Genomic DNA, 57,671 nt, shown 5'->3' with positions numbered 1-57,671 from the left:
CGAATCGACAAGAGAAAATATATCACGATTCTTACGTAAAAGCAATTACTTTTTTATATAAATAAAACTGGAACAAGGTTGTCTCATAGGATACTAACGACATAAAAACAAATGCTGTATTTTGCCGCCGTTCATTTCCCCGAATTTCAACGGTGAACCAGCCCCGGAAAAAGACAACAACAGTCTGGCGCCAAAACCAACGCCAGACTGTCGCTCTTAGTCAGCAAACAATTCTTTTGTTTGTAAATACCGGTATATTGCTACTGCTGCTTCCGCTTTCGTCACCTGGCGTGCAGGTTCAAACTCGCCTTTGGAATTCGCTTCCATGATATGAAGACGAGTAACAAGGGCAGCGTTTCCTCTTTTCTGAATCGCAGCCTCATCTTTGAATTTGCTTTCAAATACTCCCTCTTTCGCTGCCAGTTTGTCGTATCCCAATCCCCTGACAATCAGTTCCGCCAAAAATTCACGGGTGGCCGGCTCATTCGGGCGCAGCATTTTGTCTTCTCTCGACAGCAAGCGATTTTGCAAAGCCCATTCTGCCGCCTGTCTATACTCGCTTTCTTCCTTAACATCCGAGAAGAAAGAGTCTTGCTGCGGGTTGTAATAATCGTACGGTTGGCGCGCTGCTATGTAAAACACTTTCAGCAATTCTCCGCGAGTCAGTTTTTGATCCGGGTTTACTTTACCATCCTTTACTTCAAGCAGATTTGCATCCACCATCTCCTGCAATTCTTTTTGAAGCGGATGACCGGCAATATCGGTCACAGGTTGCGTAGAATCATTGATTTTCTGAATACCATCTGATTTCCATTCTCCGGTTTTTGCATCCAAATAGCTTAAGCCTGCATCATCTGTCTGCCCTTTTGTTTTTATGCTGATCTGGTATACAGGCTTCGCTTTCCGGATTTGATCAGCTGAAAGAGAGAAAAACGGGGGGAATGTATAATAGCCAAGCTCCGCTTTCAATAAAGACATAATCTTCTTTTTCGCCTGCTCAGGGGAAATTATAGTACCGATATCCGGAAGCTCAGATTTGGACCAGTTCATATTGTAATTCACAATTTCTCCCGTCTCGGCGTCTACAGTAACCGTCGCTCCTTCTCCCACTACCCGGATCCCATTTTCCTTGCGTACGAATGAAACGTCATAACTCATAATTTTGTTTGTGTCTGTTCCGAAATAATTTGGAGAAGCTTCCATCGTATACAGGTTACTCAAACGTCCCGGAAGCACCTTTCTAACAAAAGCCTCCGCTGTTTTTTCCGCCTGTTGTGCTGTCACATTCACCTTCACTTGCTCCGGCTTTTCCATTTTCATGCCGTATCTTGTATCATACCGATTTAAGCTGATTAATTCCCCAGTCTGCGCATCTAACGATACATAAATGTGCTTGTCAGAACCGTCTTTACTCTGCCAAAAAAGCTCCCATATTTTCCTTTCATAAGGAGAAGTTTCTTCGCGGTAGCTTCTTTGCTGAATTTCTAGAGATTTATCAACTAAACCCAATTCTTTTACTTTTTCTATTGCTCCCGCTTCATTCAAGTGCATATTGGCGGGAGGAGAAGTCGGACTCGTGGAAAGTACGCTTTTCAATCCGGAAGCGCTCGTCAGCTCTTTCCCATCTACCATGGAAAGCTGTTTGCCTGTTTTTGCGTCAATAATAAAGTTCGGAATGACACTGTATGTGTCATTTGACGTTTTTAATTTTGGCGCATATGCAAGCGCAATCTTTCCGCCCGGACGTGATCCATTCGGCAAATAAGCCAGTTCCAGTTCTAAATCTCGCTCAACACTTTGCAAAATCTCAGCTTCACTCTTTATGCCTTTATTGCTCTCAAACTGTAGCTTATTATGCCAGTTAAATTCCAGCCTCTGCAGCTTTCCTCTCTTGTCGTATGTAAAGCGTACGCCCTGGTCAAATACCGGGATTCCGTCATGCTGACGCGTAAAAACAAGCGTATTCTCCATGCCAGAAACTCCACGTTTGAAACTGTCCAGCGATGTCTCATCAAATTTTAGTTCATTCGCATATGCACCATAATGCTTGGAAACAAATGCCTTCGCTTCCGTTAGCAAATTTGCCGTATCAATCTTGCCCGGTAAAACATTCCTCCGTTCCATATCGCGCGACCAACGATCCATGCCTAGTATCGTTCCATCTTGTGCATCAATCAAAATGTTAATATGGCCGTAATCGTCTCCCGGTTGCCCCAAATTCCAGGATAAGTGCCAAAGCGTACGACCTATCGCTTTATTGTTTTCTAATTCTACTTGGTCGTTCCTGTACCCAGCTGGAATGGATATCACCGTTTGTGCAATGCGCAGCGCCTCTTCACGCGAGATTTTCGCTGTTTTTATCGGTTGTGATTGGACGAAAGGTGTTGCTGAATCCGCTTTGACCTCTGCTGCCATTACGTTGTAAGGCAATATCCCGCCCGCGATGAGGGATACCGCCAGCAAAGAACTTGTCCACTTCTTTTCTTTTTTCATGCTTCTTCCTCCCTCTTATTTTTTCACTAATATTGACGAGCACATATGAGAATTAGTTCCATATTTTTTAAATTTTTTCCTTGATTGATCATTGATCTCTGCAATCAAACAACATACATGTTTTCCTTATTCATTACATATTACAAAAAAACTTGTCCCTATAATATTTATAGAGACAAGCGAGAAATTAGACCTGTTTTTTCTTTATTAACAAAATCACCATCCAGCACATGAAAAAAATCATCAATCGCCAGAAACACAACATCAAAAATTCGGGTAAGCTTTGATATTTATCTCCGGACGAACTGATCTTCTCCATCTTTCTATCGGGATCCGCGATTTGGAGATGTTGTTCCCTCATAAGTACCGATGGATACTCTCTTACCACTCCGGAATCAGTTTCAACAATTAGACCGTCTGCTCCGTTTACATGGACGCGAAAATGATCCTCTTTTGGAATGGAAGCGTAAACGTTTTGTCTGATCCGGTAACGTTCTCCGCCTTCCGAAATCTTTGCACCTGCCTGTAGCACAGGAACGGTTTTATAATTTTTAAATCCGTAATCAAGCAGTTTGATCGCGTCTTTATAAATTTGCCTGTCACCATCCGCTTTCATTAACACGGCGATAAATTCCGTCCCTTCGCGCTCGGCTGACGCTACAAGCGTAAACCCTGATTGAGTGGTATACCCGTTTTTGACACCGTTTGCTCCCTGATAAGATACAAGCATTTTGTTATGATTGATCAGCTTGCTCTTCCATTCTTTTCCTTCCCACGGTTTTACCCGCGTCCGGACGATTTGTCGAAACTTTTCATTTTTCATTGCATGGGCCGTAATTTTGGCCATATCGGAAGCGGTTGTTATATGGTCTTCTTCATACAAACCGCTCGGATTGGTAAAATGGGTATGATGCGCTCCGACCGAAGCAGCAAATTCATTCATTCGTTGACTAAACGCCGCAACGCTTCCGTCAATATGTTCAGCAATTGCCACAGCAGCGTCGTTTCCCGAATTCAGCAAAAGACCGTATACTAAATCTTCAAGCCGTTTTTGTTCTCCTTCAGCCAGAAAAATCCGCGTCCCTTCCGCTTCACGCGCATTTCGAGACACCACTACGTTATCGTTAAGCCGCCCATATTCCAAAGCAATAATGCCGGTTACGATCTTTGTAATACTGGCTGGTGCCATTGCGCGATCCGCGTTCTTTTCATATAACACATCCCCAGAACGTGAATCAACAAGGATAGCCGATTCGCTGTTCAAAGTTAAATGGTTCGCTTCTTCCGTCGCGCCGACACTTCTTTCAGATGCTGCAAACGAGCAATTTACCGGCAAAAGCAGCAGTATTATTAATAATAGACAGGGAAAGCTTCTGACTGTGCAGAATGTAACATAAAATATCGCAAATATTTTCATGCGAATTATTATAAATCATAGGAAAAGGTTGAAAAAGGAGCAGAAAGATATAAATTTCACTAGGATAACTTGCTGCAATAACAAAGAGTGCCGAAAAGCAAATGATGGGACACCCTGGGTCTGGTGTCCCATCGTAAATCTGCTTCTCCGACAAACAAGCTGGAATATTTTCTTGTGGAGCCGTAAAAACCGGACGATACATTTCCCGCGTTATCCATTCACAATAATCCCGCCATTGACATGAATCATTTGCCCAGTAATGTAAGAAGAGTCATCCGAAGCAAGAAATACATAGCTTGGTGCCAGCTCCTGCGGTTGACCCGGACGCCGCATAGGCGTGTCTTTGCCGAACTTCTCCACTTTATCCGGTGGGAATGTCGAAGGAATTAGCGGAGTCCAAATTGGCCCCGGCGCCACACCGTTTACCCGGATGCCTTTGTTAACAAGCGACTGAGACAGAGAACGGGTAAACGTAACGATTGCCCCTTTAGTAGAAGAGTAGTCGATTAGTAACGGATGGCCCTTATAGGCGGTAATTGAAGCCGTGTTGATAATTGAACTCCCAGGTTTTAAATGCTTCAACGCCGCTTTCGTTAAATAGAACATGGAAAAAATATTTGTCTGAAACGTCCGATGCAACTGCTCCGATGTAATATCTTCGATGCTGTTCTGCACATGCTGCTCAGCCGCATTGTTTACAAGAATATCCAAGCGACCAAACTCGTTAATGACCTGCTGAACCGCATTCTGACAAATCTTCTCATCGCCGACGTCGCCAGCTATGAGCAAGCCTCTGCGCCCTTCCTCTTCTACTTGACGCTTCGTTTCTTCCGCATCGCTATGCGCTTCTAAATACATAATGCACACATCCGCCCCTTCTTTGGCGTACGCGATGGCAACCGCGCGCCCGATGCCGCTGTCTCCTCCCGTAATGAGCGCCACTTTGCCTGCTAACTTGCCGCTGCCTTTATAGTTATAGTCCTCCGCATTTGGCCGTGGAGACATTTTCGATTCAATATCTGGCTGAAGATATCCGTGTTGTGGAGCCATTGACGTCAATGTATCTGCCTGTTTTTGTTCTGCCATCATAAGCCATCCTTTCTTTCTTGCGTATTCTTGCAAAAACCATCACATTATATGTTGTTCCCGTTCTGTGCCCATATGAACCAAAAAAAGCGAAACCGTTTCGGCTTCGCTTTTTCCAGCATTCTTCTTATTTAAGCATCGCGGTATATACTTGTTCGTCCAATGCTTTCGCTTTTTCTAGGTCATACGTTTTTTCAAATTTCGGTTCCTGGGTAATTTTTGCGCCCCAGAACATGCTGTCATAAACGGCAGAGATATCAACCTCAATCTTTGCGAGCGGCATAGCCACACCTTCCATCTTTTCTTCCAGGATCGTGCATTTACCAACGATGGAATAAACCGTTTCCAGACCAATGACACACAGGGTAACACGCGGGTTCGCTTTCACGTTCGTAACGATGCGGGAAGAGTTCGTAACGGAAAAGCGAACTTTGCTTTCGGATGGCGCTTTCACCCAGGAAATCGCGTTAACGGTAGGCGTCTGTGTCTCCGCGTCTACCGTACTTAAGAGCACAAGCGTTTCTTCATTGAGCAGGGCCATTTGTTGTTCTGTTAAAGTTGTAGGCGCTTCCGTTTTCTTTGCCATGATAACCACTCCTTTGTATTACATCGCTTTTTTGCCTTTGCCGAGATAGGCGTCGCGCACCGCTGGGTTCTCCGCTACTTCCTGCGCGGCTCCGCTGATAACAATCTGTCCCCTCTCCAGTACACAAGCATAATCCGCGATGCCGAGCGCCGCTCTTACGTTTTGTTCTACCAGAATAATAGTCGTTCCGAATTCTTGTTTCAATTGCTGTAAAATTTCCATGATGCTTTTAACGATAAGCGGAGCAAGCCCGAGCGACGGCTCATCAAGCATAAGAAGTTTCGGATTCGCCATCAACCCTCTCGCAATGGCAAGCATCTGCTGTTCTCCCCCGCTCAGCAAACCGCTCGGGCGATCTAGCATTGACTGAAGCCGCGGAAAAAAGTGCAACATTTTTTCATAATCGCGCAACACTTGTTGCCTGTCGCGTCTAAAGCGGTGATAGGAACCGAGAATGAGATTGTCTTTTACTGAAAGAGAATCGAAGATTTGCCGCCGTTCCGGAACAAGAGCGATTCCTTTCGCAACAACCTGCTCGGCACGCAACTCTGAAATATCTTCGCCTTCGAAAACAATATTTCCTGCTTGCGGAGCATAAATACCCGCAAGCGTTCCGAGCAACGTGCTTTTGCCAGCGCCGTTCGAACCAACAATCGCCAGAGTCTCGCCTTTTTGCAGCGAAAAATGAATGCCGCGCAGCACGTGAAGGTACCCGTGATACGTATGCAAATTCGTTACTTCTAACATTCCAAACCCCCCTCATCTCCCAAGTAGGCCGCGATGACACGCGGATCATTATAGATTTCCTCCGGAGTTCCTTCCGCAATTTTGCCTCCGTAATCAAGCACAACAATCCGGTCGGCGGTCGACATCACGGTTTCCATGTCGTGCTCCACAAACAGAAACGTCATACCTTTATTTCGCATTTTTAAAATAACATCTACCAATTCACGTGACTCTTCTGGATTAAGACCTGCCATTGGCTCATCGAGTAAGATAAGTTTCGGGTCCGCAGCAACTGCGCGCGCAATCTCGACAAGTCGCTGGTTACCGTATGGAAGCATAGCCGCGCTTTCATACGCTTTATGCGCCATCCCGACAGCTTCGAGATATTCCAGCGCCTTTTCCAACATCGTCCGTTCTTCTCTTGCCACCTGCGAAAGGCGAAACCCTGCGCCAAGCAAACCGGTTTTACCACGGATGTGCATGCCGGTCATCACATTTTCAATGACCGACATATTGTCGAAAATTTGCAGATTCTGAAATGTGCGTGTAATTCCCATCTGTGCGATTTCAAACGTTTTTTTTCCGATAAGTTCCTGGCCGTAAAAACGAATGGAACCTGACGTAGCGGGAAGGATAGCCGTAATCATATTAAAAAGCGTCGTTTTGCCGGCGCCATTCGGCCCGATAACAGCGACGATTTCCCCAGGAAAAATGTCAAATGAAACATCATGTACTGCCATAACACCGCCGAAGCTTCTGGTCAGATTGCGCACTTCAAGCAATGGTGCTGCCTGGTTCATCTTTCACCACCTCCGACCATGCTCACCTGAACTTCCTTCTCGTCTTCAAGTTCCATGTGCGCATTCCTGCTGTTCTGACCGCCGCTGTCCTTTTTTCTCCTAAGATTCTTCCATGTTTTAGAAAGTGCCGGTACAAGTCCTTCTGGCATGTAAATCAGAAGAGCTACTAACAATACCCCAAAAAAAACAATCTCGAATTCACCGCTTGCATTGCTCATGACAAGCGGGATCACCTCTTTCAGCCCTTCGCTTAAAAAAACGAATACAGCTGCACCAACCATACCGCCCCATATGCTCGCCATGCCGCCGATAATCACCATAATGAGGAAATGAATCGACGCCATCGCCTCAAATAGCTGCGGGCTAATGAATGTAACATAATGCGCGTACAGACTGCCAGCGACCGCGGCATATACAGCGCTCATCATAAACACTTGCAACTTGTATTTCTGGGTGTTGACGCCAAGAGCGCTGGATGCAGTCTCACTGCCATGAATGGAACGGAGCGCACGACCAACGCGCGATTGAATCACGTTGCGTGCAAACAAAATACTGCAAATCGCAAGCGGCCAAACAAGATAGTAGTAAGCGAAATCAGTCGTAAATTCAAAACCGAAAATTTCAAGCGGCGGAATGCCGAAAAATCCATCCAATCCTCCGGTTAACCCTTTGAGCTGCTTAAAAAAAATAAACACAATGACACCAAATCCAAGCGTGGCCAGCGACAAATAATGTTCAGTGAGCTTCAATGTCGGCACCCCGACAATATACGCAATGATGAGCGCCACGAGCGCGCCGGCAGCGATCCCGGCAAGGGCAGGCATTCCCATCTTGGCCGTCAAAATCGCTGATGTGTAAGCTCCTACACCGTAAAAAGCCGCATGGCCAAGCGAGATTTGGCCGGCATATCCCATAAGCATAGACAATCCCGTTCCCACAATCGTATAAAACCCGATCAATACCATCATGCCCAAAAAATAAGGGGATGGAATCAAGAAAGGCAGGGCCAGCAAAACGAACGTAAGAACAAGCGGCCCCTTGAGGCTGCGGCTGTAAATCAGCTTGATATTTGTTTTCATCACGCATCCTCCTTCTACACCCGTTTTCCAGAAGATTTGGCCAAAATGCCGTTTGGCAACAGGAACAGTACGAGCAACAAGATGCCGAAACTTACTGCATCTTTAAATCCTGTCGTCCATAATCCTTCTGTGAACGCTTCCAAAAGTCCGATAATCATCGCACCAAGAATCGCCGCTGGAGCGTTGGATAAACCACCGATTACCGCGGCGATGAACGCTTTGATTCCGAGCATCAATCCCATGTTGTACGTCGCGCCGGAAATCGGCGCGATAATGATCCCGGCAAGAGCACCGAGACCTCCACTTACACTGACGGAAATAAGCGACATCTTCTCCGGCCTAATTCCCATCAACCTTGCCGCGAAACGGTTAACAACACACGCGGTAACCACTTTGCCAATGAACGTCTTTTCAAAAAATATATACATACAAACAAGACTAATGACCGAAATGCCGATCGCCCACAAGCTTTGCGGCTGAATAATTGCCCCCCCAAGGTTAAAAGCGTCTCCCGCTGTTAACGGAATGAGATGATACGGATCCGTCCCCCAAATAAACAAGGCAATACCGCGCAGCGCGATGGATACGCCGATCGTAATAATAATTAGCGTCGGAACGCTCGAATGGCGCGCCGGATAAATCGCTACGCGCTCAAACATAGCAGCAATCATAACAACTGCCACAATGCTCAGTAAAATTGCAAGTAAATAAGGCATCCCTGTCCCTACAAGCGAAATGCAAATCAACGCCCCAAACATAGCGAACTCTCCTTGTGCGAAATTGAGGACGCCTGTAATGTTGTATATAATAACAAAACCGATCGCAATCAAAGCGTAGATGCTGCCAATGGTCAACCCGGAAAAAAGCAGCTGAACAATTTGGCTCATGTCTCCCATGTATGATTCACTTCCTTGTCTACTTATTTACGCTATCCGTCCGACCGTATGAAAATAAAGGCTGGTTCCTCCCACGTAACGGCCAGAGAGCGAATCAGCCTCCTGTGCTTTTCTAGTTGTCTTTTAACGTCCACTTTCCGTCTTTAATTTCAATAATGGCAAGCGAATCAGACTGCAAACCGTTATGGTCTTCCACGGACATATTGAATGTCCCGGTAATGCCTGTAAAATCTTTGGTGCCTGTTTCAATGGCCGCACGAATTTTTTCCGGATCATCTCCTGCCGCTTTAATGGCAGCAATTAAAATTTCAAACGCATCCCAGGCATGGCCACCAAATGTGCTCGGTGCATAGTTGTATTTTTCTTGAAATATTTTCATATACGTTTCAAGCACCGGCTTTTGCTTGTTGTCGGCTGGAACCTGATCCACAACGAGCAGGCGGCCTGCCGGGAAGATGACACCGTTTGCTGCTTCACCCGCAAGTTCGATAAATTTCTTGTTTCCAATACCGTGAGATTCGATAATTGGCACCTGAATACCAAGCTCCCGCACATTTTTTGTTACTATTGCCGACTCCTGAGCGGTTCCCCAGATCACAATCGCCTGTGGATTTTTTTGCTTTACACGTGTCAGCATCGGCTTCGCATCATTAACTGTAGCTTCAAACACTTCTGAGCTGACAATTTCAATGCCTGCATCTTTCGCCAACGTCACAAATTCTTCTTTTCCACTTGAACCGTAAGGATTATCTACACTTAGCCACGCCACTTTTGTAAGATTTTGAGATTTTAAGTATTCAACGACGCGCGGAATGACAACATCATCGCCTTGCGCGGTTTTAAACACATACTTTTTCACCGGCTTATTAATATTTTTGCTGGCCGCGACCGAGATAAACGGAATTTTCGCTTTTTCCGCCTGCGGAATCATCGCCAGCGAATTTCCGGATATCGTTCCCCCGATAACGGCTACCACTTTATCCTGTTCAATCAGCTTCTTAATCGCTATGACCGCTTCGTTCTGGTCAGACTTGTCATCATAGGCGACCACTTCGATTTTCCGCCCATTAATGCCACCTTCCGCATTCACTTTATCCGCCATCATTTTCAGCGTATCCATCTCCGGTTTGCCAAGAGAAGCCGCGCTTCCGGATGCCGAGAATACGCCGCCGATCTTAATCGGCTCACTGTTTTCCGACGCCTTTTTGTTTTGGTCGGCGTTCGTTTCGCTGCTTTTGCCCGCGCATCCCACAATAGAAAATGCGAATATCAGACTCAATATAAGAACAAATAACCTCTTCACGGCAAAAGCTCCCCTCTTCGTTTATTATTTCTATTATTTTGTCACTTTTTTGGATACCGGTTCCTTCACTTCCACTAACTCCCCTGTCAGGATATTCTGGACGAGCATCGCTTCTTTTTTCCACGTTTGCGGCGGCTCCGTACCCCAGAATGTCGCGCGCTGCGGATCTTCCAGATGCCATTTGATCGGTTCCCAATCCGGATCATTCGTAAAATAATCACCTGTATAAAGCTCAAGCCTGTGTCCGTCCCAATCACGCACATAGACAAAAAATGCATTGGATGTACCATGACGACCCGGGCTCCGCTCAATATGTAGCGCGTAGCCAGAAGCGGCCAGATAATCGCAAGCGTCCAGGATCGTTTTGGCGTCATCCACCCAGAAACCAATATGGTGTAGGCGCGGCCCGCGTTCGTTAACCAGCGCCAAATCATGTACGCTCGGCTTCCGGTGAAGCCAAGAGGCCCAAAGCCTTTCGTTTTCAGCTGAGCCCACCACCGTGTACTCGGAACATTTAAACCCTAATTCTTCCATATACCACTTATGAATGCAATAAATATCTGTCACCAAACAATTAGCGTGATCAATTCTCTTAATTTTAGCGCCTGTATGTTGATTAAATTTTTGCAGCATGCGCTCCGCTTTTTCCATCTCAAAGAAAAATTCCACTGGAAACCCTGCAGGGTCCTGGATACGAAGAGCGCGCCCTTGCCCACGTTCTTCGTCTTTTTCCACCCAGCGCATCGGCAAATTTTGAGCCTGAAAAAATGCTTCCAGTTTGTAAAGCTCCTCTTCGGAACCAACGCGATAAGCGATATGATTCAAACTTGGCGTATCGGCTTTTGTTAGCACTAGGCAATGGTGATTTCCATCTTCAATCGCCCGCAAATAAATATGGTTACTATCCGCTTCCGTTTCGATAAACCCAAGTGCATTCACGTAAAAATCGCGCGCTCTCTCCAAATCCGTCACATTAAATTCGGCGTGAGCCAAACGGATAATGTCAAAACCGATCACGCTTTCATTCCTCCTTTTTTAAAGAGGACTAGCGAAAAGACGAATCAGCTTTTCACCAGCCCTATAAAACGCTTACATTTTACACTTTAGTATAATTTCGAGTCGATTTTTTCACCCGGTTGAGAAACTCTTTGACCATTGCTTTATAAGGCTCTTTGTTGTATATGTCATAGTACACATTCGACATGCGAACCGGATCGCCGAAGAAATAATATTCGTACAACGCCTGGCGCGAGCCGAACGCGCTCATGGAAATATCCCAAGCAAGGCGGAACAGTTGAACGCGTTCATAACCGTCAATGTTGGCTCCCTGGGTGTAACGGTGCACAAGATGGCCAATTTCCTCGCTGTTAAAGTCTGCTTCTGTCGGAATAGCCATCAAACCAGACGCTCCGAGAATGCGGATAATTTCTACCATGCGCTGGTATATTTTCGGATACCAGTTGCGAGCGGCGTTAAGTGGCGCAAAATCCGGCGTCATATTGCCGTACTTGTCGATAGCGGCGTTTTGTTCTGCGCGGTACAGGTGAGAACGCATCGTTTCAAGCACAATCATGATTTCGGCCGCTTTTTCCTTGACATGCTGAAATTGTTCGATACCGATGGCATCAATAATGCTCAGCACAACGCCAAGAACAAATTCTGTCTTGGCTGTGTTTTTCGCCACGACCTGGTGAGTCATATGAACGACGGCATTCGTCTCCACATACGTTCGGTTGCAAATATCCGTACTTTCACAAACAAATACGCGGTTCCAAGGTACCAATACATTCTCAAACACTACAATTGCATCACTCTCGTCAAAGCGGGCGCCTAGAGGATGATCCCATTGATTTCTCCCATAGTCAAAGGACTCACGGCAAATAAATTTCAGCCCCGGCGTATTGTTCGGAATCGCAAACGCGAACGCGTACGGATCATCTTTGGAACTGCCTTTATTAAGCGTGGACGGAAACACAACAATTTCGTCCGTGACCCCGCCCAGCGTAGCGAGTAGACGGCAACCATTAATTACGATACCATCCGCGTTTTTCTCCGTAATACGGGCTGATAAATATGGATCTTTTTGCTCGGACTGGATTTTGGAGCGATTAGCCTGCGGATGGATCAATGTATGGGTAAGACTAATATCGTTCTCCCGACAATATTCGTAATAGCTGCGCGCGTTTTCGCCGAAGCGAGGATCGGCCTGCGCGAAAAAAGACGACGCCGTACCGAACGCCATAATGCTTGTATTCAAATAATCAGGGGAACGCCCCATCATTCCACCCGAATAATGCGCCCACTCCGTAATCATTTCGCGGCGTGCCATTAAATCTTCTTTCGTTTTCGGCTCGATGAACGACAGGCCGACTTTGTCTCCCGTCGTAGGAGATGTGTAAAGCATTTTATCTGCTTTTTCATGCTGAAGATCATACAGATTTACCATGCTTTGAACGATATTGCGAAAGGCTGGATGCTCCGTTATTTTTTCTACTTTTTGTCCATGAATCCATATGTTGTTTTTCGCCGCCTCCAGCGCCTCCAAATACTGCTTGCCTGTGCGTGCCGGCATGACTCATCCTCCCCGCTTTTAAATTTATATACATGAGTATCGTGATAAGGGGATAAGATGCTTATCTATCAAGTCTAAGGCATATAGCTCCGCACCATCTCTATCCCCTATCCTTCCGTTTATCACTTAGCGACTATTCCCGTCCGTTCTTCCTTCTTTTTACCGAACTGTGGAATCGGATGCTCACCTATTGCTACATGAATCACCTGGGTCTCCGTGTAAAATTCAAAGCTATAATGACCACCTTCCCGGCCAATACCGCTCGCCTTGGCGCCACCGAACGGAATCCGCAAATCTCTCACATTCTGCGAATTTATCCATACCATGCCACTCTCTATTCCCTGAGCCAGGCGATGCCCTCGTTTCATGTCGTTCGTCCAAACATACGCGGCAAGACCATATTTTACATCGTTCGCCATCTGTAGTACTTCCGTTTCTTCTTTAAACGGAATCACTGCCAAAACCGGCCCAAAAATCTCCTCTTGGACGACGCGCATACGATTCGTACAATTAAGAAGCAACGTGGGCGCTATATAGTTTCCTGTCGAACATTCAGCTGGAACGATACCACTTATAACCTCAGCGCCTTCCGCCTGGGCAAGGGCAATGTAGCTAGTTACATGTTCCCAGTGTTTGCGATGAATGAGCGGCCCAACCTCAGTTGCCGGATCCATCGGATCACCCACTATAATGTTGGCCACCCTTTCCTTTAGCGCATCGACGAATTGGTCATAAATTTTCTCCTGCACAAACAAGCGGGAATTTGCGGTACAACGCTCACCGTTAAAGGAATAGATTCCCCAAACAACCGCATCTAACGCTCGCTCCAAATCCGCATCTGCAAACACGATCGCAGGCGATTTTCCGCCTAACTCCATCGAGCAACGTTTGAGCGTATCCGCGCCATTTTTAATAATTTCAGATCCGGTTTTCGTCTCACCGGTAAAAGAAATAAGCTGAACATCAGGATGCGCAACGAGCGCGGCGCCCGCGGTTTCCCCGAACCCATGCACAACATTAAATACACCCGGCGGTAGGCCCGCTTCGTGGACGATCTGAGCAAGCTTATTCGCCGTCAGTGGTGACCACTCGGCTGGCTTAAGCACGCAAGTATTGCCTGTAGCAAGTGCCGGAGCCACTTTCCATGTCGCCAGCATGAACGGCGCATTCCACGGCGTAATCAGTCCGGCTACACCCACCGGCTTATGAATCGTATAGTTGATAAACGAACTGTCGACTTGATACGCTTCGCCTACCATGCGGCTTTTCACCATCTCGGCATAGAAGCGAAAATTTTCCGCGGCACGCGCCGCCTGCTTCTTCGTCTGGCTAATGGGAAGCCCCGTATCGAGCGATTCAAGATAGGACAATTCTTCCGCGTTTGCTTCAATCAAATCTGCAATACGTACAATATATTCCAACCGCTTCGCTACACCCATTGTGCGCCATGGCCCTTCGTCGAATGCCTGGCGTGCCGCCTGCACCGCGAGATGAATGTCTTCCGCTTCCCCTTCGGCTACTTCATTTAGCGTTTCATTTGTAGCTGGATTCATGTTTTGAAACAATTTGCCGGACGTTCCCTCAACGAATTTTCCGCCAATATAGTGCGGTACCCGTTCAACGTTGTACTTGCTCACAAGTCTCACCCCCGGTCGAAACCTTCGTCCTCCCGTCCAACACAGGATTTTCCAGCGAACCCAACCCGTCAATTTCGAGGCGCATCGTATCTCCCGGACTCACATGGGAGATGCCTTTCGGAGTTCCTGTCAGCAGTACATCACCCGGCTCCAACGTCATAAAAGAACTGACGAACTCAATAATATCTGGAATCGAGTACATTAAATCTTTTGTATTACCGCGTTGGCGGAGCTCGCCGTTCACATACGTGCGAAGTTCCAAGTTTTCCACATCCGGCACATTTTCCTTCTCCACGAAATACGGTCCCATCGGCCCAAACGTATCGTGCCCTTTCGCCCGAACCGGTGGACGGTAGAAATTGTTGACAAAATCCCGAACGGTCACATCGTTAATAATTGTATAACCGCTTACATGATCATACGCATAGGCATGCTTGATATTTCTTCCACCTCTGCCGATAACAACGGCCAGTTCATTCTCATAATGCATATATGTAGCTCCGTTCGGATAGTATACCGGAGCCTTGTGACCAACCAGGGAACTGTTCGGTTTGATAAACAACACCGGCTCCGCTGGCTTCTCCAAGCCAAGTTCTTCGGCATGATCCGCATAGTTAAGCGCGAGACCAATCATATGGTTGGGGGTAAGCGGCGGCAACCAGAATTGAACACTTTCCATCGAATATTCTTTTCCTGCTTGATCAATAATCACCTCTCCATCCACAATCCCTCTCACAATGCGACCTTCATGGAAAAATCGTGCATGTTTCATTCTTTCATTCCTACTTTCTCATCCAAGAGTCCGTAACTAATAAGCGTCTGCCTGATTTCTTGCTGCAATTCTACAGAAGGCGGTCCCATGGGCAGGCGGAGCGCCGGATTCATTTTGCCCATCATGCCGAGCGCGGTTTTCAAGGGGCCTGGGTTCGTATCTTTGAACAGTACATCATTAAGCGGCATCATTTTATAATGAAGGTCGATAGCCGCTTCCACTTCACCGGCCATCCATAGGTTGTAAAGATCGGCTACCTCTTTCGGCATCACGTTGGCGGTAGCGCTCACGTGTCCAGCTCCGCCAATGGCAAGCATCGGATAGCAAAGCAGCTCAATTCCGGAATACAACAGGAAATCGCGGCCACAATTCAACAATACCCTGTTCACATGCTCAAAATCTTTGTTTGATTCTTTTACACCAATGATATTTCGGCAATCTTCAGCAAGACGCGCCAACGTTTTTACTTCAAGATTGACCGCCGTACGTCCCGGAATGTTGTAAATGATAATCGGGATGTCTACCGAATCGGCGATCGTCTTAAAATGGTTGTACAGCGCCTGTTGGTTCGGCCGATTATAGTATGGAACAATTACCATCGCCGCATCGGCCCCCATTTCCTGCGCACGCTTTGTAAGATGCAGTGCTTCCGCATGGTTGGTGGAACCTGTGCCAGGCACGACCGGAACGCGACCAGCTGCCGTTTTGATGGCAGTTTCCATCACCAGTTCCCGCTCCTCAATCGTCAACGAGCTTGGCTCACCGGTAGTGCCCGTTACGGAGATACCATGTGTGCCGCTTGCGATATGCCATTCAATCAAACCTTTTAGCGCCTGAACATCCACATTCATTTGTTCGTCAAAAGGAGTGACAATCGGTGCGATAGAGCCACGCAGACGTCGTTTTGCCTCTTGATACATCTTTTCCATAGCCTCCTTAAGAAATAATATATTATTTGAAAATAATATGTTTTGCGAAAATTTATCATAAAAAAAATTACTTGCCTTAAAAATGAATCAAAATGGATTCTTTTTGGTGGCAAACAGTGAAGCTTTCCGATTTCTTAAGGCGCTGGCAGTGTTCAACTTATGCTGCCTTGCCATTTTTTCGATATCTTCGAACAGGGCACCCTCTTTCAGCATCTGAATGATGCGCGCGTGTTCTTCTACCGAATTGTGCGCGCGTTGTGGCACGAACGTAAAAGCAGAACGGCGGAGCGTATCCATTTTGCCCATTACCTTCTTTATTTCCTCTTTTAGGTACTGGTTGTCGCATTTCCTGTAAATGACGCAATGGAATTCACGGTTTAGCTCACCGAATGCTTCAAACTCGAACGCAAGCAACGCCTCTTTCATCTGTTCATTCAGCCGCTCAAGCTCGCTGATTTCATCAGGTGTAATGTGCGCTGCGCTCAGCGCGGTTGCGTATCCTTCCAGAATAGCCAATACGGAAAGTGTATCCACGTATTCGGTTTCATTGATCGTGCTAACGATGGCACCACTGTAAGGTTTATATTGAATAAGCCCTTCAGACTCTAACTGTCGAATCGCCTCCCTTACCGGAATGATACTTAACCCCAGCTCCTTCGCAATTTGATCAATGACTATTCGTTGGCCCGGCCCGAACGTGCCGTTAAGAATACCGGTACGCATGAAGTTGTAAGCATAGTGCGTTTTGCTCATTATGTTTTTCTTCATGTTTTTATCATATACAAAATCATATATGATTTCAATATATTTTCTAAAAAAATCATATATGATTTTCGGATGGTATCTCAAGACAAAAAAAGCGCCTTTCCTTAACTGGAAAAGACGCACGGGATGCTATACACCATCCTGTTTATAGGTCTTGCCTTTGGCTCCATTCATATGATTTGATCCCCCTGGTACCTTCTATTCAAACGCGAGAGCGACTCTGACGTTGCTCAAGAAATCGCCGCTCTTGCCGCCTGTTTTTGAGACTAGGTATGTCGGGCCAAGAATCATTTCTTTATCCATCGCCTTACACATATCATAGATGGTCAAACCGGCCACTGAAGCGGCGGTCAGCGCCTCCATTTCCACGCCGGTCTTACCTGTCGTCTTAACCGTTACCTCAATGTAAAGCGTATCTTTCCCATTATCAGAAAAACGGATATCCACACCCGTTAGCGCGAGCGGATGGCACATTGGAATCACATCTGACGTTTTCTTAGCCGCCATAATTCCGGCGACCTGTGCCACTGCCAGTACGTCCCCCTTGCCAATACGGCCTTCCTTGACACGGGACAGCGTCTCCGGCTTCATTGTCACCTGACTGCGAACAACCGCCGTTCTCTCTGTCACTTGTTTTCCCGTAATATCTACCATGCGAGCCCGCTGCTGATCATTAAAGTGTGTCAGCGATTCGTTCATCTACCTCAACCTCCTATTTGCGACATGCGGCGCACGGTCGGCTTGTGGGACTGTTCCTGCTTCATCAGCACCTGCGCCATCTCATGATTTTCAGGCTTCGCGTCAATTGCCCGCAAAAACAAATCCTGAATTGCGGCCTCATTTCCGATGAGCGGACGCACATTCCATTCGTCATCCCAATAAAGACAAGGCTTAATATTTCCATCAGCTGTCAAACGAAGCCGATTGCAATTGCCGCAAAAATGATCGCTAACCGGATGAATCAAGCCGAATGTCCCCACCGCTCCAGGCACCCGGTAATTTTCCGCCGGGCCATTGCCGTAAATATCCTCCGCCGGTTCATACGTCAATCCCATCTGCTTTACCCTTTCGAATACCGTTTCAAGCGAAAGGTACTTCGCGCGCCAACCATCATCAGCGTGTCCAATTGGCATATATTCGATAAAACGAACTTGTAGCGATTTATCCAGCGTCAGACGAATGAAGTCTTCGATTTCATCATCATTTTGTCCCTGCATGAGCACGACATTCAACTTCACCGGATGAAATCCTACACGCAGCGCGGCTTCCAAACCGTCAAGCACCCGTTTCAAGCTTCCGCCGCGCGTAATCAGCGCAAACCGTTCCGGTCTCAAAGAATCAAGGCTAATATTCACGCGGGTAACGCCTGCTTGCCGCAGCGCTTCCGCTTTTTGCGCAAGAAAAATCGCATTGGTTGTCAAGGCGATATCTTCAATGCCTGGGATGGCGGAAAGCATGGCGAGCAACTTTTCGATCTCTTTGCGTACAAGCGGCTCACCACCAGTAATGCGCAATTTACGCACGCCAAGCTTGGCTACGGCCGCCACCACCTCGGTAATTTCTTCGTAGCTTAGAATCCGATCCGCCGGTTCAAACTCCATTCCTTCCTCCGGCATACAATACACGCAGCGCAAATTACAGCGATCAGTAACAGAAATTCGCAAATAATCGTGGACGCGGCCAAATCTATCAACTAAAACTTTCATGAAGCTCGCATCTCCTTGCACCTAAATTTTGAAGTCTTATATATAAAAGCACTTCGAATTTTAGCAAACTACGCAAATTAACAATCGAAAAAGGTTGAATGTATATATTATACACATTTTCTTGATTATTCTCCTATTCGTATCGTGGTGAAATTGCAATGTGTCCGGTTTTAAACATACTCATAGTGGTAGAAGGAGCATCCGTCAAATTCGGTGCCATCAATCCATTAAAGACAACTGACAAACCTAATGATCTCAAGGGATTTCCGGATAGTTCGTTTATATTAACAGAATCGTATTTGGGATATTAACAGGATAATAAAAAGATTAATAAAAGATTGGTTTTGGATCTAAATAAAGATATCAAGGGTTTTATAAATTGTACCTTAGGTGGAAAAATAAGGATATAACTGCAATCTCTTTTATGAATGAACTTGGACTAAAAAACACCTTTTATCGCATTATAAAGGAATACGAAACCCCAAAATGAAAAATCTCCGAGACCTTATAAACATTAGACCATGTCTTAAAAACGATCTATGGGCCTTCTAGGGACCTCTTTTTTTGTCCAGAAGGCACTACATGAAGGAGCGGATGCGGAGGATATTCACCTCCGAATTTATGTTTTGCCTCCTGGACTGTTGTTTAGCAAATGGTATGTAACCTTTGGAGTGGTTACGTTCATTTTCAGATTGTAATTTACCCCGTTTTTGTGAAGCCAACCCTATCGGAAAAGTGAGTAATCACAAAGCCTTCCATCGTAGTCGCTTGTTTAAAAACCATAAATTCGCAAACAAATTATACGACCTTTCCTTGCCGATTGATTAGGAATAGACCGACAATAATAAACACCATTCCTAAACAAGCCACTAACGACAGTTGATTTTTAAAGATTATGTAATCCAGTAGTGCAGTGACAGGTGGGACACCATACAACAAACTCGTGACGTTTGTTAGATTTCCTTTTCGGATCATAAAGTACAATATCATTGAAGCTCCAACCGAAATAACAAAAGCCATCCAAAACAAACTAAAGAGAAAAGTGAAATTCCATTGAACGTGCCATCCTCCAAAAAACGGAAGAAGCATTAGGATCATCAAGAGGCCCCCAGAATATTGAATGGCCATGTTGATTGGTTGACTGATCTGAATTTGCTTTTGCATAAACGTACCGATCGTTATACAGACCAAACATAATATTGCACTTATTAAGCTGTATAGTGTGAAGTTTGGTTTTGAGATATTATCGGCAACGACTAGGATTAGTCCACTTAACCCTAAGAAAAGCCCCAACCACTGATAGTATCTAGTTTTGGTTTCCCCAAAAAAAGCCGTGATAATCGGTTGTGCCCCTAAGATGATGGCTAAGATTCCAGGCGACATGTGTTGATCTAGTGCGAAGAAATAAAAAATTTGGTATCCGGCTTGCAATAAAAGACCCGTAAGTACAATGTACCCCCACTCTTTCACTGTTTTCGGGTAAGTGGATCGGAGCATCAGACAAATCCCCCAGAGTAATGCCGTTGACAATAGAAAACGAAGAAATACGAACGTAAAAGCATTGGCATACTCTAAACCCAGTTTGACAAAGATCGCTCCACTGCTCCATGTTAAGATAAAACTTACGGGAACTATCCATTTCCAATTGCTTAACTCTTGTGAGGGTCTAGGTTGCAATTGAATATTCTTTTTCACTTTCATTCACCTCATTAAAAATGGGCTCTGTCTAAGACAAAGCCCATTTTAATTTATGCAGTTAGTTCTTTCCAGTCGTTAATGGAAAATCGCTCGCCCAAATCCCTTTTTTCAATCATGTACTTACGTAACTTTTGAGTCTTGTCCAAAAGCTCTTCCTTTCCGGAACGACGGGTAATCTCCTCTAGCCAGTCGTAAGCAGCGGATACTGGAACATCCTTATAGAAGTGAATCTTAGACAACATAAATAAAACATCTTTGAAATTGTATTTATCAATGATTTGCGAAAGGGACTGGATCATGTGTTCAACGGCCTCCGGCTTTAATTGTTCCCTTTTCGCAATAGTTGGCTTGATCTGTTCGTTGTAAAGCGCTTTGTTGGTAAAAATCTCGGACGGGTGGAAATCACCTGGAAATGCAAAATCAAGGCAGAGGAAAATCCGACTTTCGGTAGAGAAATTCACGGCAGCATGATCGATAGCCGCATCTAAAAACCAAATCTCTCCCTTTTTCATTTGAAACACATTATCCTCATCCGAATGGAAAGCGTGCTGATTATCTTCGAGAGGAACAAACACTCGAAAATATTGATTTTTCGGTTTGTTAAGCTCGACAAAATCCTTGTGAGGAATAACCATTCCATCAATTAGGTTCCTGGTACGAACCATTTTCAGGTACTCTAAATTAAAGTTTTCAGTGACGAGTTTGCTAATGTATGGAAGTTGCCGACCATACTCAGTTTGTTTTGCTGGATAGTCGAAATCGCGGTACATAGTATCAGTAGCATCTTGACTTGCGTTCCACAACGAGTTGTTAATCCAGACTCCGGTCCCAAACTCATCGTATTCCTCTGAAATTCTCGGAAATCCTTTAACTATTTCTAAATCCTTCTGCAACTGGGTGTCGTCCAACTCAATCTTACCAAAGATGTAAGATGGCATTCTTGGCCTTCTCTCCTTAAGTTGTCAAATGATTTCCAATGCAATACCAATATTATCAAATTATAAAAATATTTTCAAGATAGTTTTTTTTATAATTTTTCAATGAAGCAATTTATATATAAGGGGTAATTTTCGATTAGGAGTCGCCTAAAACGTATGCTATAATCATGCTAGAACGAACGACTTCAAAGCGAGGGTAATCGTAAGGAGATTCCTGTATGTTGCTTATCGTTCGGCTAAAACATACAAATCACTTGCCCCCACCTTTAAGCGAAGCACAAGTGGCGGGTAATTCATTGATAGGAGCATGCCCGAGTATGGATACGCGTTATTCACGACAATTGCTATTTGCCCCAATCGGAAAAGAAGGCCAAAAGAAACTGGGCGCAAGCCGAGTCGCCATCGTTGGCGCGGGCGCGCTTGGCGCGGTGCTTGCTAACCACATGGTTCGGGCCGGCGTCGGGTTCGTGCGCATTATTGACCGCGACTTCGTCGAACCGAGTAATTTGCAGCGGCAGATGCTATACGATGAAGAAGACGCGGCAAACCACCTTCCGAAAGCCGCAGCGGCAGCGGAAAAATTAAAAAAAGTAAACAGCGAAGTTATCATCGATCCGGTTATTGCTGACGTAACAGCTGTGAACGCTGAGGAACTGCTGGCCGACTGCGATTTGATTTTGGACGGTACCGACAATTTCGCCATTCGGTTTCTAATCAATGACGTAGCCGTCAAACACAACATTCCTTGGGTATACGGCGGCGCGGTAAGCGCGAAAGGTATGTTTGCAACCATTCGCCCGCACGTGACTCCCTGCCTGCGATGCTTGATTCCTGAGCCGCCAAGCGGCGGAGAAACATGTGATACAGCGGGCGTGATCGGTCCGATTATTCATATTGTCGCTTCCTACCAAGCTGTCGAAGGGCTAAAAATACTCGTAGGCGATCAAAAACATCGTAACCCGCACCTCGAGCATATGGAAATTTGGCGCAATTTCCATACCCGTATAAACCTGACGGATAAGAAAAATCCAGACTGTCCCGCTTGTGGAAAAGGTGTGTTTGAATTCCTTGATCTGTCCGGTAAAGAAGATACATTTACATCGCTGTGTGGTCGCAACAGCGTCCAAATTAGCCCGACGCGTGACCGACACGTCAATTTGGACGAGCTCATGGAGCGGTTTACTCCGCTCGGCAAAGTCGAACGGAACAAGTTTCTACTTCGCTTTCATGTCGATAACCATTATATTCTCGTTGTATTCCCGAACGGACGTGTCGTCGTGCAAGGCACCGATGACATCACAATTGCCCGTTCTCTCTATGCCAAATATATAGGAGCATAAGAAGAACTCGCGGATAAAAAGGGACGGCCGCTTTATGTCACTGCTAAAAAACGAGGAGCGAAACGTAAACCGAACGTTTTCGCTGCCTCGTTTTTTACTGATATATTCTTAGTGCTTTAATGCCATGTTGCTGCATGAATAAACGCCATGACCATTGGCTGTTGTTTTCTTTTTTGCTTCGTTCAAAATCAGCTTCCAAGCTCTGCTTAATGAGAGGAATCCGTTCTTTGGGAATCAATGCATACGGCCCAATAAACCGGTGAATAAATCCAACCTTGGCCAAGCGGGCAAATAGGTATTGCCCGACCATAAATTCGCTACGTACCTGTTCCCTCTCACCAAGTGCCACATCCATTGTTTCTTCCGCCCATATATCGTCGACCCGATACCCTTCCTCCCACGCTTCTATCACGCGATATATAGAAGGATACGCGGCCATCCAGCGCGCTGCAAGATGAAGCTCCTGCTCAGACAAATCCGCGTTCTCTTCCATCAAATATTTCTCAATGATCCGTTCGCCTTTAATATTCTGGTACTCAAGCAATAGCCATATACCGTACTGCGCTTCCCAGAACGGAATAAGCAACGCCTCGGAAGGAAGGGTAAGCTTGCTCCGAAACACATGCTTGGCCCGCACTTTCTCACGTAAATTCAGCGTCCGGCACGCGTACTCATGCATCTTCTCCATCAGCCGTTCATGCATCTCGTTAAACGCCCGCTGTTTCGCCTTCCGCTCGGCGAAAAAATCGACAAGAACCGACGATTCGCGTTCACTTGGCAAGACATTTCAACTCCTTACCTTACGAGTGTTTCCTTTTATTATATCATGAAACAGCGGGCATCAGCTCTACTCCCGTCTTCCTTCCCCGGCAAAAATGTTGTCATATTCCGCACGCGTCAAAAACACATCACGCGGTTTGCTGCTGCCTGTATAGCCGGAAATGAAGCCTCTTTCCTCCATCATATCAATTAACCTGGCGGCACGGTTATAGCCAATTTGGAAATTGCGCTGCAGAAGTGAAGCAGATGCCTGTCCATTCTCGACGCAAAATTTCACCACTTCAGCAAACAATTCATCCGTACTTTCATTGTTCAGCGCCTGAGTTAAATCTTCTTTTTCAAATAGATAGTTCGGTGCAGCTTGGCTTTTTGCGTATTCGGTCACAGCCTCAATTTCTTCGTCAGATACATAAGGACCCTGTAGGCGTATCGGTTTCGAGCTGCCGCTCGACAAATACAGCATATCGCCGCGCCCCAGCAAACGCTCTGCCCCGTTCATATCAAGAATGGTTCGGGAATCCGTTTGAGACGAAACGGAAAATGCGATCCGCGTTGGTATATTGGCTTTAATCAAACCAGTAATAACGTCGACAGAAGGGCGTTGCGTCGCCACAAGAAGGTGAATGCCACAGGCGCGTGCTTTTTGCGCGATCCGGCAAATGGACTCTTCTACGTCGTGCGGCGCAACCATCATCAAATCAGCGAGCTCATCAATCACAATCACAATGCTCGGTATCAAGCGTTCCGCCTCGCCCGGATACGCGCGGCGCATCAGGTCGTTATAACGTGAAATATCGCGGGCGCCCGCTTCCGCAAATTTTTCGTAACGGCTATCCATCTCCTGTACGGCCCACTTCAACGCGGCGGTTGCCTGTTTTGGATCGGTAACGACCGGAGCAACAAGATGCGGAATGCGATTATACGGAGCAAGTTCCACCATTTTCGGATCGATAAGAAGCAGGCGCACTTCATCCGGTGTTGCCTTATACAATAAACTTAAAATGATACAATTAATACATACGCTTTTTCCGGAACCAGTCGATCCAGCAATTAAACCATGCGGCATTTTAGCCAAATCTGCCACAACCACCTTGCCACCGATATCCATGCCGAGCGCTACCGTAAGCGGCGAAGAAGCTTCACAAAATGCGGCCGACTCAAGCACCGAACGCAAATACACCGGCATGCTTTGCTCGTTCGGCACTTCGATTCCGACAGCGGAACGCCCCGGGATTGGGGCTTCAATCCTGATATCGCGTGCGGCCAGACTCAGCTTAATATCATCGCTCAAATTCGTAATCTTACTTACCTTTACGCCTGGAGCCGGTTGAATTTCGTATCGGGTTACCGTTGGACCGCGGACGGCACCAATAACTTCAGCATTTACGTTAAAATTGTGCAATGTTGTCGCCAGTATCTCGCGCTGACGCTTAATGTACTCCTCGTCTTCCGCTTGCACATGCGGCGGTTGAAGCAGCAAGGAAAAAGGCGGCTTTTCGTACTTACCTGTTTGAGGTTTAGCCGTGGCGGGCATTCCCTCCCCGGATTCTGCACATCCCAGTCTTACATCCTGTCTCTCGACAAAACGCGGTTCTTCGTCAGCTTTTGGTCGGTTTACATCCACAAAAACAGGCGGTTGCCCGATTTGTACCCGCGGCTTCTCCGGTTCTGTCCGCTGCTCTTCCAGCAAATTCTGCTTCGTTCCATCAATTTCTTCATCATTCGCCTGCGTATGCATCCGGCTCTTCTCTTCTACTGCCGACGTCTTCACATGCTCCAGTGTCTCCGCATACGCTTTCGGTGCCTCTTCTTCCGGTCGCCGCTGTTCTTCTTCGACCGATGCCAAAACCATTTCTTTCTTTCCAGCGTCCGGCATTTTCAATTTTTTTAAAACCATCGGATGAATAAGAGTATTAGAAGCAGGAACAGGGGATTCCGCTATCTCTTTGCATTTTTTTTGTTCCGGGCGCTGACGACCATAAATCGGCGATATGACTTCCGTTGGCCGGAAAGAACCATTTCCTTTTGGCCGCGCTTGATGTGTAGAAGAGGCTTGGCGTTCCCCATCTGTAGAGTCTCGTCTTACCTGGTGAATGGTTGAGGGATCTCGTTTATACTGGCCGTTAAAAGCTAGCTTTTGTTCCTCCTCATAATGAAAGCGTTTTTCTTTAGCTTCCGGTTCATCGGGAATGAGCGGAAATCTAAAATTTTCCCGGTTATCCTTATGTGGCCTACGAGGCGCGGGAGTAGAAGCCTCGCGCCGGACGGCCCGGCGTCGTTCGATGCGTTCAGCTATTTCCTTTCCCTTAATTGTCCGCTTCGGATAAATATTGGCCGTGCGGATGGTTAAATTTCTATTTCCAATTGGAACGGCGGGAACATCATACTCCTGTTCCCCATATTCTTCCCTTACGGCTCTGCTCTTGAATTCTTCCTCTGCCAGAAGCCATCTCTTTAATCGTTCAAGCCAGTTCATTGGAACGTCTCTTCCTTTCTTTCTCCGCTTCTTTCGCTTCTTCTGTTGTGCCGTATCTATCACTTGCACGCCTGCACCTTTGCTTACCACCTTTGCCAAAAAGTGAGGCACCATCCTCAATTATTGTAGCATGATTTCTCGCTTTGGCTAGGTTTGAGAAAGAAGAAGAAAATAAATATTCCTTGCCCGATGCAATGAAATGGTATTATATTGGAAATGCGCACAAAGGGTGGGAAGGACGGCTAAAAAATATTAACCCAAAAAATAAGGAGGGGAAAAAGCGCCATGGCAAAACGTTTGACTCATCTGCTCGTTTTTTTGCTATGTTGCTTCATGCTTGCAGGATGCACAGAGTACGGGACAAAAACCGTAGAATCTATTACCGATAAAGAAATTAAAGCTACATATGAAACTTATAACAAAACCATTACCAGGAAAGTGCCGTCTATCCCCGATACCGTTCTTGCCATCCAACTGCACGAACTGCAATTCAAAAAAGGCCGTGTCACTATTACCGTAACCGACCCGGGCGGCAAAACAGTATTTGAAAAAACTTTCGAGCCCGGAACATACCAAGACGGCTATAGCGTTCATTTTGAAAAGGAAGGCGAGTATGAAATACGATTTGCCTTCGAACATGTCGAAAATGGAAAACATCATATCACATGGGAAACCGATTAAAAATAAGAAAAGCCCGCGTTCTTATATCCCGTCCTTTTTACCCAATGCGAGAGGACGGCCGCTTTGCGTCACAGCAGGCGAATCGGCAAAACATCGCACAAAAAAGACGCTGTCACATAAAGCGACAGCGTCTTACTTTTACCCGGAATGGCGGAGAAGGCGGGATTCGAACCCGCGCACGGCATGACCCGTCTACTCCCTTAGCAGGGGAGCCCCTTACAGCCTCTTGGGTACTTCTCCACATATATACGCTATTAGAAGTAACATTATCAAGAAAATATCATATTCAGATAAACACCGCAAGCATTTTTTCGTAAAAACTCCCCGTTTCCACCATCGTAAAAAATAAATATGCGGCAATTGCTTGACAACAAGCATGACAAAACCTCCATATCCTTCGGTAGGAGGATATGGAGGTTTTGAACTTTTTTAGCTTATGATACTTGCTTGCCTTTTGAACTCACAGCAAATAAGATCATGGCAACAAGCAAAAACGCAATGAGCGACACAAGCGGCCCAAAGAATGGGTTTTCCGGCAAGACAACACCTGCGGACACTGCGACGGCAATCAAAATGCCCATGAGCGCTTCCCCGGCAATAAAACCGGAAGACAGTAAAATCCCCCGCTCAATCTTCTGCTTGCGCATCTCTTCATTTTTCTCGCGTCGTTCCACCAAAACCCGAATAATGCCACCCAGCATAATCGGCATACTCAGATGAATCGGCAAATAGAGACCGACCGCGAACGGCAGCGATCCGATTCCCATAAGCTCAACGATAGCTGCAGCAGCCGCACCAATAAAGATAAGCGTCCACGGCAAATTGCCACTCATAATCCCTTCAACAACCATCATCATCAACGTTGCCTGCGGTGCCGGTAAGTTTTTCGAACCGAATCCATAGGCCTGATCAAGCAACATAAGTACAAAACCAATGGTCAGACTCGTAATAAATACGCCATACATTAATGCGTACTGCTGATACTTAGGCGTTGCGCCGACAAGGAACGCCGTCTTCAAGTCTTGTGACGTATCTCCGGCCATAGCCGCAGCAATGCAGATAACCGCCCCAATCGTAATAGCGGCAATCATGCCGGTTTCTCCGCCGAAGCCAATCATTTTCAAAACCAGGGTAATCAAAATTAGAGCTGCGATCGTCATTCCGGACACCGGGTTGGATGAACTACCGACAATACCGACGATACGAGATGAAACAGTAACAAATAAAAAGCCAAATAACATTACGAGCAAAGCACCCGGAATGCCAATATGAATCTTCGGGAAGAAAGCCAAGACAGAAATGAGAACAAGCACAAGCACAATAATATAGGGCATCGGCATATCTTGTTCCGTGCGAAGCACTGCCCCTCCATTCGAACCGCGCGTACTGCTAAACCCCCGCAGCGCAATCGCGAATGAAGATGCGATGGTTGGCATCGCTTTAAACAGACTCACAATTCCACCAAACGCGACAGCACCGGCTCCGATATAACGCAAATAGTTGCTCCAAATATCCCAAAATCCAAGCTGGCTAATTGGCCCTTCCGCCGGAAAAATCGGATTTGCAGCAAACGAGCCGAAATAACTAATTAACGGAATGAAACCGAGCCAGCCAAGAACAGCACCCGCAAGCATATATCCCGCGATGCGCGGCCCGATAATAAATCCGACACCGAGAAGCGCTGGAAGCGTATCCATTCCGACCGCTGCGTTTTTAAAACCGCGGATTCCCGTTTCGATCTCGGATGGAAACGCTTTAATTCCATCAGCAATGAATTTAAACAGCGCACCAATTCCCAGCCCGCTGAAAACAAGCTTGGCAAGCCCGCCGCCTTTTTCTCCGGCAATCAACACTTCAGCACAAGCTGTCCCTTCCGGATACGGAAGCACTCCATGTTCTTTTACGATTAACGCTTTACGCAGCGGGATCATCATAATAATGCCGAGAATTCCGCCCGCAAGCGCAATAATCGCAATCGTCGTCAGACTTGGATGCAACTTCCATATAAATAGTGCCGGAATCGTAAAAATCACACCTGCAGCAAGTGATTCCCCGACTGATGTAATCGTTTGCACCGTATTATTTTCCAGAATCGAATTGCGGCGCAAGATTCCTCGCAAAATCGCCATCGAAATAACCGCCGCTGGAATCGAAGCGGTCACGGTCATCCCAACAATCAATCCCAGGTAAGCATTAGCAGCACCAAACAAAACAGCAAGAATACCACCAAGAATAAGCGCCGTCCACGTCATTTCTGGTCGATGTTCATGCGGAGGAATGTACGGCACAAAACCGCCTGGATTTTGTTCTTGCCCAGAATTAGATTTCTGTGACATTTACATCACCACCTTCTCCTAACTTTGCTTTCCTTTAGAAAATAATGAATTTTCATTCTTTTAGCTCACCTCTGCTCTGCTCTAATTTGTTTTACCCCTCTAATACTTTAAACCAATTTTAAAAAAAATGTTATAGGTAAATTTATATTCCGAAAAATGTTAATTTTATAAAATTAAAAAAATTACAATTTTATAAAAGAAGAAATTTTACTAAATATACAATCTAATAAAATAGTGGTACAATGATAAAAATTTTAAGTTAAGAAAAGCAAGGCAAAAGACCGTCTGTTTTTACATGTCTTGTTTTTCTGACATTTTGGTAAAAGAAAAAGTGGAGGGGTTTATCTTGGCAGAGTTACGAAGCAACATGATCAAGAAAGGGTTTGACCGCGCACCGCACCGAAGTCTGCTTCGGGCCGCAGGCGTCAAAGACGAAGACTTCGATAAACCTTTTATCGCGGTAGTAAACTCCTACATCGACATTATTCCGGGCCACGTCCATCTGCAAGAGTTCGGAAAACTTGTAAAAGAAGCAATCCGCGAGGCGGGCGGCGTACCGTTTGAGTTCAATACCATCGGTGTAGATGATGGTATCGCTATGGGGCATATCGGCATGCGCTACTCCCTGCCAAGCCGGGAAATCATCGCCGATTCCGTGGAAACGGTTGTGGCAGCGCACTGGTTCGACGGTATGGTGTGCATTCCAAACTGTGACAAAATTACGCCCGGTATGATGATGGCAGCAATGCGCCTCAACATCCCAACGATCTTCGTAAGCGGAGGACCAATGGCAGCTGGACAGACAAGCGATGGACGCAAAATTTCGCTCTCCTCTGTATTTGAAGGTGTAGGCGCATACCAAGCCGGAAAAATCGACGACAAACAACTGCAAGAGCTTGAGCAGTACGGCTGTCCAACTTGCGGCTCCTGTTCTGGAATGTTTACCGCTAATTCCATGAACTGTCTGGCGGAAGCGCTGGGGCTTGCTCTTCCTGGCAACGGCACCATCCTCGCTACCGCTCCGGAACGAAAAGAGCTAGTAAAACGTGCTGCAAAGCAATTAATGGAACTTATCAAAATGGATTTGAAACCACGTGATATCGTAACAGAAAAAGCGATCGACAACGCATTCGCACTCGATATGGCGCTCGGCGGCTCAACTAACACGGTTCTGCATACGCTCGCGCTAGCAAACGAAGCAGGCGTAAACTATCCGTTGGAACGCATCAACGAGGTAGCGGCACGCGTACCACATCTCGCCAAATTGGCGCCAGCATCCGACTGGCATATTGAAGACTTGCACGCGGCAGGCGGCGTATCCGCAGTACTCAACGAACTGTCTAAAAAAGAAGGAGTGCTGCATCTGGACACAATGACCGTTACTGGCAAAACTCTTGGTGAAAACATCGCTGGCCATGATGTTAAAGACTACAACGTTATTTATCCAATTGATAAACCATATTCGGAAACCGGCGGTCTGGCCGTTCTGTTCGGCAATCTGGCTCCGGATGGTGCGATCATCAAAACGGGCGGTATCCAAGGCGGCATCACGCGCCACGAAGGCCCTGCCATCGTTTTCGATTCACAGGATGAAGCACTGGAAGGAATCGCTGGCGGTAAAGTAAAAGAAGGTCATGTCGTGATCATTCGCTACGAAGGGCCAAAAGGTGGACCAGGCATGCCGGAAATGTTAGCGCCGACTTCACAAATCGTTGGCATGGGCTTAGGGCCAAAAGTAGCGCTCGTAACAGACGGACGCTTCTCTGGAGCTTCCCGTGGTCTTTCCATTGGACATGCTTCCCCGGAAGCCGCTGAGGGTGGACCACTCGCGTTTGTACAAGATGGCGACCATATCGTCATCGACATCGAAGCGCGCCGTATGGACGTACATGTACCCGAAGAAGAATGGGAACGCCGCAAAGCGGAATGGAAAGGTTTCGAACCAAAAGTAAAAACTGGTTATCTGGCCCGTTATTCCAAACTTGTAACATCAGCCAGCACAGGCGGTATTATGAAAGTCTAATTTTTTGCCGATACTTGAGATACATAGCTAGCAATGCTATGTATCTTTTTTTCTATGAAGATATATAGATGATATAGAGATAAGAAACGAAGCCACAAGAGTTTGGGATGAAATCGAGGAGATATTCATGATGGTAAATTTTATTCGAATCATTCTTGTAGTATTGCTATTTTTCTACTTTCAATTCTTCCCTCAATCGCGTCTAGAAGCGCCCGCACGTCCTGCGGCTCCGTTCTACGAAGTTATCGGTGTTCCGACAGGCCAGACACAAGAACAGTTAAAGCAGCAGCTGCACCGCTATATCGAGCGTCGCCATTATCCGCCAGGTAAAGAACCAGTCATTGTAGGTGTGCCGCAAGTGCGGTTTATTCCTGTATATACCCCGCTCCCCTTTTATCAACCGAATACGCTTTCTTATATCGCTTATAACAAGGGAAAAGATATCACATTTTTCAATCCGTTCTGTACCTGCGACGATCAACCTGAAGTTAAACGAATTAAAAAAGCGATCGCTCTGCAGCGCAACAGTCTAGAAAAGCTTCTTGTGATGCGCAGCGCACTATACAACTACTATTTGTATCATGATACATTACCCAAACAGCTGGACGCGCTGACTGCTCCTTTTCCACACAACTATCTATCACAAATTCCATTCGTTCAGCCGATACATGATGGTCGCGCCCCAGCTCTCGAAAATACAGGTATTATCTATCAACCGGAACGGTTCGATCCTCAGCAGGCGTGGCAGACGATTGCAGAAGTGCTCCGCATCGGCGGAATGCCGGAGCCAAGCATTGAACTTCAGCCGCTTGAGATCGTTGTCTATCAGCCATCTTTTCGCATGATCGTATATGCAGGACCCTACACAGTGCGTTCTTACTACATTGGCCTAGGAGCGGCAGATCGTACTCCTGCCGGTGTTTATTTTATTACCAAAAAAGTAAACCAGCCACTCTCACAAAGCAAAGTATACGGCACGCGCGGGCTTGTCTTAAGTGACACCGACTACGCCATACACGGAACGAACGATCCAGCATCAATCGGAAAAGCAGTTTCAAAAGGATGCATCAGGCTGCATAACTTTCAAGTTGAAGAGATATTCAGCATGATTTCTATCGGCACAAAAGTCACCATCACTGAAAAAGCTGCGCCCGGTTTTCACCAGCCCAACGCCCCGGGCTTCTATCTAAAAGCGCGCAAAGATGAAGAAAATCCGGGCAACGTCTACCACTGGAAACATTAATTTTTATAAGCAAAAAACCAACCCAAGCGCAAAATAGGAGTGCGTACTTCTCTTATTATCGCTATTATTTACAAATTCTATGGCGATGAGCGTAAATGGCAGCCTGTGTCCGGTCTTCTACCCCCAACTTGCTTAAAATATTGCTAACGTGTGTTTTTACCGTCTTAATGCCTATATATAATTCTTCCGCAATCTCCTGATTGGATTTGCCTTCCCCGATCAGGCGAAGTACTTCCAGTTCCCTATTCGTACACTGCTCATGCGGCAGCGCTTTCTCCACTGTCCGCTGGCGAAAGCGCGACATAATCTTTCCCGCCACCTGTGCTTCCAAAACTGGCTGCCCGCGGTAAGCCTGACGAATCGCCTCGGCAATCTCCGAAGCACGCGCCGTCTTTAGCAAGTAACTGAAAGCCCCGGCTTCGATTACCGGATATACTTTCTCGTCATCGATAAAGCTCGTCAGAACTATAACTTTGCCTTCCGGATGGACACATCTCATCCGCCGCGTTGTTTCAATGCCGTCCATTCCTTCCATCACCAAATCCATCAGAATAACGTCCGGCTTTGTTTGCTCGGCAATTCTAAGCCCTTCCGCCCCGCTACTAGCTTCTCCAACAATTTCAATTCCTTCTTCTGTTGACAGAAAAGCAACCAAGCCCATCCGTACCATCTCATGGTCGTCTATCAACAGTACTTTTATCGACTCACTCATATTGTCTCCTCCGCTTCTTCTCTATCCGACAAATGGAATGGTTACTTCAATCATCGTTCCATGGCCTGGCGCCGATGAAATGACCAGTACGCCGCCGATTTCGGCGACCCGCTCCTCCATTAACTTCATTCCATACGAAGATGATTTCTTCTCTTCCCCTTGAGAAAATCCAATTCCATCATCCGTTACTCTCAATCTTAAACGATTCTGTATCCTCGTTAGCTTCACTTCAACCTTTTTAGCCTTGGCATGGCGCAACGTGTTCGACAATGCTTCTTGCAAAATGCGAAACAGATGATCTTCCATCCCCTTGGGAAGTGATGGAAGATCTTCAATCTGCCAAGAAAAGGAAAGGGCGTGCTTTGCCTGCAATTCGATAAGCAATCCCTCAATTCCTTCTTTAAGTGATTTGCCTTCCAATTGGGTGGGACGCAAATGTAAAAGCAATGCGCGCATCTCGGCTTGGGCAGCTGCCGCCATTTCCTCCACTAATTCTACCTGCTGGACAGCTCTTTTCGGGTTTTGAGCCAGTGTACGCTTCACCGCTGCCATCGTCATGGAAATGGCAAACAGTTGCTGACTCACCGCATCATGCAATTCGCGGGCCAGCCGCTGCCTTTCTTCCGTCACCGCCGCCTGCTTCACCTGCTCCGTCAACTCCGCATTATGGGCAGACAAGCGCTGCAACGAAATCACTTGCTGCTGAAAGCGGATCGTCATCTCATTGAGCCGTTCTCCCAGCCTTCCAATTTCATCGTCCCCTAGATAAGGCACCCTTGTTGACAAATGTCCACGTTCAATCATCATCGCCGATTGCAGCAAAATTTCAATCCGCTTTTTCATTAAATTTCCATATATATATCCGATACTCGCACCAACAAGCGCAGCGATCATGCAAAGAAAAAGCAGCAGCACAAGCACGAACGAAAGATCGGGAAAAACCGGAAGCCGAAATCCCAGCTTGTCAAACAACCAATTCCTCAGTATCGGCACACTGGCCACCCCATGCCAGATAAAGAAAAACACGACACTTCCCACCGAAGCCGCGCCGACGCTTCCCCAGAGGAACCGCCTCATTAATTGCCACTGAATGTTGGCAAGCCTACGCTCTGACACCATACTCCTCCCCTATAGCTGAATAACGTCAATGTCGCCGATTAATAAACTCACAACAAGGCGTACGCGCTTATCCGAGTTCAGGTAACCGGAAGTTGAAAGTGTCATGCTGCGGTTAATGCCTCCCTGCTTGTTCCCGAACACATCAATATCGCCGAAATTCACGCTCGCCGTCAAAGATACTGCAAGGTCGTAAGGTACATAAATGTCAATATCTCCAATCCACCCATTTATAATAATGACGGTTTCACCGTCCGGAATGTAAGCACGGGATAGATCAATTTTTACGTCTCCAATTCCGTGCCAGATATTCATATCCTGTAATTGCCAACGACTTCCTGTAAGAAATAGATTGCCGATAAGCGAATGTTTATGCTCCGGAGAATGAAACGAATAAGTAAATCCGAACTCATCTCCACACACCGTCGCTTGTTCCAGGGGCTCATGCGAAATCGGACGAGCCAATCCGTCCCCCGGCCTGGAGGATTGTGGAATCTCGATTTTCTTGCTTTTCCCGCGAATCATGCGATAGCCAAAATAAATAAACAAAATGGATAGCATAAGTCCCATAATCCGGCCCGGATCAATATTTAACCAATAAGCAAAAAAACTCGTAATTCCGATAAACAAAAGTACGCTGCCGCGGATTTTCTTCCCGCGGCTCCACCACTTCAAACCAAAATATAAAAAAAGAAACGGAAAGAGGCCTACCAAGTTAAAATCTTTCAGGCCTAACATATCAAACAAAATACCCAGCCCGGTAAAAATAATAGCAGCTCCCAGCAAATATGAAAACAAAAGCGATTCTCTCGTCACTTCTCCACCTCCCATGTTGCAACAAACTCACATGCTTATGCCTGCTGCGCTTTTTCCAGAGCACCCTTATACGATCATGAAAAAGCAAAGGCGGGTATACATCCCGGGAGCTTCTCCCGTACGCACTCAGGATAGAAAGCGTAAGTATTTTATCCCTTTATATTATCTTAGCCGGCTGCACCCCGTACGTAAAACTGACTGCGGATTGGTTTTTTCTCCGTCTCAGGACGGAGCCGAAGAGCGGTATGTCAATCAGTGTGATTCCTGTCCCTCATGCGTTTTTGCTATGGCTTTTCTTAATTATAACGCAAACGAAGAATATACGGGATAACGATGAAAAAACGGTCTGATGTTATCCCCTCATTCGAGCGAACCAGACCGCTTGTGCTGAAACTTATGTTAATTGCTGTAAAATATACGACTTCAAGTCTACAATGCGCGGACGAGCAAACCGCTCCTTGGTTTCCCCGGTAATAATAAGCCCAACGAAGGAATCGAGCGCATGCAGTGAACCGTGGCTTGCGCCGCCGCGATGTACAGGATCATCGGGGGTAAAAAATTCGCATCCGTGAGCCGCTGTGGCTACAATTACATCGCCTTCCCGGGCATACAATGCACCGTACAACCGTGAAAAAAGATCGGGATAATCTCCGAACGCAATAAAAACGGAGCCGCCCTCTTCCTTTTGCCGCGCATCAATAAGGGAAAGATCGCCTTCCGTATTCCACATCCGTCCGTATTCATCGGCGATCTTATTTCCCGGAGCAAAAAACAGCTCCTGTTCCCCCCGCCGGACACGCACGCCTCCTCTTTCTTTCCACGCAAGCACATCAATACGGGAATCTCGCAAAAGACGTTTTATCGTTTCCTCCTGCACACCTTCTTTCAGCGGATAAAAGTAACACATTCTTTCATTATTGCAAATAACGACATCGTCGCTATCCGGCTTAATTTCCTTCATCTCGGCCATTTTCATGCCGACAAAATGCTGCGGTATGTCGATGTTTGCTTCCACCTCAGCTCCGATTTTCGTCTGGCCATGATCGCCCACGACAATAAACCTGCATTGCCGAATTGCTTCTTCTCCGCCGCCAAAACTATCAAGCAACCGTTGAATTCCCCTGTCCACTTTCGCCAAAATTTGCGGCCCTTGATCCGGCTTACGATGATAGGCATAATCCATGTTTGGCAAATACACAACCGTTAGATCTGGCAGTTTATTTTCTTTTACGAGACGACAGGTAGCATCAATGGCAAACCAATCATTTAAGCCATATTTCTGAAATATACTATGGCTCCATTTCCATGGAAACGAGCGCAAAAATTCCGAATCAATAAACCGGCCGATTGTACATATTTCCGGACCGCTTACCATGCGCTCAAAAGATAAGCCGGCTAGTATTAGTTTAAGAATTCCAGGCTTGCGAAGTCGGTAACGACAAGGACCGCGATGCACGGAAAAATTGAACGAAGCACTCGTTTTTCCCCGCCTTGTCAATTCCTCGAATACTGTAGTCACATCCTGGCTAAGGTGTGTTTCATTTACCTCAATCAGTGCATCTTTCGTACATTTGCTTACCCCGATGCGCCAGACTGACTTACTGCCATTAATATAATTAACGACTCTTTCTTCCGGTCGGTGGTACCAGATTAATCCCTGCACACCGTGTTTTTCCGGGTATTCACCGGTGACGAGTGATGCATCCACTGTAGCAGACATTGTAGGAAATACCGTCACACAATTATCCCAGTAAGCCCCTTTTTCCATCAAAAAAGAAAGAGCCGGAACAAGCCCCTTTTCCCGTGCTTCCTGCAGAACATGGGGCATAAACGAGTCAATGAGAAGTAGAATTATTTTTTTGCTCATATACGTTCACCGCCTCGTTTTCATTATGTTCAATTCCTGACATTTCTATTTATACAAATAAGCGCCCGGACGGCTGCTAAGCCTCTCGAGCGCTCTTTGATCCTTGATACTGTTAAACTTTTTCCCGCAAAAGCTCCACCTCTGCTTCTGTTAGCTCACGATACTCACCAGGCTCAAGCGCTTCGTCCAGCTGAAGCGCACCCATCGCAATTCGCTTCAAATACACCACTTTCTTTCCTACTGCTTCAAACATACGCTTAACCTGATGATACTTGCCTTCATAGATAACTAGCTCTATTTCGGAAACGCTTCCTTGTGACAGAATCGTAAGTTCGGCTGGTAGCGTCTTATATCCATCATCAAGCGTCACACCCGCGCGGAACGCCGCGCCATCCGCTTCTGTTACCCGTCCTTCTATTCGGGCGAAATACCGCTTAGGTACGTGCTTTTTCGGCGAAAGTAGCTCATGAGCCAGTTTTCCGTCGTTTGTAAGCAACAATAACCCTTCCGTATCTTTATCAAGCCGCCCGACCGGAAAAACGTCAAATGTGTAAAATTCCGGGTCCAGCAAATCTACCACCGTCTCTTCTACAAGATCTTCCGTGGCCGAAATCACGCCCTGCGGCTTATTCATCATTAAATAAACAAACTCGCGGTACTGTATAATTTCTCCGTAAATCTCTACTTCCTGCGTATCGGGGTTCACGTGTATGCTGCTATCTTTTACCGGCTCACCGTCCACTTTAACTGCGCCGCTTTTGCATAGCTTTTTAACTTCTTTGCGTGTCCCATATCCCATATTGGCCAACAGTTTATCCAACCTCACCGTTTCCACATCCTTTTTCCAATTCTTTTTCAAAAGAGCACCCATCTGTTAGCGGCGCGACTATGCGCCGTCCTGCCACCGCCAGCCGGCTGAGTACATGTTCTTCAGCATATTGCCCGCTCCTTTCGCCCAGCCAAGCGGAAATCCATCCACGCAGACGAGAACCCAGCCTTTTCCGACTTGGCGCATCACCGTCTCGCCTTTTACATACCGGATGACATCTGGATCATCTGCCGCAAAATCAATGACACGAGCCGCATCTTCTTTTACAAGCCCCATCGCGAACGCCTGGGAAGGCTCAAAACGATTCTTTTTCACCGTTCCGAGCAGCCATCCTTGTCTTGCCAAGCGAAGCGGCTTAAGCGACGGAAGCCCAACCGGTGACAAAAACACGCGATCTTCGTGCATCGTCACAGCAAATTCCCCACTTACAAGCCCTTTCCATTGTGGTAACGTTTCTTTTACAAACACGTAAAAGCTCTCAAGCTCTTTTCTTTTCCATTTTTTCTCAGGTGTATATTCGGAAAAAGACGTAGCCACCGCATCTTTCCGCTTTTGCAATAGCGCAAGATAATGGCCTTCCCCCCGCACCCGGTGCGGCCAGAGACGGGCAGTTCCGCTTATCCGACTGTCCGCACCAGCATTCAGCGTCCATTCAGGCCTCCCGTGTTCCCATCCTTCATAAAGAGGGATCGGCACAACCAAAAAATCGGGATGCTCATCTAAAAATTTGGCAATCATCTGTTCATTTTCTTCCGGTGCAAACGTACAGGTTGAATACAGCAACCAGCCGCCCGGACGCAGCATACGAGCTGCGCCTTTCAGGATGTCGTGCTGCATCCCACAGCACATCTCAATCGCCTGCTCACTCCAGCTTTTCACCATATCCGGCTCTTTGCGAAACATTCCCTCCCCTGAACATGGCGCATCTACGAGAATCCTGTCGAAATACCCAGGAAATACTTCGGCTAGCCTGTCCGGGATTTCATTGGTCACAATCGCATTGGTGACACCATACAATTCCACATTTTTTACGAGCGCTTTGACACGGTTTGGATTATTATCATTGACGACAAGAATTCCTTTTCCTTTCATGGCGGCTGCTAACTGCGTTGTTTTTCCACCGGGAGCGGCGCATAAGTCCAGTACCTTCTCTCCCGGCTGTGGATTTAATATGGCGGCTGGCGCCATCGCACTCGGCTCCTGTATATAATACAAACCTGCGTGATAATACGGATGCTTAGCCGGGCGGAACGTATCCGGATAATAAAATCCGTCTTCCGTCCATGGCACAGGGGCAAGCTGCCAGTCTACCCGCTGAACAAAAGAGTCAGGGCAGATCTTGAGTCGATTTACTCTCAGTCCCTGCGCGCGCATGTTATCATATGATGCAATGAACGCTTGATATTCGTCCGGCTCTAGCCATTTTTTCATTCTATTACTAAAAGCCTCAGGAATTTTCATATCCACTCTGCCTTTCTTATATTGCAAAAAAGAAGGGAGCTGCGCTCCCTCCCTATGTTTAGCATTGCTATTTATCTTTATTGCATTTAATCGTCAGCGCCTACTTCTTCTTTAAGCTCCTGCTGGTCGTTTTCATACCAGTAATCCAAAACGCGGGCTTCCAATACTTTACATTCAATGTACTGCACCTGCTTGTCGGTAAACAGATGCTTCCATTCAATTTCCAGCTCTTTCGCCAGACGGACAACGGTGAGGAGTTCCTGCCACGCCACATAACGTTTATACCAGAAGAACTGCGGATGTTCATTCATATACGGATACAAATCGTCAAACTCTGTATGTTTACAATCCAGTGCACGTTCAAAATGCGTCTTAGCATTGGATAGCTGTTCTTCAAAAAAACGGGCTATATTTCGGCTTGTGGTCATAACCACACCTCCTTATCTTCTCCTTGCTCTTCATTATACCAAATCCCGCTCTGTTTGCGGACTTTTCTTGACAGTTACTGAATGTATTCCGGAGAAGTTTCACCGCTGTGCTTGCGTCCGTGACTCTTGCCCGACCTTTCATTCGACCACTCTTTCATCGGCGCTTCCGTGTTCTTGTTCTGTTCGCCCGGATTCGCCGGATTTACGCTGCCCGGATCCTGCGGCTGATTCGGATTGGCCGGGTTCGAGCTGTTCGGATCCTGCGGCTGGTTCGGATCAGCCGGGTTCGAGCTGTTCGGATCCTGCGGTTGGTTTGGATCAGCCGGGTTCGGATTGTTCGGATCCTGTGATTGGTTCGGGTTATTCGGGTCCTGAGACTTGTTCGGCTCCTCCGTACCCGGAAGCACATCCGGAACCGTTACCGTCGCCATATTGGACATCGTTCCTTCCTCTCCAGTTTCCGCGTTATACGGAACAACTACATACGTATATAACTGATTCGGGTCAAACGCATCCATATAGCTAGAAGACCCGGTATCAGCAATCAATTGCTTGTCGGCCGGTGAGCCAAGGAAACGATACAGACGATATTTAATCCGATCATCATTGCTGCCGCTCCAATTCACTTTGACTTTTAGTCCGCCTTCATCCACGACAGTCGCGGACAAATCACTGATCGATGGAAGCGATACAGGCGGTTTCACCGGCTCCACGCCTTCTGGGCGCTTAAAGTCTTTGCGCTCCTTACCTTCCATTGCTTTCCGCATCACGCGGCTGAACAACTGAGCAGGCGCGCCGCCTCCTGACGTGCGTAAATAATGTTCGTCGTCCGTCTTATCATACCCCATATAAACGGCGCCAACGTAATCTGGAGTATATCCCACAAACCACGCGTAGCGCGTACCGCCCGAGACTCTCTTGCTGTCATACTGCTGCGTTCCAGTTTTCCCGGCCAGCGGATGGCCGAATTGCGCTTTTCTGCCCGTTCCTTCTCGAACGGCATTCTGAAGCATTTCCGTCATGTAATACGCGGTCTGTGGACTAACGACCTGCATTTCATCGTTCTTTTCTTCGGCAACGACTGTACCGTCCTTCGTTGTAATCTTCTTAATGACATGCGCTTTGTGCATCTTTCCTTCATTGGCAAAGGTGGAATACGCCTGCGCCATTTGAATTGGAGATGCCCCGTGTTTCATGCCCCCCAAAGCTAAGGCTAAATTATTTTCTTCATCAGGTTCCACGGTAAGGCCAAACTTTTTCAAGTAGCTGACGCCTGTTGAAAGACCTATCTTATCAAGCGTCCAAACGGTTGCGGCGTTGCGGGATTCAACGAGCGCCTTGTTCATCGTAATGCTTCCCGCGTATCCTTCACCGCGATAGTTCCTTGGTGTCCAGTTATTATATTTACGGTACGTCTTCTTTTCATCTTTAACGATCGTATACGGTGTCCATCCCTTTTCAAGCGCTGGTGCGTAAGCAATCAACGGTTTAATGGTAGAACCTGGCTGCAGTCTCACTGTAGCACGGTTCAATCCTTTCCGCTCATAATCGCGCCCCCCCACCATGGCGGTGATGCCGCCGGTTTTCGTCTCCATGATGACCATGGCGGATTGCACCTTCTGATCTGATTTTCCTTGTGGGAAGTTGCTCTCTCGCTCATATTCTTCAAACATTGCCTTTTGCGCATCGCGATCCAGATACGTATAAATCTGATAGCCACCTTGGTATAACTGATCGCCAGTAATTCCAAGCAAATCCTCGGCTTCTTTCTCAAGGTAATCAATGTATGCCTGATACGCTTCATTTGCTTTTTTCGTCGGTTTAGGCACCGTCTTCAGCTCTTCTTTCTGTGCCTGTTCCATCTGCTCTTTCGTAATATAGCCATTCTCTTGCATCAATTTCAGCACAAGATTGCGTCGCTGGAGCGCTTTATCCGGATGATCGCGCGGATCATACGTGTTGGGCGCTTTCGGTAAGGCAGCAAGCATCGCACCTTCAGCCAGCGATAATTGCTCTACTGGTTTACCGAAAAAATATTTAGCAGCCGTCTGCACGCCAAAAATACCGTCGCCCGCATAGAAGCGGTTTAAATACATTTCTAAAATTTGTTGTTTTGAAAGTTGGCGTTCTAGATTCAGCGCGATCATCATTTCTTTCGTTTTTCGCATAAACGTTTTATCATTCGTCAAAAACACATTGCGCGCTAACTGTTGAGTAATTGTACTTGCGCCTTCCGCTTTGCTTCGTGTAATAATGTCCTTGACAATAGCGCGCCCGATCCCGATTGGATCAATCCCGTTATGCTCGTAAAAACGGCTGTCCTCCGTCGCAACGAAGGCGTCAACAACGTGCTTCGGTATTCGAGAAAATGGCACTTTTTCCCGATTTTCAACCCAAAGCTTTGTAATTTCATTGCCTGTAGCATCATATACCGTCGATGTCTCCATCAAATCTAGCTTTTTCATGTCAATCATCTGGTTGCCGGCGATGTACAGCGCCGAACAGCCTCCAACGCTTAACAGGACGAATAGCGCGGTCATCAGAAGCACGATGCCCCAAGGCCCTCGTCTCCAAAATGGTTTGCGCTTTTTCCGGCCCTGTTTTGTTGTTCGTCTTGTCCTCATGTTTCGTTTAACCCCCTAAAATATGCGGAAGGATAACAATACTACATAATAATACACATAATAACACAGCATAAAACCGACAAAAGTTGCAAAATATTGCAAAATTCTCCCGCGCAATCCGCAAAAAGAAAAAGAGCCGTAGCGCAGGCTCTTTTTCTCTATATTTCTTCATTATCCCGTTTCGCCCGTTGCAGAACGGTCATCGCTGCGCGAAATTCCGTAATATTGATAAGCTTCTCCTGATAAAGTTCGCGCACTTCTTCTTCCAACAATTCATAGTCAGTCAACCTGTCGCCCGTGTAAATAACGATGCCAAACCGGCGAAGCAAAGCTTTTACATCAAGGATGGTTTTGATTTCATCCATTTACTGCACGCTACCCTTCATATCCTTCCTTACGGTATTCTACAATAACTTCCGTTCCAAGTCCACCGCGGGCGTTCCAGATCGCTTCCACGCGCATATACAGCGGATCTGCCAATTTGACGAGGTCTTCCAAAATTTTATTCGTAGCGTGCTCCTGATAAATGCCCACATTCCGGTAAGAAGTCAAATAGTATTTCAACGATTTCATCTCGATTAATTTTTCGTTAGGAATAAATGTAATCTTAATATCCGCGAAATCCGGCAAACCGGACCATGGACATACGGATGTAAACTCACTTGTCGGAATGGTGACTTCCGTTTTTTTTCCGACGTATTCGTAAGGAATGGTTTCAAGAATATCGACCATGATCGCCGACTCGTCCTGAATGTCAAATCGAATGTTGTTATATTTCGCGTGATTGTGCTCTACTTGTGCCATTGTTGACTCATCCTTTCTTATCGTTTCTTATACGGAATCGGATCTTTAGCTCCGGCATCAGCGAATCCTTTAAGGCGCAGACGGCAGCTATCGCATTCGCCGCATGCTTCCTCGCCTCCCTGATAGCACGAGGTGCTCAATTCGTATGGAACGCCAAGACGCAGCCCCCATTCAATCGTTTCTTTCTTGGATAAATGCACAAGCGGTGCTTCAATCCGGATGCCTGCACCGGCTATGCCCGCTTTAGTCGCTAGACCGATCGTCTCATTCATCGCGCGAATAAATTCCGGCCGGCAGTCGGGATAGCCGCTATAATCAACAGCGCTAACGCCGATATAAACGACTTCCGCTCCGACCACTTCCGCATACGCGGTAGCCAATGAGAGAAAAATCAGATTGCGCGCCGGCACATACGTAGACGGAATATCATTCTCCCCGGCTTCGTTCACACCTCCTACCGGCACAGCGATCGTTTCATCCGTCAACGCGCTGCCACCGATCTGCTTCAAAAAATCAAGCGTAACAATTCGGTGATGCGGTACACGATAGAAGGCAGCAATTTTCTTCGCTTGCTCTACTTCCCGATCGTGGCGCTGGCCATAGTGAAACGTCAACGGATATAATTCATATCCCGCATCGCGGGCAATTCCCATGCAAGTCGTACTGTCCAGACCACCGCTCAGCACAACTACTGCTTTCTTCACCGTCTTTTTCCCCCTTTATCTCATGAAGTGATCAAAAAATAAGCTAGGCGAAAATACGCACAGAACGATCCTCATACTCCGCGCGCCTCCGGATCCCAGATCACTTTATGAATCTGCATATTCAAGCGCGCCCGCCCTTCCTGCGGCCTATATTTAAGCAAGAATGAAACCAAATCCGCGGGCGGCATCGTTTCCCATACGGGACTGAAAAGCGCGGTAGCGCGCGTCGGATGTCGTTTTAGCACATCCAAAGCGTACATAAAATCTGCTTCATTCCCTACAACAAACTTCACTTCATCACGTTCTTCCAGAAGCGCGAGATTGGGCACATGCATGCGCTCCGTCTCTCCGCTCGCTGGAAGTTTGTAGTCCATGACAAAACGTACTTTCTCCCGCACTTCTTTCTCGCGCTCGCGCAGCGCTTGAAACGGCTGCAAATCAATCGCCCCATTCGTCTCAATATGGATATCCCAAACGTGTGGAATCCGTGCTAGATGATAGACAAGCGCAAGCGATTTTACACCGTGCATCAACGGTTCGCCACCAGTCAGACAAACTACGCCATGTCCATAGGCGGAGACCCGGTCAACAATCTCACAAATGCTAGCGGTAAAAGCCGGTTTCTCCGGCGCGTAGCTATACGTAGTATCACACCATGTACAGCGTAGATTACAGTGAAAAATTCTGATGAAAACGGTCGGATAACCGGCCATCCTGCCTTCTCCTTCCACCGTTTCAAACAGCTCAACCATCGGCACTTTCAGGTCAGTGTGCAGCTCTTCCCAAGCCAAATTATGCATTGCTTTCCATCCATTCCCGCTTAAGCGTCGCGTAGCTTGTCGGTGTCTCATACAGCACAAGCTCTTCTAGGCGCGTTCCGCGCTGTTTCCAGCCGCGCTGTTCAATAGCGCAATCCAGTTCTTCCCATATCCAGACAACCATGTTCTCTGCCGTTGTATTCATTGGCGGCAGCACCTCATTTAAATATTTATGGTCAAGCTGCGATTTAATTATTTCTTCATACACTTCCTTGATATCTCCGAAATCGACACAAATCCCTATTTCGTTGACAAAACCGCTCATGGTAATTACCAGTTTGTACGTATGCCCATGTAAGCTTTTGCATTTTCCTTCATATAAGTGAAGATGGTGCGCGGAATCAAACGTAAACTCTTTCGTTACGGCAACCCTCCGACTGTGGTAGCGCAGCTGTTCCGGCCGAATGTCTTCATGCAATCGCTGCACCTTGCGTGGAATCTGGAATTCGGACATGTTTTCCCCTCCCATCTAACATTCAAAGCTCACCATCCGGAAAAGAAAAAGGGACCTGCGGCGGCCCCTTGCGTTGTCCGTTTTATACAAAAAACAAAAAAATCCCCTTCACCAGGGGATGAAACAGACAATACTCCGGTGGTATTTTTAACGTTGGTTTCGCCACAAACAACGATATAATGAACCTTTCTCACCTACGCTAACGCGTAGAGTATGATTCAATTATCAAAGATCATGCTTTACTTAATATTATATTATACAGTATGTTCTGTTAAGAATTCAAGCAAAAAGTCATATATATTCGGGTTGGCAGCAAGCACACTCGTCCGCTCTGCAAACGGAAGCTCTTTCCCTTCTATTGTGCTAATTTTACAGCCGGATTCTTCCACCAGCAGTCTTCCAGCACCCAGATCCCACGCATTCAGACCGGGGCTGATATAGGCATCAAGCCGTCCAGCCGCGACGTACGCAAGTTCTAGCGCTGCCACACCATAAATCCGGACACCACGCGCCCTGTGCGCGAGCCGTTGCGCTTTTTCCGAAAGGCCATTCTTCATTGCCCGCCGATTCCAAAAAAGGCTTGTCGAAATTAGCGCCTCTTTCATTTCTTTATTCCGCTTCACTCGAAGAGGGGCATCGTTCAAAAAAATGCCCCCACCCCGCTCCGCGTAAAACAATTCCTGACGTGTTGGGTCATACACAACGCCCACTTCGCATACGCCTCGATGATATGCGGCAATCGAGACACAATAGTTCTGCCGCTGGTGAACAAAATTGGTCGTCCCGTCGATCGGATCAATCATCCATACTGTCTCGAATTTGGACGGCTCGCAGGCGACCAATCCCTCTTCTCCAAGAATTCCGTGATCCGGATATACTTTAAAGATTTCATCGATCACCATTTGTTCAACCGCCCGATCCACCGACGTAACTAAATCGGAAGAAGACGTCTTGTACATAACTTCCAACGGATGAACCAGCATTTCCTCAATTAGCTTTCCCGCGCTTAACGCACAACGTCTGGCTAACATTCCCCAATCTTTTTTTTCCGTATTCTGCAATCTTCTCGCCTCACACTCTCGTTTCGTCATTCTCTTTATAACTTTACCCTATTTCTTTGGGGCGTATAAAGAAATTTTTTTGCTTGACCACTATGTGCCATCCCTCTCGCTTTTTGACAATAATTGTGTTACTTTTTCAGTAAACAATAAAATAAAGAAAAAGGAGAGAAGGAAAATGGCGTTTAATTGGCACGCAGCATGCGAAACACATTGGAACAAAATGTCCGGGCACTGGCAAGCAAACAGCCGAGAAATGTGGGAGAACGGCAGTCGTAAAACAATATTGCCAACGCTTTCGTCATATATCAAGCCGGAACTTGGACCCGTGCTTGACGCAGGATGCGGCGACGGCTACGGCAGCGCTAAACTGGCAGAACTCGGATTTAGTGTCATCGGGCTCGACATTTCAGAAGAAATGATCAAAAAGGCGGAAAAGCGAATAAAACCCGGCCTTCGGCTTTCATTCGTCAAAGCTGACCTGCGCGAACTGCCGTTTGAAAAACAAAGCTTCCAGGCAATTATGGCCATTAATGTTATCGAGTGGACAGATGACCCGCGCAGGATGCTCATCTCGTTAAAGGAATATCTGAAACCGGGTGGCTTGCTGGCGCTCGGCATCCTCGGTCCAACCGCCGCTCCACGTGAACACGGCTACCGGCGCTTGTACGGCGAAGATGTTGTAATTAACACGATGATGCCGTGGGAATGCGGGAGACTGCTCACAGAAATCGGCTATACCATCCTTCATCAGGAAGGCGTATACAAGCGGGGCGTTACAGAAGAAATGACAAACACGCTTTCGTTAGAATTACGCCAAGCGCTAAGCTTTTTGTGGATGTTCTATGTACGTCCTTGCAATCCCGCAAAATAAACTTATGTCGCCTCATTGGATTATACGGAAGAATTTCTTTTACGTAAGCGCAACTAATTTGCCTGTGAACCGTTTAACTTTATGAAACGCATGTGAAAGCTTAAGAAAAAGGGGAATGGACGAAAATGAGGTGGCAACATATCGCAGCTGTGCTTTTATTAGGGACAGGAATTGCACTGGCAGGGACAGGCTGTTCTTCCGACGACACGCGCGTACAAACCGCCGAATCGACGACCTGGGTAAAACAGCAGATGCAAGCGAAGCAAAAAGCCATCAATGACTGGGAGACAGCCGCCGCGCAGAAAAACGCATCAGCGGCTGACCGAGCCATCGCGCAGTTAGCGATCAATGTTCTGTCTAAAAATATCGTATCGCTAATTGAAAAAAACGGAAACGACAAACCGGCATTACTCGCAAGTGTAATGAAACAGGAAAAGCAAAGCCCGATCGAATCGCTCAATCTACCTTCGCTTTCTTCGTTGCAGCTTGTAGAAAAAAATCAGCTAGACGAAGGAAAAACATTATATCGCCTTGCAGGAAAAGTATTCACTTCCAAACCCGATAAACTCTATCCCGTCATCATTACCGTCCGCGTCGGCAAAAATGGTAAAATCGAGTATTTTGAAATCGATAGATAAAAGATACAATCAGATGGTTGATGATCCTGCCTCTTCTTCCCGAGCTCAATGGCGCGGGAAGAAGATAGCGAGCATATTCATCAATCCTGTCCCCTTTTGCTTCGCAGCGGCAGATGATCGGAATGGATCTTCAATGAACTATAGCTCGGATGCTCCTCAATAATACGGCGCATGTTCTCCAACCACGCACTTATACCTGCAATCTTATCCAAATCTTTCTTCGTAAAAATCGTGCGCTGAAAATACGGTTGTAGCTCATACATCCTTTCTTCCAAATTACGGTCAAAACCGTTCCATTTCATCATCTGTCGTACTTCTTCATTCGTTTCCATGACATTACGAATCCAGTAATACTGCGACTGGTTATCACGAATCATTTCATACGCTCTGCGCTGGTCGCTTGCGTACATCTCTTCAAGCAACCACTGGCGCTCTTTTTTGTTGTAGGCGAAATAGGTGAGAAAATGAATGATCGTCGCCAAAAATAAAGCCAGTGTAAACACAAAACCCGCGTAATACATCCAATCCGGCAAATACATTGAACTAAACAAACCAACGCCCAAATGATAACAAAGAGAAATTACCCACGCCCCGATAATAAACGAATTAGGACGAATCAAGCGCGTTTCCATCTTCTGCACCGGCCGTGTAGAAATGGTAGTAAACGCCTGTAAATATGCGTCAAGAAAAATCACACTTAAAAAAAACAATCCAGCTTCTAGTCCGATGCGCCACGCATAATCAGTAGGTAGCTTAATAAAATAAATAAGGATATATAGAACAAATATGTACAAAATAATTAATACCATCCAAAAAAGGGAACGATTCCCTTTTTTTCTTTCCTTGCGTTGGCGATACTTCTCCACACGGGAAAGTGGCTCCAACGTGCATCACCTTCTCTCTTTCGTCAATTCCTTTACTTCTTTACATTTAATAATATATTAGACCCGGAAAAGTAAAAAAGCACGAGTTTCTCACAATCCATGAGCTTCTCATAATAATTCATAATAATATAGTAATGAAATCCATCAACAAGATAAAGAAGAAATGTAAGCAAACTCATATACGAGTAAAAAAGAAGCCTCTACATTACGCAGAGGCTGTTGTTGTTGATTGTTTGTCTTTTTTTATCTTACCACTAATGAGCACACCTGCAACGACAACAACAATAACGGCCCATTTAATAACCGGATTTTCTGCAAAGAAAGGAACAACCAATTTTTCGGTAACGAGCATTTTAGCAGCAGTAAAAGCAAGTACCCCTGCTCCAACATAAATCAAAATCGGGAAGCGCTCCATTAATTTGATGATAATTTGACTGCCCCAAACAACGAGCGGAATGCTTATTAACAGACCGAGCACGACCATGCCCATATGTCCCTGAGCGGCTCCCGCTACCGCCAGTACGTTGTCAAGACCCATCATCACGTCAGCGACAATAATGGTACGAATGGCTCCCAACAACGATGAACTGCTCTTAATATTTTCTTCTTCTTCCTCGCCAATAAGAAGCTTATACGCGATCCATACAAGAATCACGCCGCCGACAAAATGCAAGCCCGGAATTTTCAACAGCCAAACGACAAAGATTGTAGCCAGCGCGCGTATCGCAATTGCACCGGCTGTCCCCCAGATAATCGCTTTTTTCTGCTGCTCTTTCGGCAAATTGCGAGACGCGAGCCCGATTACAATCGCGTTGTCGCCGGCCAGTACCAAATCAATAATAATAATGGAAAAAAGCATGGAAAAAAATTCTGTGGATAAAAAATCCATTACAATCATCCTCCTCTCAATATTTTCTACTGTGTGAAAAGCAACCTAAAAAAATGGATTTCTTTCTAAAAAACACAAAAAGACCTTGCCGAATACGGCAAAGGTCTTGCTTACAACATGAATATGCTGCCGATAGAGCCGGGGTTCCCGCCGAGTTCCCGTAATGACGACCCTATCGTTTTCAAAGCTACTCCCCTATGGGCTTATTTACTTTTAACTATAAAGTACAATGTATTAGGCTTACTGTCAATCCGACATTTTGGCTATAAACGAGGAAATAGAAGGATACAAAAAGGGAGGCGTTCACAAGAACACGTCTCCCTGCCCCTCTTATTTCTTATTTCTTATTTCTTCTCTTGTATATTTCTTCTATCTTGCGGCGGCGTTCTTTGCGCAACTGCTTTTCCCGTTCAAGCCGCATTTTCTTTTTATAACCTGGCTTTACTTTCGGCGGCTTCGCTTTGGCGCGTCCGCCCTGGCGCTTCTTCTCCGTCTCCTTCGCTGCGACCTGCTCCGTTGTTTTCGCTTCCTGTGCCTCTATCGTGACCGCTTCGTCCCGCTTGCGCAGTTTTCGTTCCTCACGTGGCTTGCCGCCAAGAAACTTCTGCTCCACGCCGCCGCTAATCGCCCGAGCGAAGCGGTTGAACCACTGCTTCTGGCGCGGCGAAACTAAAGAAATGGCTTCACCTTGCTGCCCGGCCCGGCCAGTACGTCCAACACGATGAATATAACTTTCTAAATCGGAGGGCATATCGTAATTGAATACATGGGTAATCCCTTCCACATCAAGGCCACGCGCCGCAATGTCTGTAGCGACAAGATACTGGAATTTGGCCTGGCGGAACCGCTCCATAATCTGCTCCCTTTTCTTCTGGGTCAAATCGCCATGCAATGCCTCCGCTTCGATTCCGTTTTCTTGCAGGCGACGTACCAGTTCATTTACCCGTTGTTTTGTATTAGCAAAAATCACAGCCAAATACGGACGGGCCTCCTTGACAAGTTCCATTAACACATCCGATTTATCGCTCTGATTTACTACATAATATGATTCTTTCGTATTTTCTGCCGTAATCTGCCGCTTTTCAATCCGCACAATTTGCGGCTGATTCATAAAACGATGAGCAAGCTTACGTACCGCATCCGGCATCGTCGCCGAGAACAATAATACTTGCTTTTTCTGCGCCGTCTGAATGAATACCTCTTCCACTTCTTCCAAAAAACCCATCTCTAGCATTTTGTCCGCTTCATCCAGCACGAGCATTTTGATGCGGCCGAAATGTAGCGTTTCTCGGCGCAGGTGATCAAGAATACGCCCCGGTGTACCGACCACGATATGCACCTGGCCGGACAACTTGCTAATCTGGCGCGCAATATCCTGTCCGCCGTGTAACGACAATACATGTACGCCCAAATACTTGCCCAAATCGGCAACGTCGTCTGCAATCTGAATAGCAAGCTCCCGCGTCGGCGTCATAATCAGCGCCTGCACATCTTTCTTTTGTATCTCTAACATCTGAAGCATCGGGATAACGAAAGCGGCGGTTTTACCCGTTCCGGTCTGCGCCTGACCAATAACATCTTTGCCTTGAAGCGCAAGCGGAATCGCTTCTTTCTGAATCGGTGTCGGTTCTTTATAATACAGATCCACAATCGCTTGCAGAATTTCCGGTTTTAACTGAAAATCCGCGAATGAACTCATAGCTTCCTTCCTTTCTTCGCAAAAACAAACTATTTTTTATTCTACCCGAATTCTCTTAATTATTTCTACCCAAAAAAGGAAAACAGGAACAAAACTTCCCGACGTTTGCTCCTATTCTTCATTCTTTCTAAAAATCGAAAATTAATTCTGAATTTTATTGATATAAACTCATTTTATAATAAAAGCATCTTCACATGCTTTTCTAAATCTATTATAATGATAAAAAAATATTATATAGAAAGCACTACTAGGGGAGCCCGATGAGCCGGGCTGAGAATGAAACGCGATGAAGTTTCTAAACTCTTGGGACCTGATCTGGTTCGTACCAGCGTAGGAAAGTAGTAGGCATTTAATCCATTCGTTACTGTAACGTACAGGCCGGGTCCCAGCATAAGATCCCGGCTTTTTTTAATGTACAATGACTAAGATTTAGGAATAAAAACTCCGCCTCTTCTTCCTGCGCTTACGCCCACCGTCCATTTCTTCCTAAGGAAGCGTGTGGAACGGGAGCGAGATATAAAGAGGTATGCAAATGCAAAAACATGTTTTTCACGTAATCAGTAGCGGCAAACAATCGCTCGTTGAAGCAAAACAAATCATTGCAAATATTCATCCCTATATTGATGCCTTCCACTTGCGGGAAAAGCAGCGAACCGCACGCGAACTATGGGAGTGGACGCAAACGCTCGGCAAGGTCGGACTTACGCGCGAAAAACTAATCATAAACGACCGGGCCGATGTTGCCCTTGCAGCTGGAGCTGTCGGGATTCAAACGGCTTATCACAGTCTTCCAGCCCCGGTTATGCGCCACCTCGCCCCTTCTCTCCTTCTCGGTGTCTCCGTACACAGCGTAGAGGAAGCAAAGGCGGCAGAAGCAGCAGGGGCGAATTATGTATTATTCGGCCACGTGTTTGCCTCCGCTTCCAAACCAGGACAGGCAGGCCGTGGGCTAGCGGCGCTTCGGGAAGTAGTGGAAAGCGTTTCCATTCCCGTCATTGCCCTTGGAGGGATCACACCAGAAAATACAGTAGAGATACTTGCAACCGGCTGCACCGGCATCGCGGTACTGTCAGCTGTCATGCAAGCGAAGGAACCTGTGCTTTCTGTGCAACAATTTCAACAGGCCATCAGCCAGGTACGAACATCTCCACGTCACGTCTGGCCGACGGCAAAAACGGAGGGATCACATTGAAAAAACAACAGGACGCCGTCATTATCGGCGGCGGAATTATTGGCGTCTCCATTGCCTATCAGTTGGCCAAGCGCGGAAAAACAGTCACCGTTCTTGAAAAAGATACCATCGGCGCGCATGCTTCGAGCGCAGCAGGCGGCATGCTAGGAGCGCAGGTCGAATTTTCTGAGCCGGGACCATTAGTAGAGCTTTCTCTACGCAGCCGCAGCCTATTTCCCGATTTGCAACAAGAACTATACGCTGTTTCAGGCATTGATATCGGACTTAATCATGCGGGAATGTTGCGTGTTGCTTGGACAGAAGAAGAAGGCGACATGCTAAAACATCGGGCAAGTTGGCAGCATGACCTGGGCCTGCGTGTCGAATGGCTGGATCGAACCGAAGTAAAACATATTGAACCCGCTGTCAGCGACGAAATGAACGGAGCGCTCTATTTGCCGGATGATACGCAAGTGTCCGCGCCGGATCTTACACGCGCATTCGCTGTCGCCGCCGTCAAACACGGAGCTACGATTCTCGAGCGTTGTGAAGTGCTGGATATCGAAGTCGCCGATGGACAGATCACCAGGCTTAGCACTACGCAGGGGCCATTTACAGCCGAACATTACGTGCTCGCCGCCGGAGCCTGGAGCGGACGAATCGCGCGTAAACTTGGCCTATCTGTTTCCGTTTTTCCGATCAAAGGCGAAGCGTTCTCCGTACTATGCATGCCGCAGCCAATCCAGAAAACCATTTACTCACACGGATGCTACATCGTTCCGAAAAGCGGCAATCGCTTACTCGTCGGTGCATCTTCCGCGGACTGTGGATTTGACGAGCGCTTGACTTTAGGCGGTTTGCAGGAATTGATGACGAAAGCGGTGCGTCTTCTGCCGGCGCTCAAAGATTGCACGCTCGAAAAAACGTGGGTTAGTTTGCGCCCACAAACCAATGACGGCCTCCCTTATTTCGGTTCTGTCTCTTCCTGCAAAAATTTGCTAATCGCCACAGGACATTACCGTAATGGTATTCTTTTGAGTCCCCTGACCGGGGAGATCATCGCGCAAATGATTGCCGGGGAGGCTCTGGACGTTGAACTTGCCCCCTTTTCCGACAAACGTCATGTCCCTGTAACTTCATAAGAGAGGAAGGTGAAGCCGCATGACTTTGACAATCAACGGCGAAACGCAAACCGTTCCCGACACAATTGAAAACGTACGGCAATTGCTTGAGTACTTACACATCCAAAACCGCATCGTTATTGTGGAAGTGAACCGCGAAATTTTGCAAAAGGAACAGCACGCCGTAACTAGGCTTTCAAACGGCGACACGATTGAATTAGTACACTTTGTTGGTGGAGGTTGATACATATGCTTAAAATTGGTCCCTACGAATTTTCATCCCGCCTGCTGCTCGGCACAGGAAAATTTCCAGATTTTGAAGTGCAACGCCGCGCGGTGGAAGCTTCGGAAACGGAAATTTTGACATTTGCCGTTCGCCGGATGAATATTTACGACCCAGCACAACCGAACTTTTTGGAACAGCTCGATTTAACCAAATACAAACTTCTGCCCAATACAGCCGGAGCCAGCACAGCGGAAGAAGCGGTTCGCATCGCTCGTCTGGCGCGCGCATCCGGATTGTGTGACATGATTAAAGTAGAAGTGATCGCAGATACGAAAACTTTGCTGCCGGATCCACTCGCCACGCTAGAGGCGACTAAAATCCTTGTAGAAGAAGGATTTGTCGTATTGCCATACACAAATGACGATCCGGTGCTGGCCCGCCGCCTGCAAGAAGCCGGGGCACATGCGGTGATGCCAGGCGCATCCCCGATCGGCAGCGGACAGGGAATCCTTAATCCGCTTAACATCAGCATCATCATCGAAGAAGCTACCGTGCCAATCATTATTGACGCCGGAATCGGCACGCCATCCGACGCAACGATTGCGATGGAACTCGGCGCGGATGGTGTGTTGTTGAACACGTCAGTCTCCGGCGCACAAGACCCTGTAAAAATGGCGGAAGCCATGAAACTGGCTATTCAAGCCGGACGACTGGGCTTTGAAGCGGGTCGAATTCCGAAGAAACGATATGCCCAAGCTAGCAGTCCGATGGAGGGCATGGTTAACTAAATCAATCATTCGGATCGTTTATCCAAATATTTCTCCCATCATTGATGTGATGGGAGAAATATCTTTTAGAGGGTAACGAGCATGGCTATCCCCTTAGCCACTAATACCATTAATGTAACAATTTCCAAAATCATCGAAAAACGTGTGCTTCTTTCCATCCACATGCACCACTCAATTTTCATGTTTTTATTCTTTACCACCTATCACACTCATCTGAACCTTATATTTCCCTGAGCGTTTCCCCACTCCATCCCGACGTCGTTTCTCACATCTCTTCTCCCCTTCAAATTCTTTATCAAATTCATCATCATAAAACGCAGAAAATGCTGGCGACTTCTCCACTCCAAAAGTGACTCTACAGCGTCAATTCGACGTTTCGATCATTTATGGCAAAATAAAAAACCTCCAAAAAAATATGGAGGCTTTACTTTAAGGAATTTTTTTAACCGAATAGCCCAAAAGTCTCCCGCTTCGATAAGCGGTGAGATGAATGGGCTTCGGATAAGGACAAGCGTTAGCCTGTTCAGTTATCCAACAATTTGGTAAACTAAAAATATGATATTCTTCGACAACTGGATATATGAGGTTGCATGGAGAAATGAAAAATGCGAAAACCAAGCGATCCCTTCCATGCGTAAAATATCCAAGGGAATGAAGAACTCCGAAACGTCGGACATCTAGGGTAGGGACTACCCGAAGTAACGCTCAGGGAGAAGAAAGGTTGCTTTCTTCGTGGAGCTGAGAAGCCCCCACCTCTAAGCGAAGCGCAGGTGGTGGGTAGTTCACACTCCTTCTATTTCCTCTTTGTTGCGTCGGAAGAACAATTCGCCTGTAAACCTGCACGTACCATATACCGCATTCGCCGCCGTACAAGCAACGACGTGACGGCTTGTTTGCAAAGGATGGATAAACTTTGAACGAGTCGCTACCTTCTGAAGCTGTTCGACCGTAAAACCTTTTTTCGTTAATGCTTCGTTAAACTCCTGCTGCGCAGCCTGTTTTGCCTTAAATAGCATCATCTGCACTCTGCTGTATACATTAATCGCTCCGTCTCCCGTCGTTTCAATCGGAAGAAAGATCGTTTCGGGATACTTCTCAGTAATCAATGACTGAACCCCGTCGGATACCCCGGAAGACGGCATGCATCCAAATGGCTTAACGGAGATGGTCATGTTTACTTTTCGTTTTTTCACATTAAGGATTAACTTGCCTACTTCCATATGCCCTTCCCCGCCGCGCAAGTGATTGTCATAGTGTTCATGGGCAACTCGGGCAATCTCATCCATGTCAGGTAAATGGTAATTATACAAACCGATTATCTTGGCGTACATCTGAAACATGATCCGAAGAGCACGATCAGCCACCCATAACATACGCAAATGCAAAATAGGTTTTTTTCCCTGCAGGCCGTAACGTCCAGAGTCCGACTCGCGCAGATTCATTCGCCTCAGAGTATCATAGCGACCCTCCCAGATAAGATACAGAATCCAAGCTGTCACTGACTGTACGTCGACTTCAGCCCCTTCCTGCTCCAGAAAACGCTGCAATTGATAATTGCCGTCCCCTTCTGTTGTCATGGCCCAAAACTCACCGATAATGCTTACTTTAGGCTTTACCTGTGTCCGGTCTACCCGAACAGCTTGCAATTCCTTACGGCATCTAATGAGCGCTGGAATGAGCCACCTCCGCCTGCTTAAGGCGTCATACAAGTGTTGTTTGCAACGGCTTAAGGCTGCCTCCGTCGCGCCTTTTTCCACTTCATAAGGACGAATACGGTACCCTAATGCATTCAAAATGTCTCCTAAAAGAACCGCTTTTAGAAAACTGATGAAAAAGGAAGTGTCTAATTTGAGGGCTGATTCTCCACCAGTTGCCTGCTTTAAACCGTCTTGCTGCTGAAACAACAGAACACGAAAACCGTCAAATCCAGCATCCCGCAAGGCCTTCCGGTACTCCGTGACATAAGTGCCAAAGCGACAAGGGCCGCAGGAACCGCTAGTAATAAACAGATAGTTGCGGATGATTTCCTCTTTCGATTTCCCTTCCACATCCCGCAAATAACACAGGTATTTGATTAAATTGCCTACAGTGAAATATGTCGGGTTGCACTGCCCACGGTTGCCAAACTCCTTGCCGAACCGAAGCGACTCGTTGTCCGGGCAGTCCAAATGCTTGATCTGATATCCCAACCCTTTTAGAGCGCCCTCTACCAGATAATCGTGAACCATCGTCAGTCCACCAAACAAAATAGTCGTGGTCGCTCTGTCTTTAGCCAAAAACTGGCGGGGAACCGGATCAAACCATTGGTTCTTTTTTTGCTGATGTAAACCCAACTCTTTTTCCAGTTCTATCTGAAACCGACGCAATTCGTCTTCGTGAGAATGCTGAACTTGGAATTGACCATTGTCCTTGGTGTTTACAGACTTCCCTATCCTATTCATTGATGTACTCCACTCCTTGTCTTAATAACATTCAGACATGTTTTAATTTCCTGTTTTGGAAATACTTCCTTCCACATATAACTCAATTTGTTTGGTTTGTTGCCGATTCAGCAGCTCGGCGCGTTTTTGTTCAAGACGCTGCTGCAATTCTACCTTTTTCTGAGCCATATCCTGTAGACGCTCTTCGTTAAGTCCCAGGCTATGAGCATATGTCTTCACCCGAATCTTAATCGAACCGCTTGGTTTATTGGCATCAATGTCATGCAATGCCGAATAAGGGGTACCTGCGGTTGAAATAATCGAATCAATCAACCCATAGGTAGGAGCGTCATGTCCACACTTAAAACTGGACAAATCTAATACCGCCACATTGGGGTGGCGCGCGGCAAATTTGGCCGCCCAGACCTTTTGTACACTATTGGAACTGAAGTTTTCTGGCCACACATCGGTTACTTCCAATGCGTAATCGACACGCCCACTTTTTAAATCATCTTCAAAAAAGCGTCTCAGCCATGTTTCATCTTTCGGAATAGAGCGCATGGACAGAATGGGATAGCCCAGCACTTGAAACTCTTCCAATACACCGTGATTAAGTCCCGGATCGGAATGATAAGGACGCCCAATCATCAAAATGGCAAGACGATTTTCTTTTTCTACCTGTTCAAGAATTATCCGACCCTTTTCCTGCATTTCCATATCGAACATCTCCATCGCCTTAAAGCCTTGCTCCACATCGAAATCGCTTTCATCTTCTGTGATTTGAAGATGTTCTCTAAACGCTTCATACAGCTGCTTTTTCATCAAGTTATGTTCCGTAAAGGTTACCGCCGGATCAAGATAGGTAACCCCTTTCGTGGCAAAAAAGTCAATTTCTTTTGTAAAGGCGGCCTTAATTACATTCGGAGCACCGGCCACAATTGGGCAACTGGCCGAATCCATCACATTTTGCAAGTGGGTCGGAATATGG

At 46.7% G+C, this 57,671-nt stretch carries 53 protein-coding genes, 1 tRNA gene and 1 riboswitch (1 of these 55 running past the window's edge); of the genes, 10 read left to right on the top strand and 44 right to left on the bottom strand.

Features of this window, described 5'->3' with window-relative positions; all coding sequences use genetic code 11:
• Positions 1–216: 216 nt before the first annotated feature.
• From BLR88_RS02405 to BLR88_RS02315, 20 genes are all read right to left on the bottom strand, one after another.
• The gene (locus BLR88_RS02405; RefSeq protein WP_057899580.1) at positions 217–2,493 is read right to left on the bottom strand and encodes a YcdB/YcdC domain-containing protein; all 2,277 of its coding nucleotides are present in this window, start codon (positions 2,491–2,493) and stop codon (positions 217–219) included.
• A gap of 187 nt (positions 2,494–2,680) precedes the next feature.
• Positions 2,681–3,829 (bottom strand): D-alanyl-D-alanine carboxypeptidase family protein, encoded by a 1,149-nt coding sequence (locus tag BLR88_RS02400; protein WP_057899581.1) that lies wholly within the window; start codon positions 3,827–3,829, stop codon positions 2,681–2,683.
• The gene (locus tag BLR88_RS19305) at positions 3,798–4,112 is read right to left on the bottom strand and encodes a hypothetical protein (protein ID WP_162265041.1); all 315 of its coding nucleotides are present in this window, start codon (positions 4,110–4,112) and stop codon (positions 3,798–3,800) included. The genes BLR88_RS02400 and BLR88_RS19305 overlap by 32 nt, the downstream gene beginning before the upstream one ends.
• Before the next feature lie 8 nt (positions 4,113–4,120).
• Positions 4,121–4,996, bottom strand: coding sequence for an SDR family oxidoreductase (locus tag BLR88_RS02395; protein ID WP_057899582.1), 876 nt, complete (start codon positions 4,994–4,996; stop codon positions 4,121–4,123).
• A 127-nt stretch (positions 4,997–5,123) separates the two neighbouring features.
• Positions 5,124–5,582, bottom strand: coding sequence for a pyridoxamine 5'-phosphate oxidase family protein (locus tag BLR88_RS02390; RefSeq protein WP_057899583.1), 459 nt, complete (start codon positions 5,580–5,582; stop codon positions 5,124–5,126).
• 18 nt (positions 5,583–5,600) lie between these two features.
• Positions 5,601–6,329, bottom strand: a complete 729-nt coding sequence (locus tag BLR88_RS02385; protein WP_057899584.1) for an ABC transporter ATP-binding protein — start codon at positions 6,327–6,329, stop codon at positions 5,601–5,603.
• Complete coding sequence (locus BLR88_RS02380) at positions 6,323–7,108, bottom strand: ABC transporter ATP-binding protein (RefSeq protein ID WP_057899585.1); 786 nt, start codon at positions 7,106–7,108, stop codon at positions 6,323–6,325. The genes BLR88_RS02385 and BLR88_RS02380 overlap by 7 nt, the downstream gene beginning before the upstream one ends.
• Positions 7,105–8,187, bottom strand: a complete 1,083-nt coding sequence (locus BLR88_RS02375; RefSeq protein WP_057899586.1) for a branched-chain amino acid ABC transporter permease — start codon at positions 8,185–8,187, stop codon at positions 7,105–7,107. Before BLR88_RS02375 ends, BLR88_RS02380 begins: the two co-directional genes overlap by 4 nt.
• Positions 8,188–8,201: 14 nt before the next feature.
• Positions 8,202–9,083 carry a branched-chain amino acid ABC transporter permease gene (locus BLR88_RS02370; protein WP_091259835.1) on the bottom strand — a complete coding sequence of 294 codons (882 nt, stop codon included), beginning with the start codon at positions 9,081–9,083 and terminating at the stop codon, positions 8,202–8,204.
• 112 nt (positions 9,084–9,195) lie between these two features.
• Complete coding sequence (locus tag BLR88_RS02365; RefSeq protein WP_057899588.1) at positions 9,196–10,386, bottom strand: ABC transporter substrate-binding protein; 1,191 nt, start codon at positions 10,384–10,386, stop codon at positions 9,196–9,198.
• A 33-nt stretch (positions 10,387–10,419) separates the two neighbouring features.
• Positions 10,420–11,400 (bottom strand): 3,4-dihydroxyphenylacetate 2,3-dioxygenase, encoded by a 981-nt coding sequence (gene hpaD / locus BLR88_RS02360; RefSeq protein ID WP_057900396.1) that lies wholly within the window; start codon positions 11,398–11,400, stop codon positions 10,420–10,422.
• An 82-nt stretch (positions 11,401–11,482) separates the two neighbouring features.
• Positions 11,483–12,958 (bottom strand): 4-hydroxyphenylacetate 3-monooxygenase, oxygenase component, encoded by a 1,476-nt coding sequence (gene hpaB, locus BLR88_RS02355; protein WP_057899589.1) that lies wholly within the window; start codon positions 12,956–12,958, stop codon positions 11,483–11,485.
• Between the two features lie 122 nt (positions 12,959–13,080).
• The gene (gene hpaE, locus BLR88_RS02350; protein ID WP_057899590.1) at positions 13,081–14,595 is read right to left on the bottom strand and encodes a 5-carboxymethyl-2-hydroxymuconate semialdehyde dehydrogenase; all 1,515 of its coding nucleotides are present in this window, start codon (positions 14,593–14,595) and stop codon (positions 13,081–13,083) included.
• Complete coding sequence (locus BLR88_RS02345) at positions 14,576–15,367, bottom strand: fumarylacetoacetate hydrolase family protein (RefSeq protein ID WP_057899591.1); 792 nt, start codon at positions 15,365–15,367, stop codon at positions 14,576–14,578. The genes hpaE and BLR88_RS02345 overlap by 20 nt, the downstream gene beginning before the upstream one ends.
• On the bottom strand, positions 15,364–16,287 hold the full coding sequence (hpaI, locus tag BLR88_RS02340; protein WP_057899592.1) for a 2,4-dihydroxyhept-2-ene-1,7-dioic acid aldolase: 924 nt from the start codon (positions 16,285–16,287) through the stop codon (positions 15,364–15,366). The genes BLR88_RS02345 and hpaI overlap by 4 nt, the downstream gene beginning before the upstream one ends.
• A gap of 96 nt (positions 16,288–16,383) precedes the next feature.
• Positions 16,384–17,064: a GntR family transcriptional regulator gene (locus tag BLR88_RS02335; protein ID WP_057900397.1), complete on the bottom strand. Its 681-nt coding sequence runs from the start codon at positions 17,062–17,064 to the stop codon at positions 16,384–16,386.
• Between the two features lie 195 nt (positions 17,065–17,259).
• Complete coding sequence (gene moaC, locus BLR88_RS02330; RefSeq protein WP_057899593.1) at positions 17,260–17,760, bottom strand: cyclic pyranopterin monophosphate synthase MoaC; 501 nt, start codon at positions 17,758–17,760, stop codon at positions 17,260–17,262.
• A 5-nt stretch (positions 17,761–17,765) separates the two neighbouring features.
• Complete coding sequence (gene moaA, locus BLR88_RS02325) at positions 17,766–18,767, bottom strand: GTP 3',8-cyclase MoaA (protein WP_057899594.1); 1,002 nt, start codon at positions 18,765–18,767, stop codon at positions 17,766–17,768.
• A 798-nt stretch (positions 18,768–19,565) separates the two neighbouring features.
• Positions 19,566–20,468 carry a DMT family transporter gene (locus tag BLR88_RS02320; RefSeq protein ID WP_082706075.1) on the bottom strand — a complete coding sequence of 301 codons (903 nt, stop codon included), beginning with the start codon at positions 20,466–20,468 and terminating at the stop codon, positions 19,566–19,568.
• A gap of 47 nt (positions 20,469–20,515) precedes the next feature.
• Positions 20,516–21,403, bottom strand: a complete 888-nt coding sequence (locus BLR88_RS02315; RefSeq protein WP_057899596.1) for an aspartyl/asparaginyl beta-hydroxylase domain-containing protein — start codon at positions 21,401–21,403, stop codon at positions 20,516–20,518.
• 317 nt (positions 21,404–21,720) lie between these two features.
• On the opposite strand from BLR88_RS02315, the gene BLR88_RS02310 reads away from it, so the two are divergent.
• Positions 21,721–22,743: a ThiF family adenylyltransferase gene (locus BLR88_RS02310; protein WP_057900398.1), complete on the top strand. Its 1,023-nt coding sequence runs from the start codon at positions 21,721–21,723 to the stop codon at positions 22,741–22,743.
• Between the two features lie 94 nt (positions 22,744–22,837).
• Here the strand turns inward: BLR88_RS02310 and BLR88_RS02305 are convergent, their stop codons facing one another.
• Together BLR88_RS02305 and BLR88_RS20300 are read right to left on the bottom strand one after the other, a co-directional pair.
• Positions 22,838–23,524 (bottom strand): hypothetical protein, encoded by a 687-nt coding sequence (locus tag BLR88_RS02305; RefSeq protein ID WP_057899597.1) that lies wholly within the window; start codon positions 23,522–23,524, stop codon positions 22,838–22,840.
• A 66-nt stretch (positions 23,525–23,590) separates the two neighbouring features.
• The gene (locus BLR88_RS20300; RefSeq protein ID WP_269465347.1) at positions 23,591–26,089 is read right to left on the bottom strand and encodes a DNA translocase FtsK; all 2,499 of its coding nucleotides are present in this window, start codon (positions 26,087–26,089) and stop codon (positions 23,591–23,593) included.
• A gap of 195 nt (positions 26,090–26,284) precedes the next feature.
• On the opposite strand from BLR88_RS20300, the gene BLR88_RS02295 reads away from it, so the two are divergent.
• Complete coding sequence (locus BLR88_RS02295; protein ID WP_091259832.1) at positions 26,285–26,680, top strand: hypothetical protein; 396 nt, start codon at positions 26,285–26,287, stop codon at positions 26,678–26,680.
• Between the two features lie 148 nt (positions 26,681–26,828).
• On the opposite strand, the gene BLR88_RS02290 is transcribed toward BLR88_RS02295, so the two are convergent.
• Positions 26,829–26,920 (bottom strand) — tRNA-Ser (locus BLR88_RS02290).
• Between the two features lie 194 nt (positions 26,921–27,114).
• Positions 27,115–29,016, bottom strand: a complete 1,902-nt coding sequence (locus BLR88_RS02285; protein ID WP_057899599.1) for an OPT family oligopeptide transporter — start codon at positions 29,014–29,016, stop codon at positions 27,115–27,117.
• Between the two features lie 346 nt (positions 29,017–29,362).
• Here BLR88_RS02285 and ilvD point away from each other — a divergent pair, with 346 nt between their 5' ends.
• Positions 29,363–31,039, top strand: coding sequence for a dihydroxy-acid dehydratase (gene ilvD / locus BLR88_RS02280; RefSeq protein WP_057899600.1), 1,677 nt, complete (start codon positions 29,363–29,365; stop codon positions 31,037–31,039).
• A 127-nt stretch (positions 31,040–31,166) separates the two neighbouring features.
• Positions 31,167–32,282 (top strand): L,D-transpeptidase, encoded by a 1,116-nt coding sequence (locus tag BLR88_RS02275; protein WP_082706076.1) that lies wholly within the window; start codon positions 31,167–31,169, stop codon positions 32,280–32,282.
• A 64-nt stretch (positions 32,283–32,346) separates the two neighbouring features.
• On the opposite strand, the gene BLR88_RS02270 is transcribed toward BLR88_RS02275, so the two are convergent.
• From BLR88_RS02270 to BLR88_RS02205, 14 genes are all read right to left on the bottom strand, one after another.
• Positions 32,347–32,994, bottom strand: a complete 648-nt coding sequence (locus BLR88_RS02270) for a response regulator (RefSeq protein ID WP_057899602.1) — start codon at positions 32,992–32,994, stop codon at positions 32,347–32,349.
• A 21-nt stretch (positions 32,995–33,015) separates the two neighbouring features.
• Positions 33,016–34,110, bottom strand: a complete 1,095-nt coding sequence (locus BLR88_RS02265) for a sensor histidine kinase (RefSeq protein ID WP_408863338.1) — start codon at positions 34,108–34,110, stop codon at positions 33,016–33,018.
• Positions 34,111–34,122: 12 nt separating this feature from the next.
• On the bottom strand, positions 34,123–34,926 hold the full coding sequence (gene liaF, locus BLR88_RS02260) for a cell wall-active antibiotics response protein LiaF (protein ID WP_057899604.1): 804 nt from the start codon (positions 34,924–34,926) through the stop codon (positions 34,123–34,125).
• 394 nt (positions 34,927–35,320) lie between these two features.
• On the bottom strand, positions 35,321–36,793 hold the full coding sequence (locus tag BLR88_RS02255; protein WP_057899605.1) for an alkaline phosphatase family protein: 1,473 nt from the start codon (positions 36,791–36,793) through the stop codon (positions 35,321–35,323).
• A 112-nt stretch (positions 36,794–36,905) separates the two neighbouring features.
• A complete protein-coding gene (locus tag BLR88_RS02250) occupies positions 36,906–37,619 on the bottom strand; it encodes a pseudouridine synthase (RefSeq protein ID WP_057900400.1) in 714 nt (237 codons plus the stop codon).
• 60 nt (positions 37,620–37,679) lie between these two features.
• The gene (locus BLR88_RS02245) at positions 37,680–39,083 is read right to left on the bottom strand and encodes an RsmB/NOP family class I SAM-dependent RNA methyltransferase (protein WP_057900401.1); all 1,404 of its coding nucleotides are present in this window, start codon (positions 39,081–39,083) and stop codon (positions 37,680–37,682) included.
• Positions 39,084–39,169: 86 nt separating this feature from the next.
• Complete coding sequence (locus BLR88_RS02240; protein ID WP_057899606.1) at positions 39,170–39,511, bottom strand: hypothetical protein; 342 nt, start codon at positions 39,509–39,511, stop codon at positions 39,170–39,172.
• Between the two features lie 74 nt (positions 39,512–39,585).
• Complete coding sequence (locus BLR88_RS02235) at positions 39,586–42,135, bottom strand: transglycosylase domain-containing protein (protein WP_057899607.1); 2,550 nt, start codon at positions 42,133–42,135, stop codon at positions 39,586–39,588.
• A gap of 158 nt (positions 42,136–42,293) precedes the next feature.
• Positions 42,294–42,500, bottom strand: a complete 207-nt coding sequence (locus tag BLR88_RS02230) for a YqgQ family protein (protein WP_322787634.1) — start codon at positions 42,498–42,500, stop codon at positions 42,294–42,296.
• 10 nt (positions 42,501–42,510) lie between these two features.
• Positions 42,511–42,939, bottom strand: coding sequence for a preQ(1) synthase (gene queF / locus BLR88_RS02225; RefSeq protein WP_057899608.1), 429 nt, complete (start codon positions 42,937–42,939; stop codon positions 42,511–42,513).
• 17 nt (positions 42,940–42,956) lie between these two features.
• Positions 42,957–43,643: a 7-cyano-7-deazaguanine synthase QueC gene (gene queC / locus BLR88_RS02220; RefSeq protein ID WP_057899609.1), complete on the bottom strand. Its 687-nt coding sequence runs from the start codon at positions 43,641–43,643 to the stop codon at positions 42,957–42,959.
• A gap of 71 nt (positions 43,644–43,714) precedes the next feature.
• Positions 43,715–44,494 (bottom strand): 7-carboxy-7-deazaguanine synthase QueE, encoded by a 780-nt coding sequence (locus BLR88_RS02215; protein WP_322787633.1) that lies wholly within the window; start codon positions 44,492–44,494, stop codon positions 43,715–43,717.
• Positions 44,436–44,915, bottom strand: a complete 480-nt coding sequence (gene queD / locus BLR88_RS02210; protein ID WP_057899611.1) for a 6-carboxytetrahydropterin synthase QueD — start codon at positions 44,913–44,915, stop codon at positions 44,436–44,438. Before queD ends, BLR88_RS02215 begins: the two co-directional genes overlap by 59 nt.
• A gap of 254 nt (positions 44,916–45,169) precedes the next feature.
• Positions 45,170–46,006, bottom strand: coding sequence for an inositol monophosphatase family protein (locus tag BLR88_RS02205; protein WP_322787632.1), 837 nt, complete (start codon positions 46,004–46,006; stop codon positions 45,170–45,172).
• 145 nt (positions 46,007–46,151) lie between these two features.
• Here BLR88_RS02205 and BLR88_RS02200 point away from each other — a divergent pair, with 145 nt between their 5' ends.
• Together BLR88_RS02200 and BLR88_RS02195 are read left to right on the top strand one after the other, a co-directional pair.
• Positions 46,152–46,847, top strand: coding sequence for a class I SAM-dependent methyltransferase (locus tag BLR88_RS02200; protein ID WP_057899612.1), 696 nt, complete (start codon positions 46,152–46,154; stop codon positions 46,845–46,847).
• 125 nt (positions 46,848–46,972) lie between these two features.
• Positions 46,973–47,485, top strand: coding sequence for a hypothetical protein (locus BLR88_RS02195; protein WP_057899613.1), 513 nt, complete (start codon positions 46,973–46,975; stop codon positions 47,483–47,485).
• An 80-nt stretch (positions 47,486–47,565) separates the two neighbouring features.
• Here BLR88_RS02195 and BLR88_RS02190 read toward each other — a convergent pair whose 3' ends face one another.
• The 3 genes from BLR88_RS02190 to BLR88_RS02180 all read right to left on the bottom strand — a co-directional run bounded on the left by BLR88_RS02190 (position 47,566) and on the right by BLR88_RS02180 (position 50,957).
• Complete coding sequence (locus BLR88_RS02190; protein ID WP_139184890.1) at positions 47,566–48,351, bottom strand: hypothetical protein; 786 nt, start codon at positions 48,349–48,351, stop codon at positions 47,566–47,568.
• Between the two features lie 223 nt (positions 48,352–48,574).
• Positions 48,575–49,258 (bottom strand): TerC family protein, encoded by a 684-nt coding sequence (locus BLR88_RS02185; protein WP_057899615.1) that lies wholly within the window; start codon positions 49,256–49,258, stop codon positions 48,575–48,577.
• A 337-nt stretch (positions 49,259–49,595) separates the two neighbouring features.
• Positions 49,596–50,957, bottom strand: coding sequence for a DEAD/DEAH box helicase (locus BLR88_RS02180; protein WP_091259830.1), 1,362 nt, complete (start codon positions 50,955–50,957; stop codon positions 49,596–49,598).
• Between the two features lie 239 nt (positions 50,958–51,196).
• Positions 51,197–51,311, top strand: a riboswitch (TPP riboswitch).
• Between the two features lie 178 nt (positions 51,312–51,489).
• Here BLR88_RS02180 and BLR88_RS19300 point away from each other — a divergent pair.
• From BLR88_RS19300 to BLR88_RS02165, 4 genes are read left to right on the top strand one after another with little or no spacing between them, the layout of a single operon-like run.
• Complete coding sequence (locus BLR88_RS19300; protein WP_175493535.1) at positions 51,490–52,149, top strand: thiamine phosphate synthase; 660 nt, start codon at positions 51,490–51,492, stop codon at positions 52,147–52,149.
• The gene (gene thiO, locus BLR88_RS02175; RefSeq protein ID WP_057899617.1) at positions 52,146–53,270 is read left to right on the top strand and encodes a glycine oxidase ThiO; all 1,125 of its coding nucleotides are present in this window, start codon (positions 52,146–52,148) and stop codon (positions 53,268–53,270) included. Before BLR88_RS19300 ends, thiO begins: the two co-directional genes overlap by 4 nt.
• A gap of 19 nt (positions 53,271–53,289) precedes the next feature.
• Positions 53,290–53,493: a sulfur carrier protein ThiS gene (gene thiS, locus BLR88_RS02170; protein ID WP_057899618.1), complete on the top strand. Its 204-nt coding sequence runs from the start codon at positions 53,290–53,292 to the stop codon at positions 53,491–53,493.
• 5 nt (positions 53,494–53,498) lie between these two features.
• Positions 53,499–54,263 (top strand): thiazole synthase, encoded by a 765-nt coding sequence (locus tag BLR88_RS02165; protein WP_057899619.1) that lies wholly within the window; start codon positions 53,499–53,501, stop codon positions 54,261–54,263.
• A 186-nt stretch (positions 54,264–54,449) separates the two neighbouring features.
• Here BLR88_RS02165 and BLR88_RS19295 read toward each other — a convergent pair whose 3' ends face one another.
• The 3 genes from BLR88_RS19295 to BLR88_RS02155 form a co-directional block, all read right to left on the bottom strand.
• Complete coding sequence (locus tag BLR88_RS19295; protein WP_156424083.1) at positions 54,450–54,605, bottom strand: hypothetical protein; 156 nt, start codon at positions 54,603–54,605, stop codon at positions 54,450–54,452.
• Between the two features lie 440 nt (positions 54,606–55,045).
• A complete protein-coding gene (locus BLR88_RS02160; protein ID WP_091259826.1) occupies positions 55,046–56,704 on the bottom strand; it encodes a 2-hydroxyglutaryl-CoA dehydratase in 1,659 nt (552 codons plus the stop codon).
• Positions 56,705–56,746: 42 nt separating this feature from the next.
• Positions 56,747–57,671, bottom strand: the end of a protein-coding gene (locus tag BLR88_RS02155) for a BadF/BadG/BcrA/BcrD ATPase family protein (RefSeq protein WP_091259825.1). The gene runs 2,579 nt beyond the window's last position; the window shows 925 of its 3,504 coding nt (coding positions 2,580–3,504); its start codon lies beyond the right edge, outside the window; its stop codon occupies positions 56,747–56,749.

Origin of the sequence: Aneurinibacillus thermoaerophilus (assembly GCF_900099925.1) — a bacterium.
Lineage (GTDB): Bacteria > Bacillota > Bacilli > Aneurinibacillales > Aneurinibacillaceae > Aneurinibacillus > Aneurinibacillus thermoaerophilus.
Note: the sequence above shows the minus strand (reverse complement) of the source record. Positions and strands in the feature narration are given on the sequence as shown.

Excerpts from the sequence above, each read along its gene's own strand:
- BLR88_RS02215 (WP_322787633.1), bottom strand. The coding sequence starts at position 44,494 with ATGAGACACCGACAAGCTACGCGACGCTTAAGCGGGAATGGATGGAAA.
- BLR88_RS02295 (WP_091259832.1), top strand. The coding sequence starts at position 26,285 with ATGGCAAAACGTTTGACTCATCTGCTCGTTTTTTTGCTATGTTGCTTC.
- BLR88_RS02345 (WP_057899591.1), bottom strand. The coding sequence starts at position 15,367 with ATGAAACATGCACGATTTTTCCATGAAGGTCGCATTGTGAGAGGGATT.
- BLR88_RS02205 (WP_322787632.1), bottom strand. The coding sequence starts at position 46,006 with ATGACGAAACGAGAGTGTGAGGCGAGAAGATTGCAGAATACGGAAAAA.
- moaA (WP_057899594.1), bottom strand. The coding sequence starts at position 18,767 with ATGAAAGTTTTAGTTGATAGATTTGGCCGCGTCCACGATTATTTGCGA.
- BLR88_RS19305 (WP_162265041.1), bottom strand. The coding sequence starts at position 4,112 with ATGTATCGTCCGGTTTTTACGGCTCCACAAGAAAATATTCCAGCTTGT.
- queD (WP_057899611.1), bottom strand. The coding sequence starts at position 44,915 with ATGTCCGAATTCCAGATTCCACGCAAGGTGCAGCGATTGCATGAAGAC.
- hpaI (WP_057899592.1), bottom strand. The coding sequence starts at position 16,287 with ATGTATCAAGAGGCAAAACGACGTCTGCGTGGCTCTATCGCACCGATT.
- queF (WP_057899608.1), bottom strand. The coding sequence starts at position 42,939 with ATGGCACAAGTAGAGCACAATCACGCGAAATATAACAACATTCGATTT.
- BLR88_RS02180 (WP_091259830.1), bottom strand. The coding sequence starts at position 50,957 with ATGAGTTCATTCGCGGATTTTCAGTTAAAACCGGAAATTCTGCAAGCG.
- BLR88_RS02240 (WP_057899606.1), bottom strand. The coding sequence starts at position 39,511 with ATGACCACAAGCCGAAATATAGCCCGTTTTTTTGAAGAACAGCTATCC.
- BLR88_RS19300 (WP_175493535.1), top strand. The coding sequence starts at position 51,490 with ATGCAAAAACATGTTTTTCACGTAATCAGTAGCGGCAAACAATCGCTC.
- BLR88_RS02395 (WP_057899582.1), bottom strand. The coding sequence starts at position 4,996 with ATGGCAGAACAAAAACAGGCAGATACATTGACGTCAATGGCTCCACAA.
- moaC (WP_057899593.1), bottom strand. The coding sequence starts at position 17,760 with ATGAACGAATCGCTGACACACTTTAATGATCAGCAGCGGGCTCGCATG.
- BLR88_RS02310 (WP_057900398.1), top strand. The coding sequence starts at position 21,721 with ATGGATACGCGTTATTCACGACAATTGCTATTTGCCCCAATCGGAAAA.
- BLR88_RS02380 (WP_057899585.1), bottom strand. The coding sequence starts at position 7,108 with ATGAACCAGGCAGCACCATTGCTTGAAGTGCGCAATCTGACCAGAAGC.
- BLR88_RS02320 (WP_082706075.1), bottom strand. The coding sequence starts at position 20,468 with ATGAAAGTGAAAAAGAATATTCAATTGCAACCTAGACCCTCACAAGAG.
- hpaB (WP_057899589.1), bottom strand. The coding sequence starts at position 12,958 with ATGCCGGCACGCACAGGCAAGCAGTATTTGGAGGCGCTGGAGGCGGCG.
- BLR88_RS02375 (WP_057899586.1), bottom strand. The coding sequence starts at position 8,187 with ATGAAAACAAATATCAAGCTGATTTACAGCCGCAGCCTCAAGGGGCCG.
- BLR88_RS02160 (WP_091259826.1), bottom strand. The coding sequence starts at position 56,704 with ATGAATAGGATAGGGAAGTCTGTAAACACCAAGGACAATGGTCAATTC.
- BLR88_RS02235 (WP_057899607.1), bottom strand. The coding sequence starts at position 42,135 with ATGAGGACAAGACGAACAACAAAACAGGGCCGGAAAAAGCGCAAACCA.
- BLR88_RS02185 (WP_057899615.1), bottom strand. The coding sequence starts at position 49,258 with ATGGATTTTTTATCCACAGAATTTTTTTCCATGCTTTTTTCCATTATT.
- BLR88_RS02200 (WP_057899612.1), top strand. The coding sequence starts at position 46,152 with ATGGCGTTTAATTGGCACGCAGCATGCGAAACACATTGGAACAAAATG.
- BLR88_RS02335 (WP_057900397.1), bottom strand. The coding sequence starts at position 17,064 with ATGAAGAAAAACATAATGAGCAAAACGCACTATGCTTACAACTTCATG.
- BLR88_RS02230 (WP_322787634.1), bottom strand. The coding sequence starts at position 42,500 with ATGGATGAAATCAAAACCATCCTTGATGTAAAAGCTTTGCTTCGCCGG.
- BLR88_RS02285 (WP_057899599.1), bottom strand. The coding sequence starts at position 29,016 with ATGTCACAGAAATCTAATTCTGGGCAAGAACAAAATCCAGGCGGTTTT.
- BLR88_RS02370 (WP_091259835.1), bottom strand. The coding sequence starts at position 9,083 with ATGGGAGACATGAGCCAAATTGTTCAGCTGCTTTTTTCCGGGTTGACC.
- BLR88_RS02255 (WP_057899605.1), bottom strand. The coding sequence starts at position 36,793 with ATGAGCAAAAAAATAATTCTACTTCTCATTGACTCGTTTATGCCCCAT.
- BLR88_RS02270 (WP_057899602.1), bottom strand. The coding sequence starts at position 32,994 with ATGAGTGAGTCGATAAAAGTACTGTTGATAGACGACCATGAGATGGTA.
- BLR88_RS02275 (WP_082706076.1), top strand. The coding sequence starts at position 31,167 with ATGATGGTAAATTTTATTCGAATCATTCTTGTAGTATTGCTATTTTTC.
- BLR88_RS02390 (WP_057899583.1), bottom strand. The coding sequence starts at position 5,582 with ATGGCAAAGAAAACGGAAGCGCCTACAACTTTAACAGAACAACAAATG.
- thiS (WP_057899618.1), top strand. The coding sequence starts at position 53,290 with ATGACTTTGACAATCAACGGCGAAACGCAAACCGTTCCCGACACAATT.
- BLR88_RS02195 (WP_057899613.1), top strand. The coding sequence starts at position 46,973 with ATGAGGTGGCAACATATCGCAGCTGTGCTTTTATTAGGGACAGGAATT.
- BLR88_RS02245 (WP_057900401.1), bottom strand. The coding sequence starts at position 39,083 with ATGAAAATTCCTGAGGCTTTTAGTAATAGAATGAAAAAATGGCTAGAG.
- BLR88_RS02385 (WP_057899584.1), bottom strand. The coding sequence starts at position 6,329 with ATGTTAGAAGTAACGAATTTGCATACGTATCACGGGTACCTTCACGTG.
- BLR88_RS02165 (WP_057899619.1), top strand. The coding sequence starts at position 53,499 with ATGCTTAAAATTGGTCCCTACGAATTTTCATCCCGCCTGCTGCTCGGC.
- BLR88_RS02315 (WP_057899596.1), bottom strand. The coding sequence starts at position 21,403 with ATGCCATCTTACATCTTTGGTAAGATTGAGTTGGACGACACCCAGTTG.
- BLR88_RS02405 (WP_057899580.1), bottom strand. The coding sequence starts at position 2,493 with ATGAAAAAAGAAAAGAAGTGGACAAGTTCTTTGCTGGCGGTATCCCTC.